Genomic DNA, 57,135 nt, shown 5'->3' on the forward strand with positions numbered 1-57,135 from the left:
TCGTTCCCACGCGCTTCAGCGACCACCGTCAGGTCGTGCTGCGCACCCGGCTGCGGTGAGCGACGCCCGCGTCCTCCGGTCCGACGACCCGGAGGCGGAGCGGCTCCTCGCCGCGGGGTGGACCGTCGTCGCCGAGTCCTGGGGCGCACGGCTCCGCGACCCCGACCCGGACCGGCTGCGTGCGCTGGTGCAGCGCGCCGAGGATGCCGGGTACGACGTCCGCCCGCTCGCCGCAGGCGAGCTGCCCGCCGTCGCGGACCTCGAGGCGCTCACCGCACCCGACTACCCGCTGACACCGGCGACCGACGTCCCGGAACGCACCCTCGTCCGACTGCGCGCGATGGACGCCCGCTTCGTCGGCGCCTGGCGCGGCCGCGACCTCGCGGCCGTGACCGCCGTCGAGCCGGGTGGGGAGCTGGTCGAGACGGCGTGGACGTCCGTTCACCCCGACCACCGCCGCCGGGGGCTGGCGGCGGCGGTGAAGGCGGCCTCGGTCCTGCTCCTGCTCCCGACGGGCGCTCGGGTGTTCGGCACCGGCGGTGCCGCCGTCAACGCCGGGAGCCTCGCGATGAACGCCGCGGTGGGCTACGTCGTCGAGGAGCGCTGGCTGAGCCTGCGGCCGCCGCCGTCGTCCGTGACCCGCTGACCAGCAACGACGTCGGACGGGTTTGGCGAAAGCGCCACGCCCGGACCCTCGGGATTCCTACACTTCAGGGGTCGCCGACTGGGGAGGCGACCCGCACTCTTCCCCCGCTCTCGAGGTCCTCATGTCGCTGCGTTCCGTCATGCGCTCACGCCTGCTCCGGGCCGCCGGCTCCGTCGCCGTCGTGGCCGTCCTGGCCACGCCCGCCCTCCCCTCCGCCGCGTCCGACGAGGTGGAGACCCTGCCGAGCGCCGGCAGCGAGACGCCCGCGCCGCCCGAGGAGTCGGAGCCCACCGAGACGCCGGACCCGGAGCCGGCGCCGGCCGTCGAGCAGCCCGTCGAGGAGGCCACCGAGGAGCCCGTCGAGGAGCCCGCCCAGGAGCCCGCCGAGGAGTCCGTCCCCACCGCGCCCGCTGTCCCCGCCGTGTCCGGTCCCGCCTGCCTGGGCGGCGCGCTCGGCACCGGAGCGGCCTCCGGCGCCAGCAACCCGCTCGACGGCACCCGCTGGGTCGCGACCGTGGCGGCCCCGGGCCGTCTGCTGCTCAGCCGCACCCTGGAGGGGGCGGCCACGGCGCCGCTGGCGACGCTCGACCTCCCCGGCGCCCCCGGGACCGCCGGCGGACTCACCTTCGGGGGCGACGGACGCCTGTACGTCGTCGCCGGCGCCGACGCCGGTGGCGAGGCGGTGCTCTACCGCACGGCCCTCCCGTTGCGCCCGACCGCGGCCCCGCTCACGGCCACCGAGGTCAGCCGCACCCGCACCGATGCCCCGGTGGCGCGCATCGCCTTCGACCGCGACGGCCTCCTGCACCTCGCGTACGACGGCGGCTCGGCCGCGACCGACCCGGTCACCGGGGAGACGGTGGCCGTGCTCGACCCGGCCCAGGGCCAGGCGCTGGCCTGCGGCCGACCCAGCCAGGTCACCGTGCGCGTCTCCCTGCCCGAGGGGCGCGCGGGGGCCGGCGACCAGCTCGCCGTGACCCTCACCGGCGCGGCGTACGACGGGTCGCCGGCGTCACCGCGGGGCGTCACCGCGGGCACGGACGCCGGCCGCCAGGCCAAGCTGGGCGAGTACGTGCAGGTCCTCGCCCTCCCCGGCGCCACCTACGGGGTCGCGCTGACGACGGCCGACGGCGCCGAGGCCGCGTCGTACGACGTCACGCTGGACTGCCTCGACGGCACCGACGTCCTCGTGGACCGGTCCGGTCCGACCGGCACCCTGACGATGCCCTCCCGCTCGGCGTACGTGACCTGCACCTTCACCGCCGTCCCCGGCGCCGACGACCCGGTCGTCGACGAGCCCCGCCGGGACCCGGTGCGCACCGGCCCGTCCGTCCTGCTCCTCGACCGCGACGGGCTGCCCGGCAGCGGCCTCGGCACGGACCTCGAGAAGGACCAGGGCGGCCAGGGCGGCCAGGGAGGCCAGGGCGGTGGCACCGGCGGCGGGACGGGCGGCACCGGCGGGCAGGACCTGGGCCGGGACCTCGGAGCGCAGATGCAGCAGGACGGCGGCCTCGGCGGCGGCCTGGGGGGCGGCCTGGGCGGCGGGATGCCCGGCGCCACCGACACCGACACGACCACCGACACGACCACGGACACCGAGGCCCAGGAGACGGCCGGGTCCCGCGCGGGGAAGGACCTGCCGAACACCGGCGGCCCGCCCGCCGTCCTGCTGCCGATCGGCCTCGGCGCGGTGGTGCTGGGTTCCGTGCTGGTCGTCCGGCGTCGGCGCGAGGCCTGAGGCCCTAGACGACCGCTCAGAGGTCCCGCGTGGCCTCGCGGTGCGCGTCGCGGAGCGCGTAGTACGACTCGGCGTTGCGGTGCACCCGGGCGAGCTCGTCCTCGGTGAGCTCGCGGCGGACCTTCCCCGGCACGCCCACGACGAGGCTCCGGGGCGGCACCTCCTGGCCCTCGCGGACGACGGCGCCCGCCCCGACGAGGCTCTCGGTCCCGATCGTGCAGCCGCTCAGCAGCCGCGAGCCCATGCCGACGAGCACGTCGTCGCCGACGGTGCACCCGTGGACCAGCGCCTGGTGGCCCACGGACACGCGAGCGCCGACGTGGACGCCGTGGCGGGTGTCGGCGTGGACGACGGTGCCGTCCTGCAGGTTGCTGCCCTCGCCGAGCACGATGGGGTTGACGTCCGCACGCAGCACGCAGCCGTACCAGACGCTCGCCCCGGCCCCGATGCGCACGTCGCCGACGAGGACCGCTCCGGGCGCGACCCAGGCGTCGGGGTGGACGACCGGGGTGTGGCCGCCGAGGGGGACGAGGAGGGGCGCGGACGTCATGCAGGTCACCCTGCCACCCCTGTCTGACTTGAGTCGAGTGCGCTAAAGTTTCCGTAGTCGACGGTCGAAGCCACGTGAGGGGGCGCCATGAGCCAGTTCAGTGCGGAGAAGTTCACGACCAAGGGTCGTGAGGCGATCGAGGGCGCCCAGGTCCTGGCGACCACCGAGGGCCACACCAACGTCGAGCCCGTCCACCTGCTCGTCTCCCTGCTGCGCGACCCCGAGGGCAGCACGCACAGCCTGGTCACCCGGTCGGGCGTCGACCCGCAGGCACTGCTCGGCGCAGCGAGGTCCGAGGTCGGCCGCCTGCCCAGCGCGAGCGGCACGACCGTGCAGCGGCCCGCGCCCAGCGCGGCGTTCACCCGCGTCCTGGCGACCTCGCTCGACCTCGCCGGCTCCATGAAGGACGACTACGTCGCCACCGAGCACCTCCTCGTCTCGCTCGCCGCGGTCGAGAGCGCGGCGCAGCGCGTCCTGTCCGCCGCGGGCCTCGACCGGAAGGGCCTGTCCGAGCAGCTCGTCGCGATGCGCGGCAACCGCCGCGTGACCAGCCCCGACGCGGAGTCGACGTACGAGGCGCTGGAGAAGTACTCCGTCGACCTCACCGCGAGCGCGGCCGAGGGCAGGCTCGACCCGGTGATCGGCCGGGACGCCGAGATCCGCCGCGTCATCCAGGTCCTCTCGCGCCGCACCAAGAACAACCCCGTCCTCATCGGCGAGCCCGGCGTCGGCAAGACCGCCGTCGTCGAGGGCCTCGCCCAGCGCGTCGTGGACGGCGACGTCCCCGACTCCCTCAAGGGTCGACGTGTGCTCAGCCTCGACCTCGCGGCGATGGTGGCCGGCGCGAAGTACCGCGGCGAGTTCGAGGAGCGCCTCAAGGCCGTCCTCGAGGAGATCAAGGACGCCGGCGGCCAGGTCATCACGTTCATCGACGAGCTGCACACGGTCGTCGGCGCGGGCGCCGGCGGCGACTCCGCGATGGACGCCGGCAACATGCTCAAGCCGATGCTCGCCCGCGGTGAGCTGCACATGGTCGGCGCGACGACGCTCGACGAGTACCGCGAGCGCATCGAGTCCGACCCGGCGCTGGAGCGCCGCTTCCAGCAGGTGTACGTCGGCGAGCCCAGCGTCGAGGACACCGTGCAGATCCTGCGCGGCATCCAGGAGAAGTACGAGGCCCACCACGGCGTCCGCATCACCGACGCCGCCCTCGTCGCGGCCGCGCAGCTCTCGGACCGCTACATCACGGGCCGCCAGCTGCCCGACAAGGCCATCGACCTCATCGACGAGGCCGCCAGCCGGCTGCGCATGGAGCACGAGTCCTCCCCGGAGGAGATCGACGTCCTGCGCCGCCAGGTCGACCGCCTGACGATGGAGCAGTTCGCGCTGGAGAAGGAGTCCGACGACGCCTCCGTCGAGCGGCTGGCCGCCCTGCGCGCCGACCTCGCCGACAAGCAGGAGGAGCTCCGCGCGCTCGAGGCCCGCTGGGAGCGGGAGCGTCAGACCCTCGAGGGCGAGGGCGAGCTCCGCAAGCAGCTGGACCAGCTCCGCGTCGAGGCGGAGCGCCTCCAGCGCGAGGGCGACCTCGGCCGGGCCAGCGAGATCCTCTACGGCCAGATCCCCACGCTGGAGAAGCAGATCGCCGAAGCCGCGGCGGCCGCCGACCAGGCGGCCGAGATCGAGCCGCTCGTCGGCGAGGAGGTCGGCGCGGAGCAGGTCGCCGACGTCGTCGAGGCGTGGACCGGCATCCCCACCGGCCGGCTGCTCGAGGGCGAGACGGCGAAGCTGCTGCGGATGGAGGAGGTGCTCGGCGAGCGCCTCGTCGGCCAGCGCCAGGCGCTCACCGCGGTGAGCGACGCCGTACGACGCTCGCGGGCCGGCATCGCCGACCCGGACCGCCCGACGGGCTCGTTCCTCTTCCTCGGACCCACCGGCACCGGCAAGACGGAGCTGGCGAAGGCGCTCGCGGACTTCCTGTTCGACGACGAGCGCGCCATCGTCCGCGTCGACATGAGCGAGTACTCCGAGAAGCACTCGGTGGCCCGCCTCGTCGGCGCCCCGCCCGGCTACGTCGGGTACGACGAGGGCGGCCAGCTCACCGAGGCCGTCCGGCGCCGCCCGTACGGCGTGGTCCTGCTCGACGAGGTCGAGAAGGCCCACCCGGAGGTCTTCGACATCCTCCTGCAGGTGCTGGACGACGGCCGGCTGACCGACGGCCAGGGCCGCACGGTCGACTTCCGCAACACGCTGCTGATCCTCACCAGCAACCTGGGCTCGGCCCACCTGGTCGACCCGATGCTGTCGCCCGAGGCCCGCCAGGAGGCGGTCATGGGCGTGGTGCGGGCGTCCTTCAAGCCGGAGTTCCTCAACCGGCTCGACGAGATCGTCACCTTCGACGCCCTCACCCGCGACGACCTGACCCGCATCGTCGACCTCCAGCTGGGGCTGCTCGAGCGGCGCCTCGCCGTCCGGCGGATCGGGATCGAGGTCACCGACGCCGCGAAGCGGTGGCTGGCCGACGTCGGCTACGACCCGGCGTACGGCGCCCGCCCGCTGCGCCGCCTCGTGCAGTCCGCGATCGGCGACCCGCTGGCGCGGCTGCTCATCGGGGGCGAGGTCTCCGACGGCGGGACGGTCGCCGTGGACGTCGCCGTCGACGAGGCGGGCGGGTCCGCCGGGCAGGGTGGGCTGAGCGTGCGTGCGGCCTGAGCCTCCCCACCCTCATGGGAGGATCACAGGGTGAGTCAGACGACCGACGCCCGACCGTCGCAGACGACCCTGGGCGGGTGGATGATCGTCTCCGGGTCGGTCCTCCTCGTGGTCTCGCTGTTCACGACGATGGCCGAGCTCCGCTCCCTGGACACCCGCCGCTCGGTCGAGGAGACGCTCGCCGAGCCCCCGCTGGACACCTCCGGCATCTCCGTCGAGGGCTTCCTGCAGCTGCTCCACGTGAGCGCGCTGGTCGCTGGCGGCTGCGCCGCGGCGATGGCGGTCCTGGGCGTCTACGCCCTGCGGCGCCACCGACCGGCGCGGGTGCTGCTGAGCGTGCTCGCCGTCCCGCTGTTCCTGGCGGGCATCGTCGCCGGCGGCCTGCTGTCCTCCGTCGTCGCCGTCGCGACGGTCTTCCTCTGGCTCAAGCCCAGCCGCGACTGGTTCGACGGCACCCCGCGCGAGGTGCCCGAGGCACCCGCGAACCGGACCTCCGACGACGCGCCGACGCCCGGCTCCCCGGGCACGTCGGCGCACCAGGAGCCGGCCCCGCCACGCTCCGAGGCCCCCTGGTCCCGCCCCATGGGTGAGGGCGAGGCCACCGGCGCCCGCCCGTACGCCGGCTACGGCGCGTCACCGTCGACCGGCGGGTCGGCCGCCGGGTCGGCCGCCGGGCCGGGGACCGACACGCTGCCCCGGCCGTGGGGCGCCAGCCCGTCGTCCGCCCCGGCGCGGGGGGACCGGCGCACGCGTCCGCCCGCCGTCCTCGTCGCCTGCCTGACCACCTGGGCGTTCTCGGGCCTGGTGACGGTGCTCATGGTCGGCGGCGTCCTCGAGGTCCTCCTCAACCCCGACCCGTTCCTCGCCGAGGCCCGGGCCCAGCAGCCCGAGACCTTCGAGCAGGCCGGGCTGACGCAGGGCGTGCTCGTGACCGCCATTGCTGTGATGTGCGGGATCCTGGCCCTCTGGGCAGTCGGCGCCATCGTCGTCGCGGTCCTCGCCTTCCGCGGGTCACCCGGTGCTCGCACCGCCCTGGTCGTCACCACAGCGACCGCAGGCGTGCTCTCGTTGCTAGCAGGATTTGCGGACCCCGTCTTCCTGCTGCTGACCCTCGGCACCGTCCTGACCCTGGTCTGCCTGGTGCGCCCGGAGGTCCGGGCCTGGTACGCCGGCCGCGCAGGGGCGGGCCGGTGAGCGACGAGGACGTCACCCGCGCCGGGTGGCAGAACCCCGGCGGCCAGCAGCCCCCGCCGTCGTACGGCTACGGCCAGCAGCCCCCGCCGTCGTACGGCTACGGCCAGCAGCCGTCGCCGTACGGCTACGGCCCCGGGACGTCGGCCGAGGACGACCGGCGGCCCACCTCGGTCTCGGTCGCCGGGTGGCTCGGGATCGCGTTCTCGGCCCTGTGGGCGCTGTTCTGCGTCGTCTTCCTCTCCGCCGCCCTGGCGGGCTACGAGGACTTCGTGACCGACGTCGGTGACTCCAGCGACGCCACGGCCGGCGTCGTCATCGTGATGGTCCTGCTGCTGATGGGCGTGGGGGCGCTGGGAGTGTTCGCCGGCGTCCTCGTGCTGCGCCGCAGCAACCCGGGGCGGATCCTGCTGACCGTCCTGTCCTCGCTGGCGGCGTTCACGTGGCTCGCCTCGATCGTCGCGATCCTGCCCCTCGTCGCCGCGATCGCGACCGTGGTCCTGCTCTTCACGGGCGGGGCGAACGACTGGTTCGCCCGCCGGACGGCCGCGAAGGGCGGGTACGGACCCGGTCCCGGCGGTCCCCACGGCGGCCCGTACGGCGGTGCGCCGTACGTCGGCGGCCCGCAGGGCTGGTAGGACCGACCGTGTCGGGCTCCGGAGCGCCGTGGGTCGACCCGCGTCCCGGCGCGGTGACGACCGGGGGTGTCCTCGCGGTGCTGCTCGGGATCTTCGGGGTCCTGGCGACGCTGCTGGTCGGCGGCCTGGTGGTCGCCCTCGGCTTCTTCATCGACGCGCTGGCGCAGAGCAAGGGCGGCGCGGAGACCGACCAGGTGTCGCCGATCGCCCTCGTCGCCGGGGTCGTGGTCGTGGCCGTCGGGGTGCTGCTCAGCGCGCTGCACGTGTTCCTCGGGGCGCGCGTGCTGCGCGGCGGGAGCGTGGCGCGGGTGGTCCTGACGGCGTGGGACGGGGTCGCCGTCCTCGCCGGGCTCGTCGGCACGTTCGCGTCCCTGGCCGCGCTGCTGGACGGCGGGTCGTCCCCGCTGCTGGTCCTGCTCCCGGTGCTGGCGCTCGCCATGCCGCTGGCGGTCGTGGTGTGCCTGTGGGTGCCCGCCTCGAACGCCTGGTTCGCCCGCGTCGCGCAGCAGGGGCAGCAGGCGCAGCAGGGGCCCTGGCGGTAGGTCAGGCGGTCAGGTCGGCGCGGGCGAGACGCTCGAGGCCCTCCTCGATCACCGCGCGGTCCTTGGAGAAGGTCCAGCGGACCAGGGTCCGACCGCCCCCGGGCGCGTCGGGCCGGTCGTAGAAGATCGGCAGGGGGATCGCCACGACGCCGGCCCGCTGCGGCAGCGCGGCGCAGAAGGTCTCCGCGTCGTCCCAGCCCAGGCCGGCGACGTCGGTGAGCTCGAAGTAGGTGCCCTCGGCGGGGCGGGCGGGCAGACCGACCGCGGCCAGGCCCTCCACCAGCAGGTCGCGGCGTGAGGCGAGGTCGCGGGCGAGCTCCTTCGGCCAGTGGTCGTGGGAGTCCAGCGCGACGGCCACCGCGGGCTGCAGCGGGGCGCCGGAGGTGAAGGTCAGCCACTGCTTGGCGTCGAGCACGGCCCGCACCAGCGCGGCGGGCCCGGTGGCCCAGCCGACCTTCCAGCCGGTCAGCGACCACGACTTGCCGACGCTCGACAGCGTCAGGGTCCGCTCCGCCATGCCGGGCAGCGTCGAGATCGGGACGTGCTCGTGGTGGTCGAAGACGAGGTGCTCGTAGACCTCGTCGGCGATCACCAGCACGTCGTGGCGACGCGCGAGGGTCGCGATCGCCTCCAGCTCGGTGCGGGTGAGCACGGTGCCGGTCGGGTTGTGCGGGGAGTTCAGCAGGATCGCGCGGGTGTCGTCGGTGACCGCCGCCTCGAGCTCGGCCACGTCGAGCCGGAAGTCCGGGGCACGCAGCGCGACCGGTCGTCGTACGGCGCCCGCCATCTGGAGCATCGCGGGGTAGGAGTCGTAGAACGGCTCGATCACGACGACCTCGTCGCCTGGCTCGACGAGTCCGAGGACCGCCGCCGCCACCCCCTCGGTCACCCCGGTCGTCACGACGACCTCGGTGTCCGGGTCGAGCCCGATGCCGTAGTGGCGCCGTTGGTGGGCCGCGACCGCCTGGCGCAGCGCGGGCAGGCCGATGCCGGGCGCGTACTGGTTCGACCCGGTCCGCAGCGCCTGGACCGCGGCCTCGCGGACCGCCTCGGGACCGTCGGCGTCCGGGAAGCCCTGACCCAGGTTGACGGAGCCGGTGCTCACCGCCAGCGCGGACATGCGCGTGAAGATCGTCGGCGCGATGCCGTCCAGGCGGGATGCGGTGAGCGGGGCGTCCATTCCTCGAACCCAACCACACGCCCCCGTGGCGCGGTTAGCCTCGGGACGTGGTCAGGACCAGCCCATGAGGATGCTCGGCGCGGTGCTCGTGCTCGCCGGTCTGGCCACGCTGGGCTGGTACGGCTGGGAGATGTGGGGGACGACGTACGTCTCCCAGCAGCGGCACGGCGACGTCGTCGACGAGCTCGAGCGCGACTGGGAGGCCGGACGCCGCGTCGCGCAGGTCGACGGCGGCGAGGCCGACGCGGTGGTGCGGATCCCGCGGTTCGGCGACGACTACGCCGTCCCCGTCCTGGAGGGCGTCGGCGACGACGTCCTCGCCTCGGGCTACGGTCACTTCACGGAGGCCGTCGGGCCCGGGGAGCGCGGCAACTACGCGATCGCGGCCCACCGGGTGACGCACGGCGAGCCGCTGCGACACATGCCCGAGCTCCAGCCCGGCGACGAGGTGATCGTCGACACCGCGTCCACCCGGTACACCTACCGGCTGACCAACGGCGGGGACGACCTCGTGGTCGGCATGGAGGACTACTGGGTCGTCGACGAGGTGCCCGACAACCCCGACGAGGGAGGCATCGAGCCGGAGCAGCGCGCGGGGCAGCGGCTGCTGACGCTCACCACCTGCGCCTCGGTCTTCGAGACCACCGAGCGGATGGTGGCGTTCGGCGTCCTCGTCGACAGCCGTCCCCGGGAGGCGGCGACGGCGGCCTCCGCCCCCGCCCGGTGACCACGACCCCCCGGTAGCCTCGCCCGGGTGATCTCAGCGCTGGCCCACGCGGCAGACCCCTCGGGCCAGGACCTGGGCGGCGTCGCCGGCTGGGCCGTCGACCTGATGGAGCGCCTCGGCGCCGTGGGCGCGGGCCTCATCGTGGCGCTGGAGAACCTCTTCCCCCCGATCCCGAGCGAGATCATCCTGCCGCTCGCGGGCTTCACCGCCAGCCAGGGCGACTTCACGCTGGCCTCGGCCCTGTTCTGGACCACCGCCGGCTCGGTCGTCGGCGCGCTGATCCTGTACTACATCGGCGCGGCGTTCGGTCGCCAGCGGATGTACTGGGTCTGGGAGCGGATGCCGCTGGTCAAGACCGAGGACCTCGAGAAGACCGAGGCGTGGTTCGGCCGTCACGGCCGCAAGGCGGTGTTCTTCGGGCGGATGATCCCGATCTTCCGCAGCCTCATCTCGATCCCGGCCGGCATCGAGCGGATGCCCGTGCTGCAGTTCCTCGGCCTCACGTTGGCGGGCAGCCTGATCTGGAACACGATCTTCGTGCTGCTCGGCTTCTACCTCGGTGAGAACTGGGAGGCGATCGAGCCGGTCATGGGCGTCGTCCAGTACGTCGTCATCGGCGTCACCGTGGCGCTCCTCGCCTGGTGGCTGGTCAACCGGGTCCGCTCCCTCCGCCACAGGCGCGCCGCCTGAGCGGGACCCCTAGGCTTCTCGACCGTGACCGACGACCAGCTCGCCCGTGACGTCGACGCCGTCTGCCGCCTGAGCGGGGAGTTCACCCTCCGCTCCGGACAGGTCAGCAGCGAGTACTTCGACAAGTACCTCTTCGAGTCCGACCCGGCCCTGCTCGCGCGGGTCGCCGACGCCATGGTGCCGCTCGTGCCCGAGGGCACCGACCTCCTCGGCGGTCTCGAGCTCGGCGGCGTCCCGATCGCCACCGCCGTGTCCGCGCGCACGCTGCTGCCCGCGCTGTTCGTGCGGAAGAAGGCCAAGGAGTACGGCACCGCGAAGCTCGCCGAGGGCCCCGACGTGGCCGGGCGCCGCGTGACCCTGGTGGAGGACGTCATCACCACCGGCGGCGCGGTCCGCGACGCCACCCGGGCGCTGCGCGAGGCGGGCGCGGTCGTCGAGGTCGTGGTCTGCGCGATCGACCGCAGCCCCGCCGACGAGGACCCGCTCGCCGACGTCGGCCTCGAGGTCCGGCCCGTGCTCACGAAGGCGCAGCTCGACGCCGCGCGTGGCTGACCCCACCGGGTCGGACGACCGGGGAGACGGACGGGACGACGAGCGGGCGCCGTACGACCCGATGCCGCACGGCCCGCCCGAGGTCGGCGTCGGTCCCTGGGAGGGCGACCTCCCCGTCGGTGAGCAGTACGACGAGGGGCTGCTGCGCGACGGCGACCGGCGCAACGTCGTCGACCGCTACCGCTACTGGCGGATGGACGCCATCGTCGCCGACCTCGACACCCGCCGGCACGGGTTCCACGTCGCGATCGAGAACTGGCAGCACGACTTCAACATCGGCACGATCGTCCGCTCCGCCAACGCGTTCCTCGCCGCCGAGGTGCACGTCGTGGGCAACCGGCGCTGGAACCGGCGCGGCGCGATGGTCACGGACCGCTACCAGCACGTGCGTCACCACCCCGACGTCCCCGCGCTGGGGGCCTACCTCGCGGGGCTGGGGGACGGCGTCCCGCTGTGGGGCATCGACAACCTGCCCGGCTCGCTGCCGCTGGAGTCCGCGGACCTGCCCCGCGAGGTGTGCCTGCTGTTCGGGCAGGAGGGGCCCGGTCTGTCGGACCAGGCGCGGGGCGTGGTCGACGGCACCTTCTCGATCGCCCAGTACGGCTCCACCCGCTCGATCAACGCCTCCGCCGCGGCCGCGATCGCGATGCACGCGTGGGTCCGGGCCCACGCCGGGCCGCCTCCCGGCTGAGGGTCGTCGTACGGTCGCCCCGTGAGCACCCCGGAGCTGACCCACCGCGAGTCCGTGACGATCGACGCGAGCCCGGAGGCGGTGTGGGACCTGGTCACCAGCGTCGAGCGCACCGGCGAGTGGAGTCCCGTCTGCACCGCGTGCGCCTGGGAGGAGCCGTACGACGGCCCGGTGGTGGGTGCATGGTTCACCGGCCACAACGAGCACGCCGGCCGGGTCTGGGACACCCGCTCCCAGGTCGTCGAGGCCACCCCGGGGCGGTCGTTCGCGTGGCTCGTCGGCGGGGCCTACGTCCGGTGGGGCTACGAGATCGCGCCGGGTGCCGGCGGCGGCACGGAGCTGACGGAGACCTGGGAGTTCCTGCCCGCGGGCCTCGCGATGTTCCGCGAGAGGTTCGGCGACGACGCCGACGCGCAGGTCGCCGACCGCGCCGCGCAGGCCCACGCCGGCATCCCCGCCACCCTCGCGGCGATCAGGACGATCGCGGAGCGCGGCTGACGCCGCCCGCCCGGCCGGCGGCGCGCGAGACGTCGGCGCAGGTGCGCCGGTGGACCCACTCCATGAGCACCTCGCGGGCCGGCAGGTCGACGACGAGGTAGGTGACGCCGAGGAGCCCCGCGGGGTCGAACCGGACCGACTGCGTCAGCTCGCACCCACCGGTCACGACGGGCGTGACCTCGGTGGTGAAGGTGACCCGGCCCGGCGCCCGCACGGTCGCCTCCATGACGAGCCGCCGGCGCGAGCGGTCGGCGTCGCGGACCAGCCAGAAGCCGGCGCGGTCACCGGTCCGCAGCTCGGCGCCGCCGGGCGCGGGATGCCCGCGGTCCTGCCCGCCGGCGAGGCGGTCGAGGGCGTCGCGGAAGCGGAACGGGATCGTGTCCAGGTACCACCGCGGGCCGGCGCTGCCGTCGGCCACGGTCGCCCAGGCGACGTCCGGCTCGACGTCCAGGCCGGTGGAGCGCGTGCTCGTCCTCGGGGTCACGCGGGGACGGTACCCAGGCACACCGCCGCGACCGAGGGACGAGGCCTGCGAGACGAGAGCTGGCCTCGAGTCGGCGCGTCTGCGCAGCCCGAGGGCGTCGAGTCGGCACGTCTGCGCAGCTGAGGGGCGTCGAGTCGGGCTCTTGCGCTGGATGTGTGGTCCGCGTGGTCCCGTTCACGGTCGGGAGCCGTGGTCGCGGTACTCCGTGACGATATGCACCAACTGCGGGTCTGAGCTCGTGCGAGACGTCACGGAGTACCGCTCGTCCACAGCCGGGCGGGTTCGCCCCGGTACTCGCCTGAGGAACTGTCGTCCCGGACCTTGCCGGACAGCAGGACCTCAGGGGACTGACCCTGCGGCTCACCGAGCCGCGGTGGACAACGCCCGCGACCCCCTCGACCGTGCACGAGCCGACACAGTTCGACGCCAGGTGGGCTCCTTCGCCGCCTCACACCGCACCAGGCCGCGCCGGCGCACCCACCGCCGAGGCGAACTGTGTCCCTCCGTGCAGCCCCAGGCGACTCGACGCCGTACGGCTGCGGGCGCCGCCGCTCCCGATCGCCACTCGACGCGGCTGGTCGTCTGACCGGGTCTCGACGACGCGGACTCGCTGCGCTCGTCTGCTGCTCGACCAGCGGGTGGCCGGTCGGCTGGGCGTCTGACCGGGTCTCGACGACGCGGACTCGCTGCACCCGTCTGCTGCTCGACCAGCGGGGGGCGGGTGGTCTGACCGGGTCTCGACGACGCGGACTCGCTGCGCTCGTCTGCTGCTCGACCAGCGGGTGGCCGGTCGGCTGGGCGTCTGACCGGGTCTCGACGACGCGGACTCGCTGCACCCGTCTGCTGCTCGACCAGCGGGGGGCGGGTGGTCTGACCGGGTCTCGACGACGCGGACTCGCTGCACCCGTCTGCTGCTCGACCAGCGGAGGGGCCGTTCCGGCGGCCGTGCCAGGCTCGTCAGCGTGACCGACCTGCGCTTCTACCTCGACCCCGTCTGCCCCTTCGCCTGGCTCACGTCCCGCTGGGTCCGCACCGTCGCCGCGCAGCGCGACTACGACGTCGAGTGGCGATTCATCTCGCTGCGGCTGCTCAACGCCCACGTCGACTACGACGCGCAGTTCCCCGCCGACTACGAGGCCGGGCACACCGCAGGGCTGCGGGTGCTGCGGCTGCTGCACCGCGTCCGGGCCGAGCACGGCAACGACGCGGTCGAGCGGCTCCACGCGGCGTACGGCCGGCGGATCTTCGAGGCTGCCGACAGCGCCGACCTCGACGCCGGCTTCCGGGGCACGGCCCCGCTGGTCGGGCCGCTGCTCGAGGAGGTCGGCCTGCCCGCCGAGCTCGTCGACGCCCTCGACGACGAGGCGCGGGACGCCGCCCTGCAGGCCGAGACCGACGAGGCGCTCGCGCTGACCGGCAAGGACGTCGGGACCCCGATCCTGCACGTCGAGCCCGACGCAGCCGACGGGGGCACCGGCTTCTTCGGCCCGGTCATCAGCCGCCTGCCCGGCGACGAGGAGGCCCTCGAGCTGTGGGAGCACGTCGTCGCCCTCGCCCGCTTCGGCGGCTTCACCGAGCTCAAGCGCAGCCTGCGCGAGCGTCCGCAGCTGGCGTCGTTCGGCGTGAGCCCCGACGACGTCGGGGCGGTCGACGACTGGCACGGCGGCAGCCGCCGACAGCACCGGTGAACGGCGGTCCCACGCCCGCCCCCGACTGAGTAGGGTCGCCGCAGCAGCGAGATCCGACCTGCCCCACCGCGCCGAAGGAGCCGCACCATGCCGATCGCCACCCCCGAGGTGTACGCCGAGATGCTGGACAAGGCGAAGAAGAACCAGTTCGCCTACCCCGCCATCAACGTCTCCTCGTCGCAGACCCTGAACGCGGCGCTCAAGGGCTTCGCGGACGCCGGCTCCGACGGCATCATCCAGGTCTCCACGGGCGGCGCCGAGTACCTCTCCGGCCCGAGCGTGAAGGACATGGTGGTCGGCTCGACGGCGTTCGCGCTCTTCGCCCACGAGGTCGCCCGCGCCTACCCGGTCAACATCGCGCTGCACACCGACCACTGCCCGAAGGACAAGCTCGACGGCTTCGTCCGCCCGCTGCTCGACCTCTCGCGCGACCGCGTCGACCGGGGCGAGAACCCGCTGTTCCAGTCGCACATGTGGGACGGCTCGGCCGTGCCGCTGGACGAGAACCTCGAGATCGCCGAGGACCTGCTGGCCCGCGCGGCCGCGGCGAAGATCGTCCTCGAGATCGAGGTCGGTGTGGTCGGCGGCGAGGAGGACGGCGTCGAGGGCGGGTCCGGCGACAAGCTCTACTCGACCACGGACGACGCGCTGGCCACCGTCCGCGCGCTCGGCACCGGCGAGAAGGGCCGCTACCTGACCGCGCTGACGTTCGGCAACGTCCACGGCGTCTACAAGCCCGGCAACGTCAAGCTGCGCCCCGAGATCCTCCAGAAGGCCCAGGAGGCCGTCGTCGCCGAGCTCGGCCTGGACGCCGGGTCGAAGCCGTTCGACCTCGTCTTCCACGGCGGGTCCGGCTCCACCGCCGAGGAGATCGGCGCCGCGGTCGACTTCGGCGTTATCAAGATGAACGTCGACACCGACACCCAGTACGCCTTCACCCGGCCCGTCGCCGGCCACATGCTCGCCAACTACGACGGCGTGCTGAAGATCGACGGGGAGGTCGGCAACAAGAAGGTCTACGACCCCCGCGCGTGGGGCAAGGCCGCCGAGGCCGGCATGTCCGCCCGCGTCGTCGAGGCCTGCGAGAACCTGCGCTCCGCAGGGACGTCCGTCAGCGGCTGAGCCGCCCTGCTGGTCACCTCCCCCTCGCACATAGTTCGCCGGAAGCCCGGCGTGGCGCCCTCGCGCGGCGTCCGTGGATAGCCCTAGGTTGCCCGGTATGACACAGATCACTCGGGGGAGAACCGTCGCGCGGTGGGGGGCCGGTCTGCTGGCCGGCCTCCTCGCCGCCTCACTCGCACCAGGAGTCACCGGCGCGGCGTCCGCGGAGGAGCCGGGCGGCGGCGACGCGCTGACGTTCGAGGCGCCGCGGTCGCAGGAGCCCAGCCAGACCGCGGCCGCCCGCGCCGCGGCCCAGGGGGTCGGTGAGGCGAGGACGCCCACGATCCGCTGGGGCAGCTGCGGCAGGAACAGCCCGGCCCGCGCCCAGTGCGCGACCGTGCAGGTGCCGCTGGACTACGACAACCCGCGCGGGCGCACGACGCCGCTGGCCGTTCTCAAGTGGCGGGCGAAGCAGCCGAAGAACCGCATCGGCAGCCTGTTCGTGAACCCCGGCGGCCCCGGCGGTGAGGCCCGCGGCTTCGCCACGGTCGCCGGCAAGCTGATCAGCCCGGCCGTCGACCGCCGCTTCGACGTCATCGGTGTCGACCCCCGCGGGGTCGGCGGCAGCAAGCAGGCCGTCTGCCGGGGCACCGCCGACACGGCGCCCTTCACGAACCTCGCCTACCCGATCACCGACGCCCAGGTGCGCCGCCAGTTCCGCGCCGACGACGCGCTCCGCAGCCTCTGCGACCAGGGCGCGCCGCCGATCGTCGACCACATGTCGACCGCCGACAACGCCCGCGACATGGAGCTCCTCCGCCGTGCGCTGGGCCAGGGCAAGCTCAACTACTACGGCGTCTCCTACGGCACCTACCTCGGCCAGACCTACGCCGCGCTGTTCCCGAGGAACATCCGCGCGCTGACCATCGACGCGGTCCTCGACCCGATCTCCTGGTCGAAGGGCCCGAAGAAGCCCCCGCTGCGTCCGTTCACGTGGCGCCTGCGCAGCGGCCAGGGCGCCTACCGCGCCCTCACCACCGCGTTCGCCGAGTGCGACCGCGTGGGCGAGAGCCGGTGCGACCTCGCGCCCTCGTCGTCCACGAAGTGGCGCGAGCTGCTCCAGGCCGCCCGTGACGGGGAGATCGTCTTCCCCGGCGAGGACGGCGAGCCGGGCTTCCGCGTCCGCGAGCAGGACCTGGTGAGCACGGCGCTGTCCGTGCTCTATGCCGCCGCCGAGATCCAGCCGTTCTTCAGCTACCTCGCCGAGCTGCACGCGACGTTCGTCGACGCTCCGCCCGCGGCGGCCCGCTCGGCGAAGGCCCGCGAGCTGGCGGACGAGTGGGAGGACTACGAGGACCTCGTGGCGGAGCGGGAGCGCCGTGGCCCGTACGCCAGCCCGGTCGCCGCCACCGCGCCCGCGGTCTCCACGACCCCGGTCGCGACGGCGGACCGCCGCTACGGCGCGGGCGTCGCCTTCCAGGCCGTGGGCTGCAGCGACACCCGCAACCCGCGCGACCCGCAGGCCTGGGTCGAGGCGGCCGCCGCCACCGGCCCGTCGCCGTGGTTCGGTCCGCTGTGGTCCTGGGCGTCGTCGCCCTGCGCGAAGCAGGGCATCGGCGACGGCTCGGACTCCTTCCGGGGCGGGTGGTACACCACCACCTCGACGCCGCTGCTGATCGTCGGCAACAACTACGACCCCGCCACCTCGGTGCGCGGCGCCCGACGCGCCAACAAGGTGTTCACCGGCTCGTCGATGCTGTTCTACGACGGCTACGGCCACGGCAACCTGGGCGAGAGCTCCTGCGTCACCGAGGCGTACCGGGAGTACTTCATCTCCCGCAAGCTCGTCCGCAACGGCAGCACCTGCACACCGGACCGTCAGCTGTTCCCGAACTGACGGCGAGGGCGGAGTGAGGGCGGGGGCCCGGTCGTCTGAGAGGCTTGCGGCATGCCGCACGCCGACCTGATGGCCGGGCCCCCGCCCGTCCACCTGCCCCCCGACCCCGCCGCCGACCTGATCGAGGCCGGCGAGACCCCTGAGCAGGTCGTCCGGGAGCACCCCGCGTCCCCGCTCGCCTGGGCGACCCTCGCGCAGTCGGCCAAGGACGCCGGCGCCGACGACGTCACCGTGTACGCCTACGCCCGCGTCGGCTACCACCGCAGCCTCGACATGCTGCGCCGCAGCGGCTGGAAGGGCCACGGCCCCGTGCCGTGGGAGCACGAGCCCAACCGCGGCTTCCTGCGCTGCATGGCGCTGCTCGCGCTCGCCGCCCGCGACATCGGCGAGACCGACGAGTGGAACCGCTGCGCCGACTTCCTCGCCGAGACCAGCCGTCCGGCGTACGACGCACTGCTGGGCTGAGACCGCGGCCGCCGGAGGCGCCCGGTAGTTTCGCCCGCGTGAGTGACACGCCCGCCGAGCCGACCCCCGACGCCGTCTCCGACGACACCCCCGAGCAGATCCGGGTGCGTCGCGAGAAGCGCGCGCGCCTGCTCGAGGCGGGTCGCGAGGCCTACCCCGTCGTCGTCGAGCGCACCCACTCGCTGCGCGAGGTGCGGGAGCGCTGGGGCCACCTCGAGGCGGGGGAGGAGACCCAGGACGTCGTCTCGGTCGCCGCCCGCGTCGTGTTCGTCCGCAACACCGGCAAGCTCTGCTTCGCCACCCTCCAGGAGGGTCTCGGGCTCGAGGTCGCCGACGACCTCGCCCCCCGCCTGCAGGTCATGCTCAGCCTCGTCGAGGTGGGCGAGGACGCCCTCGCCGCCTGGAAGGCGGACGTCGACCTCGGCGACCACGTGTCGGTGACCGGACGGGTGATCTGCTCGCGCCGCGGGGAGCTCTCCGTGATGGCCACCGGCTGGACGATGGCCTCCAAGGCCCTGCGTCCGCTGCCCGTGCTGCACCGCGAGCTGTCCGAGGAGGTCCGGGTCCGGCAGCGGTACGCCGACCTCATCGTCCGCGACGAGGCCCGCGCGATGGTCCGCACGCGCGCCGCCGCGGTCCGCGCCGTCCGCCGCACGCTCGAGGACGACGGCTACCTCGAGATCGAGACGCCCGTCCTGCAGCTGATCCACGGCGGCGCCGCGGCGCGGCCGTTCCGCACGCACATGAACGCGTTCGACCAGCCGATGACGCTGCGCATCGCGCTCGAGCTGAACCTCAAGAAGGCCGTCGTCGGCGGCGTCGACCGGGTCTTCGAGATCGGGCGGATCTTCCGCAACGAGGGCGTCGACGCCACCCACAGCCCCGAGTTCACGATGCTGGAGGCCTACCAGGCGTGGGGCGACCAGCACACGATGGCCGACCTGACGAGGCGGCTGTTCCTCGCCGTGGCCGACGCGATCTCGCCCGACGGCACCCGCCAGGTCCAGACCCCCGCCGGCGTCGTGGACCTGGACGGCGAGTGGCGCTGGCTGCCCGTCTACACCGGCGTCTCCGAGGCGGTGGGCGAGGAGGTCACGCCCGAGACCTCCGCCGAGCGGCTCCGCGCACTCGCCGACGCCCACGACGTCGAGGTCGACCCGGCGTGGGGCGCGGAGAAGCTCGTGCTCGAGCTGCTGTCCGAGCTCGTCGAGCCGACCCTGCTGCAGCCGACGTTCCTCTGCGACTACCCGCCGTCCGCCCAGCCGTTGGCCCGGCGCCACCGCAGCGAGCCCGGCCTGATCGAGGCGTGGGACCTCATCGTCGCCGGCGTCGAGCGGGGGACGGCGTTCTCCGAGCTCGTCGACCCCGTCGTCCAGCGGGAGGTCCTGGAGGCGCAGTCGCTCCTGGCCGCCGGCGGCGACCCCGAGGCGATGGCGCTCGACGAGGACTTCCTCCGCGCCCTCGAGTACGGCGCCCCGCCCATGGGCGGCATGGGCCTCGGCATCGACCGGCTGCTCGCCCTGTTCACCGGCACCGCCGAGCGCACCACCGGCGTCCGCGACACCATCCTCTTCCCCCACCTGCGCCCCGAGGGTCGGTAGTCGCCGAGTCGGCCCGGACGCACGCCCCGGGGACGCCGAGTCGGCCCGGACGCACGCGGCGATGAGTTCGCAGGGCCGCCGCGGTCCGTCCTCCCATGAGCCAGCTGCTGCGCGTCCACAACCTGACGGTCTCCGCCGACGGCTTCGGCGCCGGGGAGGGCCAGAGCCTCGAGCGGCCGTTCGGGCACGCCGACCCCGCGGAGCTGTTCGCCTGGGCGGGCGCCACCGCGAGCTGGCCGAACCGGACGGATCCGGGTGGCAGCCGTGGCCTCGACGACTACATGACCCGCGACTTCGGGCGGAGCATCGGCGCCGAGATCATGGGACGCGGGAAGTTCGGCCCCCAGACCGGCCCCTGGGAGAACCACGACTGGCAGGGCTGGTGGGGTGACGAGCCGCCCTTCGGGACACCGGTGTTCGTCGTCACCCACCACCCGCGGCCGTCGTTCGCGCTCGGGGCGACGACGTTCCACTTCACCGACGCCGAGCCCGCGGTCGTGCTCGACCGGGCACGCGCCGCCGCCGGCGGCAGGGACGTGCGCCTCGGGGGTGGGGCCACGACGGTGCGGTCGTTCCTGGACGCCGGGCTGGTCGACACGCTGCACGTCGCCGTGAACCCGGGGGTCCACCTCGGGCGCGGCGCACGCCTGTGGGACGCGCCGGCCGACCTGGAGGACCGCTACCACCACGAGGTCGTGCCCAGCCCGAGCGGCGTCGTCCACCACCTGTTCTGGCGGGACTGACGGGACGGCAGGAACCTGCCAGTAGATGGTGGACGCAAGGAGAAGGCGCCGGAGCCATCCCTGCTGGTGGCTCCGACGCCCGTGCGCCGTGGCGATCCCATCCCCCGATGTCGATCAACCCACGTCCAGTCTCATCCCCCGCGGTGTGACCGGACAGAACGGCGTTGCGTCAATCCTCCCACCCCCCGCACCCTGTGAACTGGCTCAGAAAGGCCGCTGTCACTAAGTTGCCACCCATGACGTCGCGCGAGTCCCCGGTCCTGTCGGCGATCGGGGTGTCGAAGGCCGCCCAGCGGACCTACGAGCGGGTGCTCGGGATGAGCGGCTCCTCGGTCGAGGTCGTCGCCGGGCTGCTGGGGGTCACCGCCGACGAGATGCCCGACGTCCTGGAACCGCTGTCGTCGTGCGGGGCGGTCGTCGTCCAGGACGGCCACGTCGTGGTCCGCACGCCCAGCGAGGTCGTGCACCACCTGCTCACCGACTGGGCCGAGGACGCCGCGTCGGCGCAGCGGCGGCTCGAGGCGCTGACCGGGGCGATGGGTGCGCTGAACGCGTCGACGAGCCGTCCCGACCCCCGTGCCCTGGACGTCCTGGGAGCGCTGGACGGCGAGGTGTCCCGCGGCGGCAACCCGGTCGCCCTGCTCAAGGACCTCGTCGAGCGCAGCACCGGGGACCTGCGGTGGTTCCGCCCGGACCAGTTCCGGCGGCCCCGCGAGGACGCCATGGCCGAGATCGTGGGGCTGGCGGTCGCCGGCGGGCGGGTCTCCCGGGCGATCTACCCTGCGCGGGCGCTGCACGAGGCGCCGGACACGCTGCGCCGGCGCTCGGAGGTGGGGGAGGAGATCCGGATCGTCGCCGACCTGCCGACCCGGCTGATCGTCATCGGCGACACCCACGCCGTCCTGCCCGAACCACTCGGCCGGGCCGACGAGCCGCGGCTCCTCGTCCGCCAGCTGTCGGTGGTCCAGGCCTGCTCGCTGCTGTTCGACGCCTACTGGGAGCGGGCGCTGCCCGTGCCCGGGCTGGAGCGCGGGGTGGCGCGACCGGACCTGCGGCGGTTCGTCGTCCAGCAGCTCGCCGCGGGGGTGCAGGACGAGCAGATCGCGCGGGCGCTGGGCGTCAGCCTCCGCACGGTACGGCGCCGCATCGCCGACATGATGGTCGAGCTGGGGGCGGACTCACGGTTCCAGGCCGGCGTCGAGGCCGCGCGCCGCGGCTGGCTGTAGGAGCGGCTCAGGGCACGATCAGCGTGTACGCCGACGGCTCGACGCGCCACGACCGCGAGCGCTCCGGCCCGTAGATCTCGCCGTCGGCCGAGCACCAGAACTCCTCGCCGGAGATCGTGACGCGGGTGCCGCGGTGGTAGAGCACGTCCTCGCGCTGGGCGTGGCGGCGGCGGACCAGGTCGGCGACGTAGGAGAACCGGGCGACCGGCCCGATCGCCCGGGAGACCATGACGTCGACCTTGCCGTCGGTGGTGTCCGCGGCCGGGGTGAGGCTGGTGCCCCCGCCGACGGTGGCGCCGTTGCCGACGGCGACCATGAGGACCGGCTGGTGGAGGTCGTTGACGGTGACGCCGTCGATCTCGACGTGCAGGCGCCGGAACGGCGGCCGGAACGCGGCGAGCGCGGCGCCGATCGGGTAGCCGAGCTTGCCGAGGTTGACCTTCCCGACGCCGATCGCGCCGAGCCGGGTCTTCCAGCGGCTGCCGCGGCGGCTGGCCTGGGCGCCCGCGCCCACGTGGACGTTGTTGACGACGATCTCCCCGACCTCGTCGACGATGAGGTCGGTGGGGCGGCCCTTGCCGGCGAGGATCACGCGGGCCGCGTCGGCGGGCTCCAGCGGGATCGAGACGTGGCGGGCGAAGTCGTTGCCGGTGCCGAGCGGCAGGACCCCGATCGTCGCGTCGCGCAGCTCGTTGCGGCGGTAGAGGGCCGACACGACGGCGTGGAGGCTCCCGTCGCCCCCGGCGACGACGATCCAGCGGGAACCCGCGCGGTGCAGGACGCCGTCCAGCTCCCCGGGTCCGCTCGTCTCGGCGACCTCGACGGACGCCTCGGCCCGCAGCACGGCCAGCGCCTGCTCGAGGTTCTCCTCGGCCGCGGTGCCCGCCCCGGAGTTGGTGATGACGAGCAGAGGGTCCACCCGGCGACCCTAGCCGCCCGTGCACCGGCCGGGCCGGGGCCCGGGGGCTGGTAGTTTGTCGGCCGCACACAGGGCCCGCGGGGCGGGCCCACCAGCCGGTCCGCTGTGCCGGACCGACGATCAGGGGGAGGCGGGACGCGATGCCCGCGATCATGATCCTGGGCGCCCAGTGGGGCGACGAGGGCAAGGGCAAGGCAACCGACCTGCTGGCCACCAGCAGCAGGATCGACTACGTGGTGCGGACGTCCGGCGGCCACAACGCCGGCCACACGATCGTCGTCGACGGCGAGAAGTTCGCGACGCACCTGCTGCCCAGCGGCATCATCACCCCCGGTGCGACCTGCGTGATCGGCAACGGCGTGGTCGTCTCGCCGGAGGCGCTCTTCCGCGAGCTCGACGGGCTGCTCGAGCGCGGCGTGGAGCTCGCCGACCTGGTCGTGTCCGCCAACGCGCACGTCATCGCGTCGTACCACGGGGTGATCGACAAGGTCACCGAGCGCTTCCTCGGCAAGAACAAGATCGGCACCACCGGTCGCGGCATCGGGCCGGCGTACGCCGACAAGGTCAACCGCGTCGGCGTCCGGGTGGCGGACCTGTTCGACGAGAAGATCCTCACCGAGAAGGTCGAGGCGGCCCTCGAGGTGCGCAACCACCTGCTGGCGAAGGTCTACAACCGCCGGGCCATCGAGGTCGACGCGGTCGTCGCCGAGCTGACGTCGTACGCCGAGCGGCTGCGGCCGATGGTCGCCGACACGTCACTGTTGCTGAACAAGGCGCTGGACCGCGGCGAGACCGTCCTGTTCGAGGGCGCGCAGGCCACGATGCTCGACGTCGACCACGGGACCTACCCCTTCGTCACGTCCAGCAACCCGGTCGCGGGCGGCGTGTGCGTCGGCGGCGGCATCGGCCCCACCCGGGTGGACCGGGTCATCGGCGTCATCAAGGCGTACACGACGCGCGTCGGCTCGGGCCCGTTCCCGACGGAGCTGTTCGACGAGGACGGCGAGAAGCTGTGGAAGATCGGCGGCGAGGTCGGCGTCTCGACCGGGCGCGACCGCCGCTGCGGCTGGTACGACTCCGTCATCGCCCGCTACGCCACCCGCGTCAACGGGCTCACGGAGTTCTTCCTCACCAAGCTCGACGTGCTCTCGTCGTGGGACCGGGTGCCGGTCTGCGTGGCCTACGAGGTCGACGGCGTGCGGCACGACGAGATGCCGATGACGCAGGGCGAGTTCCACCGGGCGAAGCCGGTCTACGAGTACCTCCCCGGCTGGTGGGAGGACATCTCCGGGGTCCGCAGCTTCGCCGAGCTGCCGAAGAACGCCCAGGCGTACGTGTCGGCGCTCGAGGACCTCTCGGGCGCGCCGTTCTGGGGCGTCGGAGTCGGTCCCGGCCGTGAGCAGACGCTGACCGTCCACGAGTAGGGCGGGCGTCCCCGCCGCGCGCCCACGTCGACCTCAGCGGTTGGCGTTGTCGAGCATGACGGCGGGGCGGAAGCACTCCGCGCCCTCGCACTGCCACTGGCCCCACTCGGTGGGGTCCGCGAACGACGAGCCGTCGGACAGGGCGACGTCGAAGGCGAAGCCGCCCTCGGCGACCGTCCGCCAGTACTGCAGGTCGTCGTGGCCGTCGCCGTCGAAGTCACCGACGGTCGGGACGAAGAGGACCTGCTCCTCCGGCGCCGCCTCGCCGCTCAGCCACTCGGTGGGCGTCGCGGTCCTGTCCTCGGCGGCGTCCCAGACGCGGACGAGGCGGGTGCCCGCCTCGACCGTGGAGTCGACGAGCTCGTCGACGCCGTCGCCGTCGAAGTCGCCGCTGCGGACGAACGTGCCCGTCCCGGCCCCCTCGGCGTCGAAGGGCGCCTCGGTGGCCTCGAAGCCGTTGCCCTCGCGGAACAGGAGCTCGATGGTCGCGGGGGAGGCGTCGGTGCGGAGCACGGCGAAGTCGGCCATGCCGTCGCCGTCGTAGTCCCCGGGCTGCAGGAAGCCGTCCTCGACGTCCGTCGTGAGCTCCTGGCCGGCGCCGAACTTCCCGTCGCCGAGGCTGCGGAACACCACGATGCGGTGCTTGAAGCCCTCGCGGGGCCCCCAGGTGCCGAGGTCGTCGAGGCCGTCGCCGTCGAAGTCGGCGACGACGCTGTAGACGACGTCGACCTGGGTGACGCTGCGTGTCGACCGCACCGTCTCCCCGGAGGCCAGCTCGACCGCGACGCGCGGGTTCAGCGACCCCCGCGACACGGTGACGATGTCGGTGCCGCCGTCGCCGTCCACGTCGCCGCGGAGCGGGATGCCCCGCGCGCCGGGCTCCTCGGCCGGGTCGGCGAAGACGTCGCCCTCCGAGAGCCACCGCTCCCGCCCGGACTCGACCGTCCGCCCGGTCTGCAGCAGCAGGTCACCGAGGCCGTCCCCGTCGAGGTCGCCGGTGACGGCCCGCGCGGGCTCGCCGCCCCCGTCCTCGCTGCCGCCGGACTCCCCGGTGGTCCCGTCGGTCTCGGAGCCACCGTCACCGGACCCACCGCCGTCGGCCTCGGTCGAGCCGCCGTCCGGCCACAGCGCCCAGCCGGTGAGGCCCGCCGCGACGAGCAGGACGACGACCGCGGCCACGACGCCGACCACGAGACCGGGGCTCCGCCTCCGCCCACCCGCGGACGCCGGCCCCGGCGCGTAGGACGGCGGCCCGGGCGGACCCCCGTACGGCGGACCCCCGTACGGCGGACCCCCGAACGGCGGAGCCCCGTACGGCGGGCCGCCGTACGGGCGATCCGTGCGTTCCGTCCGTCCCTCCGCCGCGGCGGCGAGCCGGGCGCGGACGGTCTCGGCGTCGGGCCGGCGGGACGGGTCCTTGTCCATCGTCGCGGCGAGGACGGCGTCGAGCTCCCGGCTCAGCGGGTCCTGCCCCCGCGTCTGCGGCGGCGGGGCGCGGTGGTGGGCCTCGGCGACCTCCCAGTCCGAGCCGCGGTACGGCGGCCCGCCGGTCAGCGCGGCCCACAGCAGGCAGCCGAGCCCGTAGACGTCGGAGGCGGGCGTACCCGGCGCTCCGTGGATCCGCTCGGGCGAGAGGTAGCCCCACGTCCCGGCGACCCCGACCGTGGCCCGCGTCTGCGCGGTCCCGTCGCCGGACTCGACGGTGGCGATGCCGAAGTCGCAGAGGTAGGCGAACGGCTGCGGGTCGTCGGGGTCGCGCAGCAGGACGTTCGCGGGCTTGAGGTCCCGGTGGACGATGCCCACCCGGTGCGCGTCGCGCACGGCCTCCGCGACCTGGGCGCAGACCCGGGCGGCCAGCTGCGGCGGTAGCGGGCCGCGCTGGGCCAGCAGGGTGCCGAGGTCGCCGCCCTCGACCAGCCGCGTCACCAGGTACGGCGCCGGGCCGTCCTCGGCGTCGTACTCGCCGTGGTCGTGCACCGCGACCACGTGCGGGGAGTCGAGCCGCGCCAGGGCGGTGGCCTCCCGCGCGAAGCGGGAGCGGAACTGCGGCGAGCGCGCCAGCTCGCCCGACATCACCTTGACCGCGACCGCGCGCTGCAGGCCCGGGTCGGCCGCGGCGAACACCACGCCCATCCCGCCGCGGCCGATCTCGCGCTCCAGCCGGTAGCGCCCGACCGTGTCACCCGCCCTCAGTGCCATGTCCCCGCCTCCCCTCGGAGGGCCAGTCTGCCCGTGCGTCAGCCGGGCAGGAAGGGTCGGTGCACGCTGCCGTCGAGCAGCCGGACGCTGGGCTCGACCGGCCCCACACCCAGCCGCACCTCGTCGCCGAGGGGCCGCAGGCCGGACCCGCCGGCGGTGAGGACCTGCAGCAGCAGCGCCCCGTCGTCGCCGAGCCGGACCGTCGCGAGGTCGTCGTCGCCGTCCCCGTCCACGTCGGTGATCCCCGACGTCGGCACGTCGCCGGAGCCGGGCAGGACGCCGAGGTCGTCGCCCGCGACGAGGGTGTCGCCGTCCAGCGCGAACGCCCTCACGGCCTCGCCGCCCGTGATCGGGACGAGGAGCACCTCGTCGACGCCGTCGCCGTCGGTGTCGGCGCCGCGGAAGACGTGCAGCACCACCCCGCTCACCGGACGCGACGGCGTGCCGCGCCGGAAGCGGTCCCCCTCGGAGACCAGGGGGACGAGCAGGACCTCGTCGGCGGCGAGGTCGCGGCGGACGACGACCAGGTCGTCGTCGCCGTCCCCGTCGAGGTCGGCGGGCACCACGACGTCGTTCGCCTGCACCCAGGACGGGTTGCGGGCCCAGGGCTCCGCCGTCGTCCGCGCGGCGTCACCGAGGTCGGCGACGCGGACCACGCCGTCCGGGCCGAGCAGCGCGGCCTCGTCGGCGCCGTCCCCGTCGTAGTCGCCGGCGATCGGCACGGAGTCGACCCCGGCGTCGAGGACGGTGCCGGACCACCCGTCGTCGTCCCCGGCGAGCGTGAGGTCGGCGGGGTCCTGGGCGGGGGCCTGGGCGAGGACCTCGGTGGTGCCGTCGCCGTCGGTGTCGGCGAGCAGGGGCAGCAGGTCGCCGACCGGGCCCACACGGCTCTGCTGCAGCCCGTCCCCGGTGGAGCGCTGCACGGTGAGCTCGGCGCGCCCGCCGCGGACCCGGAAGGCCGCCACCACGTCACCCAGGCCGTCGCCGTCGACGTCGCCGGTGACCCGGCCCGGTGGCTCCTCGGACGAGGACCCGGTGGGGCTCCCGGTGTCGCCGGCGGTCTCCTCGCCAGGGGTCGGCCCACCGCCGGACGGCGCGTCCTCGGCGTCCTGGCCGGGCAGGACGCCGGCGAGCGCCGCCGCGCCGAGCGCCACGGCGAGGACGGTGACGACGCCGATCAGCAGGGGGACGAGCCGGCGGTGCCGCCGGTCGTCGGGTGCGGGGCCCGGCTCGGACTCCGGGGGAGGAGCCGGTGCGGCGGCCGCGGCCACGACCTCGGGCCGCGGCCGCGTGGCCCGGGGGACGCTCGCCGCCGCCGGGAGCAGGGTCAGCAGGTCCGCCCGCAGCGCCGAGGGGTCACGGTGCCGCTTGCGGGGGTCGTCGGAGGTCGAGCGCGCCAGGACCCACCGCAGGCCGCGGTCGAGGTTGCGCTCGGCGGTGCTGGTGCCGGTCGTGGGCGGCAGCGACGCCTCGGGGTCGGTGCTGCCCGTGAGGCAGGCGCGCAGCAGCAGCCCGGCCGCCAGGACGTCGTCGGCGACCGTGCCGCTGCCCCCGTCCGGCGGGTCCTCCAGCAGGACGGCGAGATCGCCCGGCGGGCCCTCGAGGTCCCCGGTCACCAGCACGGAGGACGCGTCGAGGCTGCCGTGCGCCTCGGAGGAGTCGCGGGCGGCCAGGGCGTCGGCGACCGACGCCACGATCGCCACCGCCGCCGCGGGCGGCAGCGGCTCGCGCGCGAGGAAGCGGTCCAGGCGGACGGGTCCGTCGGGGTGTACGTCGGCCACGGGTCAGATGCCGTTGCGGTCCACGGCGAGGAAGTTGTTCTGGCACTGCGTGTCGCAGTCCCACTCGCCCCACGAGCCGGCGTTCGTGAACGACGACCCGGTGGACAGGTAGGCGTCGAGGCTCAACCCGGTGGGTGTGCGGCGGAAGATGACGAGGTCCTCGGCGCCGTCGCCGTCGAGGTCGCTCGCCACGGGGCGAAGGGCCCGTGCGTCGGGGTCGTCGTCCTGGCTGCGCTCGCCGACGAACCACTTCTTCTGCTGCAGCGTGAGCTCGCCGTCCTCCTCCACGAAGTCGGCCACCCGGATGCGTCGGTTGGAGCGGCCGAGATCGGTGAAGACGATCTCGACGGCCCCGTCGCCGTCCACGTCGCCCTGGACGATGTCGAGACCGTCGCTCTGGACGAGCCCGGTGACCAGCAGGTCGCGGGCGGCGTACTCGAAGCCGTCCTCGGTGAACTCCATGATCGTGACCTCGCCAGCGCCGAGGGCGCTGGTGGAGCCGGTGATGTGGACCAGCTCGGCCTGGCCGTCGCCGTCGACGTCACCCGCCTCGAGCCTGCCGTCACGCAGGTCCGAGGGCAGCGGGCGCTCCTCGGCCACGGTGAGCCCCTCGTCGTCCCCGGTGGCCATGGACACGAACACCTGGGTCTCGGACTGGTCGAGCGGCACGCTGGTGATGTCGTCCAGGCCGTCGCCGTCGATGTCGGCGACGGTCGCGAAGTACTGCCCCGCGCCGTCCAGGGGACCGGGCTCGGTCTCGGTGACGTCGCCGTCGGCGTACTCGATGCGGATGACCCCGCCCGCGCCGTACCCGACCAGGTCGGCGAGGCCGTCGCCGTCGAAGTCGCCGCGGACCGGGACACCGGGGCTGCTCGGGTCCTCGAAGTCGACCTCCTCCGGGGATTCGGGGAAGCCGGAACCGGTGGAGAGCCACCGCAGGCGGGTCGGCTCGTCGTCCCCGGTCTGGACCATGAGGTCGCCGAGGCCGTCACCGTCGTAGTCGCCGGGGGTCGGCCCGGAGGGCTCCTCGGCCTCACCGTCGGTGCCCGTCCCGCCGCCCTCGGTGGTGCCGGTACCGGGGTCCGCCTGAGGGGCGTCGTCGCCGCCGAGCACGGCCCAGGCGCCCCCGCCGAGGGCGAGGACGAGCAGCAGGGCCGCGCCGCCGGCGAGGAGGACGCGGTTGCGGCCGCTGCCCGCCTTGCCGGTGGCACCCAGCCGGGTGCCACCGGGCGCGGTCCCGCCCGGACGGGCCAGGGACCTCGGGTCCGCGGCGACGCCGATGCCGGAGGCGCCGGGACGGTCGATGGTGAGGAGGTCGGCGCGCAGGGCGTCGGCGGACCGGTAGCGCTGCGCGGGGTCCTTGGCCATGGCGGTGGCCAGGACGCGGTTGATGCCGGCGGCGAGCTCGGAGTCCTCCATCAGCTGCGGGATGGGCGCGTGCTGGTGGGCCAGGGCGACCTCAACGTCGGAACCGCGGTAGGGCGCCGTCCCGGTCAGGCACGCCCAGAGCAGGCAGCCGACGGAGTAGATGTCGGTGGCGGGGGAGGCGGGGGCGCCCATGCCGCGCTCGGGGGCGAGGTAGCCCCAGGTGCCGGCGATGCCGCCGGCCTGCGTCATCGAGGAGCCCTCGGTCTGGGCGATGCCGAAGTCGCAGAGGTAGACGTGGGCCTCGCCGCGTGCGGCGGCCTCCGCGTCGCGCATCAGCACGTTGGCGGGCTTCACGTCGCGGTGGACCACGCCCGCGGCGTGGGCGTCGGACAGGGCGCCGGCGATCTGGGCGCAGACCTGGGCGGCCAGGCGCGGCGGGAGGACGCCGCGCTGCTGGATCAGCTGACCCAGCTCGCCGCCGGGCACCAGCTGCGTGACGATGTACGGCGACCCGCCGCCGGCGGGGACGTCCGCGCCGGCGGGGCCCTCGACGTGCTCGCCGTGGTCGTAGATGGCGATGATGTGGGGGGAGTCGAGGCGCGCCAGGGTCGCTGCCTCGCGCTGGAAGCGGACGCGGAAGCCCTCGTCGTGGGAGACGGCCCCGGACATCACCTTGAGCGCGACCTGACGGTCGAGCACGGTGTCGGTGGCGTTGTAGACCACGCCCATCCCGCCCACGCCGAGCACCGAGTCGATCCGGTACCGGCCGATGCGGTCACCCACGTCGATCGCCATCGTCGGCCTCCTCTCCCCGGACAGGAAGTGAACCAGACGGCGTGCGACCCGCGAGCCAGGACGAGGTCACGAGTCGACGCCGAACGGCCGGTTGACGCTGCCGTCGGCGACCTTGGCGGTCAGCACGCCCTGACCGGTCAGGTCCAGCAGCGGTGTCGCGTCCTCGAGGACGCCGTCCTCGCCGGTGCGGAGCACCTCGACGCCGGTGACGGCGCCGCCGTCGGGATCGGCGCGGACCAGGGCGAGGTCGTCGCGGGAGTCGCCGTCGACGTCGAGCACCCCGACGGACCGGACCGAGGCCGTCGCGGTCGAGCCGCCCGTCGTCCCCCAGGGGTCGGTCTTCGTCACGGTGCCGTCGGCGCCGAGTGCCAGGAGGCGGACCTCGCGACCCCCCGTGCTCGGCACGATCGCGACCTCGTCGGTGCCGTCGCCGTCGACGTCGGCGGCGCGGACGATCTTGGTGCCCGCCACGTCGAGGAGCTCGGCCGACTCGGGGCCCATCGTCAGCGCCCCGTCGTCGGCGAGGACGGCGGTCACCGTGACCGCGCCCGGCGTCCCGCCGCGCAGGCCCTGGGGCCGGACGAGGAGCAGGTCGTCGTCGGCGTCGCCGTCGAGGTCGGCCGGGACGAGCAGGTCGGTGACGGGGTTCAGGTCGCCTCCGAGGCGTCCCTCCGCGGTGCGGGCCTCGTCGCCGCCGAGGGCGACCCGGACCTCACCACCGGTCTGCCCCTCCGCGTCGAAGCCCCCGCCGCCGGGGTAGCCGAGGAGGGCCAGGTCGTCGGTGCCGTCGCCGTCGAGGTCGGCCACCACGGGCGGGACCTCGAAGCCGGCGCCGGCGACCACCCAGGACGGCGTCCCCCCGCCGACGGGCTGGAGGACCAGGGCGCCGGAGGTCGTCGAGGTGATGCCGACGTACTCGGGCCGGCCGTCGCCGTCGAAGTCGCCGAGCACGGGCACGTTGCGGGTGTCGATGCCGCTGCGCTCGACCGGGTCGTCCAGGCCGTCGCCCGTGCCCGACCAGGTCGTGAAGCCGGTGCCCGTGGCGGTGCCCGTCGTCGTCACCGACGAGAGCGCCAGGTCCCCCAGGCCGTCGCCGTCGACGTCGCCGGTGACCTCGGCGGCGGGGTCCGGGGCCGGTGCGTCCCCGGCCCTGCCGGTCGTGCCGCCGTCGGGCCACCAGGCGACGGCCGCACCGGCCCCGCCGAGGAGGAGCAGGGCCAGGCCGGCGCCGAGCAGGGCCCGGCGCGGACGGTCCGGGCGGCGTCCGTCCCCGGCCGGCGCGGCGGGGTGCCGGGGCGTGGTGTGGTCGGCGGTGCGGGCGGCGGCCGCCGCGGGGGCGCCGGCTGTGCGCTGCTCGGAGCCCGTCAGCGGGAGCGCCAGCAGGTCGGCCCGCATCGCGGCGGCGTCGGCGTACCGGTCGGCCGGGTCCTTCGCCATCGCCCGGGTCAGCACGGCGTCGAGGGCCGTGCCGAGGTCGCCGGTCCACCCCAGCCGGGGCACGGGCTCGTGCTGGTGGGCGATCGCGACCTCCACGTCGCTGCCGTCGTACGGCGGGCGGCCGGTGAGGCACGCCCACAGCAGGCACCCCGCGGCGTACAGGTCGCTCGCGGCGGTCGCGGCCTCCCCGCGGCCCCGCTCCGGCGGCAGGTAGGCCCACGTGCCGGCCACCATGCCGGTGCTGGTGAGGCCGTCGTCGGCGGCGAGCTGCGCAATGCCGAAGTCGCAGAGGTAGACGTGGACGTCACCGGGGCGGTCCTCGCGCACGGCGTCGGCGTCGCGCAGCAGCACGTTGGCGGGCTTCACGTCGCGGTGGACGACGCCCGCGGCGTGCGCGTCGCGCAGCGCGTCGAGGACCTGCGCCACGACCTCGACCGCGGTCGCGGGGGCGAGGCCACCGCTGCCCCGCAGCACCGACCCGAGGTCGCCGCCGGGCACGAGCTGGGTGACGAGGTACGGCGACCCGGGGCGCGCTCCGCCGTCGGCGTCACCGCCGTCGGCCTCGCCGTGGTCCACGATCGCGACGACGTGGGGCGAGTCGAGCCGGGCGAGCGCGGCCACCTCGCGGGCGAACCGGGCGCGGGCCTCCTCGGCGCCGCTGCGGGCGCCGGAGATGACCTTCACCGCCACCCGGCGGTCCAGCCGGAGGTCGGTCGCGCGGTGGACGACGCCCATCCCGCCGTGGCCCACCAGGTCGTCGAGGCGATACCGGCGCGCCAGCAGGCGGCCGGTCGTGCCCGGGTCCGTGCTCACCGGTCGACCCCGAACGGGCGGCTGACGCTGCCGTCCGCGAGCTTCGCCGTGACCAGGTACGGCGTCCCCGGCACGTCGTCCGCGACGCCGCCCATCACCGTCACCGCGACGTCACGGCGCAGGGCGGTGCCCGAGGCCCGGTAGAGCGTGCCCATCCCGTCCCGGCCCAGCACGGCCTCCAGCCGGTAGCGACCCACGAGGTCGCCGACGCGCGGCTGCGCCATGCCTGCATCCCCCTCCTGGTCCCGACCGCTCCGTCGCGGGTGCGGTCGCTGGTGTGTCGGCCGATCCTGCCCCACCCTGCCCCCGGGCGGCAGCCCTCACACCCGCCTCGCACCGGTCGCCACCGGGCCGGGGCCCTAGCATCGGGGCCCGTGGACGTCCTGGTGATCGGCGGCGGTGGCCGTGAGCACGCTCTGGCCCTCGCGCTGTCCCGTGACCCCGGGGTGGGTGCGCTGCACGCGGCGCCCGGCAACCCGGGCCTCGCGCGGGTCGCCACGCTGCACCCGGTGGACCCCCTCGACCCCGCCGCGGTCGCCGACCTCGCCGCCTCGCTCGACGTCGGCCTCGTGGTCGTCGGCCCCGAGGCCCCGCTGGTGGCCGGCGTCGCCGACGCGGTGACCGCCCGCGGCATCGCGTGCTTCGGCCCGGGCGCCGAGGCGGCCCGGCTCGAGGGCTCCAAGGCGTTCGCCAAGGAGGTGATGGCCGCCGCCGGCGTCCCCACCGCCCAGGCGCACGTCTGCACGACCCCCGAGGAGGTCGCGGCCGCGCTCGACGCGCTGGGCGCGCCGTACGTGGTGAAGGACGACGGGCTGGCCGCCGGCAAGGGCGTGGTCGTCACCGACGACCGCGACGAGGCGCTCGCGCACGCCGCCGCGTGCGGGGGAGCGGTGGTGGTCGAGGAGTTCCTCGACGGCCCCGAGGTCTCCCTCTTCGGACTCTGCGACGGCGCCGTCGTGCGTCCCCTCCAGCCCGCCCAGGACTTCAAGCGCGCCCTCGACGGCGACGCCGGGCCCAACACCGGAGGCATGGGCGCCTACTCGCCGCTCGACTGGGCGCCGGCCGACCTGGTCGACGAGGTCACCCGCACCGTCCTGCAGCCGACCGTCGACGAGATGGCGCGCCGTGGGACCCCCTTCGCGGGGCTGCTGTACGCCGGCCTCGCGCTCACCTCACGCGGCGTCCGGGTGGTCGAGTTCAACGCCCGCTTCGGCGACCCCGAGACCCAGGTGCTGATGGCGCTGCTCGACTCGCCCCTCTCCGAGCTCCTCCACGCCTGCGCCACCGGCCGGCTGGGCGAGGTTGAGCCGCCGGTCTTCCGTGACGGCGCCGCGGTGACCGTGGTGATGGCCAGCCGCGGCTACCCGGCGACGTCCTCGTCGGGCGACGTCATCAGCGGCGCGGACGACGTCCCCGCCGGGGTCGACGTGATCCACGCCGGCACCGCCACCACCGGCGACGGTGACCTCGTCACCGCGGGCGGCCGCGTGCTGGCCGTCACCGCCGCCGGCGACTCGGTCGCGGCGGCCCGCGAGGCGGCGTACGCGGGGGTCGCGACGATCTCCTTCCCCGGGGCCCAGCACCGCACGGACATCGCCGCCGGTCGCTGACCCGCCGGGTCGTGGGACCATGAGGCACGTGAGCGTCCCGAACGTCCTGGCCACCCGGTACGCCGGATCCGACCTCGCGGCGCTCTGGTCGCCGGAGCACAAGATCGTGCTCGAGCGGAGGCTGTGGATCGCGGTCCTCCGCGCGCAGCGCGACCTCGGCGTCGAGGTCCCCGACGGTGTCGTCGAGGCCTACGAGGCCGCGGTCGACCACGTCGACCTCGAGTCGATCGCCCGTCGTGAACGGGTCACCCGCCACGACGTGAAGGCGCGGATCGAGGAGTTCAACGCCCTGGCCGGCCACGAGCACGTCCACAAGGGCATGACCTCGCGCGACCTCACCGAGAACGTCGAGCTGCTGCAGCTGCAGTCCTCGCTCGCGATGGTGCGCGACCGCGCCGTCGCCACCGCCGTCCGCCTCGGCCGGCTCGCCGCGGAGCACGCCACCACCGTGATGGCCGGCCGCTCGCACAACGTCGCCGCGCAGGCCACGACCCTCGGCAAGCGGTTCGCGACCGCCGCCGAGGAGCTGATGCTCGGCGTCGAGCGCGTCGAGGACCTGCTCGCGCGGCTCCCGCTGCGCGGCATCAAGGGCCCGATGGGGACCGCCCAGGACATGCTCGACCTCCTCGACGGCGACGCCGACGCCCTCGCCGACCTCGAGCAGCGGGTCGCGACCCACCTCGGCTTCGCCCGGGTGCTGACGAGCGTCGGGCAGGTCTACCCGCGCAGCATCGACTACGACGTCCTGTCGTCGCTGGCCCAGCTCGTCGCCGGGCCCAGCAACCTCGCCACCACGATCCGGCTGATGGCCGGCAACGAGCTCGTCACCGAGGGCTTCGCCGAGGGTCAGGTCGGGTCGTCGGCGATGCCGCACAAGATGAACACCCGCTCCTGCGAACGGGTCAACGGCCTTGCGGTCGTCGTCCGCGGCAACCTGGCGATGGTCGGCGAGCTCGCCGGAGACCAGTGGAACGAGGGCGACGTCTCGTGCTCCGTCGTCCGACGGGTGGCGCTGCCCGACGCGTTCTTCGCCGCCGACGGGCTGTTCCGGACCTTCCTTACCGTGCTCGACGAGTTCGGCGCCTTCCCGGCCGTGGTGCAGCGCGAGCTGGACCGCTACCTGCCGTTCCTGACCACCACCAAGGTCCTGATGAGCGCGGTGCGTGCGGGGGTCGGCCGGGAGTCGGCGCACGAGGCGATCAAGGAGCACGCGGTCGCGGTGGCACTGGAGATGCGCGCCGGCCGCGCCGAGAACGACCTCTTCGAGCGGCTCGCGGCCGACGACCGGCTGGGCCTGGACCGCAGCGCGATCGACGCCCTCGTCGCCGACCCGCTGGAGTTCACCGGCGCGGCGGTCGCCCAGGTCGCGATCGTCGTCGCCCGCGTCGACGCGCTCGCCGCGGCCCACCCCGAGGCGGCGTCGTACGACCCCGGCGGGATCCTCTAGCCGCCGAGTCGGCCCGGACGCACCCCGTGAGGGCGCCGAGTCGGCCCGGAGGTGCCGTCTCGGGGACGATGGACCCATGACGACCGCGTACGCCGGAGGACCGGTCACCGTCGCGATCACCCGGCACGTGCCCGCCGGGCACGAGGCCGAGGTGGTGAGCTGGCTGACGGCGGGCATCAGCCTCGCCGAGCGCTTCCCCGGCTTCCTGGGTGCCGGGTGGGTGCGACCGGACGTCGGGTCGCGGGAGTGGCACATGCTCTACCGCTTCGCCGACCCCACCGCGCTGGAGCACTGGGAGCACTCGCCGCAGCGGCAGTGGTGGCGCAGCTCGGGCGTCGGTCTCGGCGTCGTGGAGTCGCGGGTGGAGCGTCGTACCGGCATCGAGGGGTGGTTCGACGACCCGGTCGAGACCACCGTGGAACGCGCGGACGACGCCCCGACGCCGTCCGCGCCGCCGCGGTGGAAGCAGGCGACGACGATCTGGCTGGCGTTCTTCCCGCTCAGCCTGCTCGTCGGCTGGGTGCTGTCGATCGTGCTGCCCGACCTGCCCATCGCCCCGCGGGTGCTGCTGACGACACTGCTGCTGACGCCCGTGATGACCTACGTGGCGCTGCCGTGGATCACCCGGCGCCTGGCCTGGTGGCTCGCCGGCGAGCCCGCGCCCTGGCGGCGCTGAGCCCGCCCGGTCCCGGCGTGCTCGGCTAGCGGCGGCGCTCGGCGCGCAGGTCGACGAACGCGAGGACCAGTGCGACCGAGAGGATCGCGGCGGCCGCGAGCAGCGCGGCCCGCAGGGCGTCCACGCCGGCCATGCCGGAGCCGACGGCGACCTGGTAGATCGTCATCAGCAGCGCGGCGCCGAGCGCGGATCCGATGCGCTGACCGGTCTGGACGGCGCCGCCTGCGGCGCCACCCATCCGGGGTGGGACCTCCGACAGGGTCAGCGTGAGGTTGGGGGAGACCACCCCGCCGCCGCCGAGCCCCGCGACCAGCAGTGGCACGAGGACGAGCACGACCAGCCAGCCGTTGCCGAAGCCGAGCGGCGCCAGCAGCGCCACCGCGACCACGCCGCTGATGTTGATCGTCAGCGCGACCACGGTGATCCGGCGGTGCATCCGCGAGACCAGCCGGCCGGCGAGGGGCGAGGAGAACGCCGACCCGATCGCGAACGGCGTCAGCACCAGGCCCGACATCAGCGCGGTGAGGCCGAGCGACTCCTGGGTGTAGACCGACAGCACGAGGAAGATGCCGGTGAAGCCGGTGAAGTAGATGGTGCCGACGGCGATGCCGTTCGCGTAGCCGGGGACCTGCCGCAGCAGCGTCACGTCGAGCAGCGGCGCGTGCCCACGCCGGACGGTGCGGTGCTCCCACCACACGAACGTCGCCAGCAGGATCGGCACGCCCGGCAGCAGCACCAGCGGCAGCAGGGCGCCGCTCTCCAGCGAGACCAGCGGGTAGAGCAGGCACAGGACCCCGCCGCCGAGGAGCAGTGCGCCGGGCAGGTCGAGCTTGACGGGACCGGAGTCGTCGCCGGGTGGCTTCCCGGGCACCAGACGCGCGACGAAGACCATCGCCACCAGCCCGATCGGGACGTTGACCAGGAAGATCGCCCGCCAGCCGATCTCGGGGCCCAGCAGGGCGATCATCGTGCCGCCGACCAGGGGACCGAGCGCGGAGGAGATCGAGACGGTGAACCCGAAGAGGCCGAACGCCCGTCCGCGCTCGGGACCGCGGAAGAGGTCCTGGATCAGGCCCGAGTTCTGCGGGGTCAGCAGGCCGGCGGCCGCGCCCTGCAGCAGGCGGGCGGCGACGACCAGCTCGGCGTTCGGGGCGAAGCCGACCAGGGCGCTGGAGCCGATGAACGCGGCGAGGCCGACGACCATGAGCCGCCGGCGGCCGTACGCGTCGCCGAGCCGGCCGCCGCTGACCAGCGTGAGGCCGAAGGTGAGCGCGTAGCCGGACACGATCCACTGGGCGGTGCCCGGGGAGGTGTCGAGGCCGGCGCGGATCGAGGGCAGCGCGACGTTGACGATCGTGACGTCGAGCAGCGACATGAAGCCCACGACCAGGGCGACGGCGAGGATCCGCCAGCGGCGCGGGTCGGCACCCTCCTCCTGGTCGCCGTCCCCACCGTGGTCCCCGCCGTGGTGCTTCGCGAGGTCGGCGTCGGCGGAGGTCACGGGTCCAGGGTGCCCGCCCGGCGGGCGGGTCACTCCCCGAGGGTCAGTCCTCGAGGTCCTCCCACGGCTCGGCGTCCTCGTCGTACGGCGCGACGTCGAGGACGACCTCGAACTCGAGCAGGTCCGACCCGGTGCCGACCGGCTTGGCGCGCTCGCCGGAGTGGGCGGCGCGACCCTGGCCGCCCATCCACGCCTGGAACGCGGCGTCGTCGACCCAGTGGGTGACGATGAAGTAGCGGGTCTCGCCCGCGGTGGGGCGCAGCATCTGGAAGCCGAGGAACCCCTCGGTGCCCTCGATCGTCCCGGCGCGCGCCTTGAAGCGCTTCTCGAGCTCGGCCCCACCGCCCTCGGGCACGTGGATCGCGTTGATCTTCACCACCGACATGCCGTCAGCCTACGAGCGTCGTCGCTGTCGCTCCCTCCTCGCCTTCTCGTACGACGGGTGCTCGCGGCGCTCGCGGTCGATCTCGGTCCGCTCCTCCCGCAGCGCGGCGACCGCGGCGGCGGCGTGCTCCCGTGACCGCCGCGCGGCCTCCCGCAGCCGTGCCACGGCCACCGCCGGGGTCGGCGGTCCGACGGGGTCGGGCCCGGCGTTCACGCGAACCCCACCGCGGTGACGTCGTCGACGCGGCCGGCGGCGGCGTAGTGGCTGCCCATGGCCACCGCCTCGGCCGCCGCGGCGGCGACGTCGAGCCCGACCTGCACCATCGCCATGACCTCCGCGCAGGTCTCCGCCGCCTCCACGAGCCGCAGGACCGCCGAGCGGATGCGGTCGAGCATCGCGAGGATGCGGGCGGCGTCCGCCGGCGCCGTGACCGCCGCCAGGCCCGCGCCGACCGGGCCGGCGAGCAGCTTGACGCCCAGGGCGAGCACGACGTCGTCGATCACGCCGAGCGCGGCGCACACCGTCTCCGCGGCCGCGGTCGACACCGACAGCACGTGGCCGAGCTGCTCCGCGACGAGACCGGCCGCCTCCGCCTGCTGGGCCGCGGTGTCGGCGAGCGTGCCCAGCGCGTCACCGGCCGCCACCCGGGACCCGCCGTCCCAGGTGCCGGGCAGCTGGCCGGCCAGGTCGGCGTGGTTCTCCCCGACCGCCCCCAGGGCGGCCTCGACCTGTCGCCACCCCTGCTGCATCGAGGCGAGTGCGGCGAAGTCGCCGGAGAAGGGCTCCAGCACCTCGGCGAACAGGTCGACCCCGGTCAGCGTCCGCACCGCCCAGTCGACGAGCCGGACGACGTACCCGGCCTCCTCGCGCAGGCCGTCCAGGTAGCCGTCCGTGCCGACCTCGGGCGCGCCCCCGGACACCGCCGACCCGGCGTCCCACCGCTCGCTGATCGTGGGCGCGGTCACGAGGCGCGCCCCACGAAGTCGTCGTACGACGACGCGTCGTCCTGCGCCGCGGCCGCCTCCTCCATGGCGTCACCGAGACCCTCGACGGCCCCGACGGCGTCCTGGCCGGCCTCGCGGAGGTCCCAGCCCCACCCGAGCGCCTCCGCGAGCGGGCCGGCCGTGCTGTGGCGCCACGGCGTGGTCCGGTCGGCCTCGGGGACGTCGTCCAGTGCCGGGGAGTCGGTGTCCGCCGCGTGCCCCAGCAGGGAGGGGACGTCGGTGTCGAGGCGGACGACCCGGTCGAGGTCCAGCGGGGAGCCCCCCGGCCCGGTCAGCGCCGCCGGCAGCGCCGACGGGACCTCGGCGCCGAGGCGGACGTCGGGGGCGACCGGCGCCACCGGCACGAGGTCGTCGGGCACCCCGGGCAGGAGCTCGGCCACCCTGTCCAGGACCCGCCGGGCCAGCGCGTCGACGTCCGCGAGGTCGGCGGCGGTGTCCCGGGCCGCTCCGCCCCACCGCTGCGCCGCCCGGCCGCTGCGCTCGAGGCCGTCGCAGGCGGAGCCCACGGCCGTGGCGTAGACCCCGCGCAGCGGCGCGACGGCGCCGCGGAACGCGTCGAGCCGGGTGCAGACGTCGTGCACGTAGCGGCCGACGTCGCCGGTGTGGGTGGCCTGACGCTCGGCCACCTCCGCGGCGCCGGCCAGGCCGGCGTAGTGGCAGGCCAGGTCCATGGGTCCTCCTCGGGGTCGGTCGCTGACGGCGTGCTCCCACCCTCGGCCCGCGCGCCGACTCCCGCAGCCCCGGACGGCAGGGGCTGTGGAGATCGCGTGGCAGGCTGCGCCTGTGGACGCGAAGAGGTCGGTCCGGCTCCGGGTGACGGGTCGGGTGCAGGGGGTGTCGTTCCGCTGGGCCACCGAGCAGGAGGCGCGGCGGCTCGGCGTCACGGGCTGGGTCCGCAACGAGCCCGACGGCTCCGTGGCGGCGTACGCCGAGGGCCCGGCCGACGCCGTCGACGCGCTCGTGGCGTGGGCCCACGACGGTCCGCCGTCGGCCCGCGTCGCCTCCGTCGACGTCACCGACGTCGAGCCCGAGACCGGTGGGGGAGCCTCCGGCTTCCGCACCACCGGCTGACCCGGCACCCCCGCGGGCGACCCGGACGCGATACTGACCGGGTGGCCGAGCCCCGACTGCCCAGCATCCCGCCCGCCCCGGACGTCGAGGGTGCGACCCACCTGCACTCCGGCAAGGTGCGCGACCTCTACCGCCTCGACCAGGGTCCGTACGCCGGCGCCCTGCTGATGGTGGCCAGCGACCGGATCTCCGCCTACGACCACGTGCTCAGCCCGGGGATCCCCGACAAGGGCGAGATCCTCACCCGGATGTCGCTGTGGTGGTTCGACCGGCTGGCCGACCTCCTCCCCGGGCACGTCCTCAGCAGCACCGACGGCGTCCCCGACCACCTGCGCGGGCGCGCCCTGGTCTGCCGGCCGCTGACGATGTACCCGGTCGAGTGCGTCGCCCGGGGCTACCTCACCGGCTCCGGGCTCGACGACTACCGGGCCACGGGCGAGGTCTGCGGCATCCCCCTGCCCCCAGGGCTCGAGCAGGCCTCCCGCCTGGCGGAGCCGATCTTCACCCCCGCCACCAAGGCGGACCTCGGCGACCACGACGAGAACGTGTCGTTCGAGGCCGTCGTCGCGACCGTCGGCGCCGCCACCGCGGAGACGCTGCGGGAGGTCACCCTCGCGGTGTACGCCCGCGCCGAGGGCATCGCCCGCGAGCAGGGGATCCTCCTCGCCGACACCAAGATCGAGCTCGGCACCGACGACGCGGAGGGCGGCCGGCTGACGCTCGGCGACGAGGTCCTCACCCCGGACTCCTCGCGCTACTGGCCCGCCGACGCCTGGACGCCGGGCGTCACGCCGCCGGCGTACGACAAGCAGGTCCTGCGCGACTGGCTCACCGGCGAGTCCGGCTGGGACCGCACCGGCGAGGCGCCGCCGCCGGAGCTGCCGCCGCAGGTCGTGGACCTGACGAGGCAGCGGTACGTGGAGGCCTACGAGAGACTGACCGGGGAGCGCTTCTGAGGCGCACGACCCACCGGAGCATGAGCAGCACGAGGAGAGGTCCCTGATGGGGTTCACGCTCGAGATCGACGTCGCCGCGCCGCCCGAGGCGGTGCAGGACTACTTCGCCGACCCGGCCCTGCGCCCGGACTGGCAGTCCAGCCTGCGCCGCATCGACCGGCTCGGCGGCCCGCCCCGCGGCGTCGGCGCCCGCTGGTACGACGTCACCCTCGTCGGCGCGAAGCCGCTGATGGAGGTCACGGTCGACGAGCCCGGCCGCGCGTGGTCCGAGGTCGGGGAGTGGCGCGGCCTCGTCGCGCGCCTCGACATGCGGTTCGAGCCCACCGTCCTCGACGGCGTGCCCGGCACCCACGTGGTGGCCCTGGTCGACGTCGACGCCCCCGGCTGGCGCATGCCGATCGGAATCGCGATCCGCCTGTTCGGTCCGCTCGGCATTCGCGCGGACCTCAAGGCGGCGGCGCGGGCGATCGAGCGACGTACCAACGGGTAACACGCGGGTGACGGGGATCACCCCGCCCCGTAGGGTTCGCGCATGACGAACCTCTCCCGCCTCCTCGAGGACACCGCCGCCTCGTACCCCGACCGCACCGCGATCGTCATGGGCGACACGCGCCTGTCGTACGCCGAGCTGCAGGGCGCCTCGAACCAGGTCGCGAACGTCCTCGCCGAGCGGGGGATCCAGCCGGGTGACAAGGTCGCCCTGACCTGCCCGAACATCCCGTACTTCTCGATCGTCTACTACGGCATCCTCAAGGCCGGCGCGACCGTCGTCCCGCTGAACGTGCTGCTGCGGGGCAAGGAGGTCGCCTACCACCTTGACGACTCGGACGCGAAGGCCTACTTCTGCTTCCAGGGCACCGAGGAGCTGCCGATGGCGGAGGCCGGCAAGGCCGGGTTCGACGCCACCGACGGCTGCGAGCACTTCTTCGTGATCACCGCGGACCCCTCCGCGGACTCGCCCATCGAGGGCACCGAGACGCTCGGCCGGGCCATGTCCCAGGCCTCGGGTGAGTTCGACTCGGTCGACGTGGACGACGACGACACCGCCGTCATCCTGTACACCTCCGGCACGACCGGGAAGCCGAAGGGTGCGGAGCTGCGGCACCGCAACATGCGGGACAACGCGATGGCGGGCCAGGGCATCTTCGGCGCGAACGTCGACGAGCCCGACACCTTCCTCTGCGTGCTGCCGCTGTTCCACTCCTTCGGCCAGACGGTGATCCAGAACGCCGGCTTCGGCTTCGGCGGCACCGTCGTCATGCTGCCCCGCTTCGAGGCCCACGCGGCCCTGAAGCTGATGCTCAACGAGGGCGTCACGTTCTTCGCCGGCGTCCCGACCATGTACTGGGGCCTGCTCGGCGCGCTCGACGAGTCTCCGGTCGACGTCTCCAGCCTCGCCGAGAACCTCCGCGTCGCCGCCGCGGGCGGTGCCGCGCTGCCGGGCGAGGTGCACAAGGACTTCCAGGCAAAGTTCGGGGTCACCATCCTCGAGGGCTACGGCCTCTCGGAGACCTCCCCGGTCGCCAGCTTCTCCCCGTGGGGCGAGGAGCCGCGGGTGGGCTCGATCGGCCGCCCGATCGAGGGCGTCGAGATGAAGCTGATCGACCCGGACCCCGACAAGCGCGAGGACCTCCCCGAGGGCGAGGACACCGTCGGCGAGATCGCCATCAAGGGCCACAACATCATGAAGGGCTACTACAACCGCCCCGAGGCCACCGAGGAGGCCATCGTCGACGGGTGGTTCCGCTCCGGTGACCTGGGGCGCAAGGACGCTGACGGCTTCTACTACATCGTCGACCGCAGCAAGGACATGATCATCCGCGGCGGCTTCAACGTGTACCCCCGCGAGATCGAGGAGGTGCTGATGAGCCACCCGGCCGTCTCGCTGGCCGCGGTCATCGGCGTCCCCCACGAGTCCCACGGCGAGGAGATCAAGGCGTTCGTCATCCTGAACAAGGACACCGACGAGACCCCCGACTCCCTCAAGGCCTGGGCCAAGGAGGAGATGGCGGGTTACAAGTACCCCCGCATCATCGAGGTCAAGGACGAGTTCCCGATGACCTCGACCGGCAAGATCCTGAAGCGGGAGCTGTCCTGAGGCTCGCCTGACGCCCGCGTCGTGAGCACTGCGAGGATGGGCCCGTGACCGTCGCACACTGGTTCGGGCTCACCCTCGCGCTCATGATGCTGGCCTTCGGCGCCGTCGCCGGCCTCCAGGGCGTGGGCTACGTCGAGGGTCCCTTCACCGGCTCCCGCAGCGCCGCCGGCTTCGGCTCCGCGCTCGCGGGCCTCGGCGTCGCGCTCGGCATCGTGGTGCTGCAGAACCGCCGCTAGGTCGCCGTCCCCGTCGGGCGCGTCTGGCGCGTCGCGCCGGCCGGTCGGGGGACTGCCGTTTTGCGCGAAACGGCAGCTCAGCGGCCCCGGACACTGCCGTTTGTGACGAAACGGCAGCGCCGGCCGCTGCTCCGCGGGCCCTGGATCAGGGCCGCTGCCGGGAGCGGGAGGCGCGGGTGAGGCGCTTCCACTCCTGCAGCTTGGCGGCTCGGGCGGCCGGGTCGGTACGACGCTCCAGGTAGGCCAGCTCACGGCGGGCGGCGTGCCAGCCGTCGAGGCGGCGGGTGGACAGCTCGCCGCTCGCGATGGCTGCCGTCACGGCGCAGCCGGGCTCGGTGTCGTGGGCGCAGTCGACGAAGCGGCACTCCTCGGCGAGCGCGGCGACGTCGGCGTACACGGCCGCCACGCCCTCCTCGCTGGCGTGCAGGTCGAGGTTCCGCACGCCCGGCAGGTCGAGCAGCGTCCCTCCCGAGGCGAGGCGGTAGAGGCGCCGGGTGGTCGTGGTGTGCCGGCCCTCGCCGTCCGCCCGGACCTCCCGGGTCGCCTCGTCGCGACCCTCCAGCGCGTTGAGCAGCGAGGTCTTGCCGGCGCCGGACGCGCCCAGCATCGTCGCCGTGACGCCCGCGCCCAGGTGGGCGCGGAGCGCGTCGAGCCCCCGGCCGTCCACGGTGCTGGTGAGCACCACCTCGACCCCCGGCGCCGCCGTACGGGCCTGCTCGGCGCGGGCGTCCGGGTCGTCGGCGAGGTCCGCCTTCGTGAGGACGACGAGCGGTGTCGCGCCGGAGTCCCACGCCAGGATCGCCATCCGCTCCAGCGCGCCCTCGCGCAGGCCGTGGTCCGCCGGCGCCACCAGCAGGACCAGGTCGACGTTGGCCGCCAGCACCTGCAGCTCGTGGCCGTTCGGGTCCGGCCGGGTCAGCTGCGTACGGCGGGGGAGGACCTCCGTGATCCGGCCGTCGGCGACGTGCACCTCGTCGCCCGCCACCGGTGTGAGCGACAGTCCGGGCGCGAGCCGCACCGCGGCGACGCCGTCGTCCGGCTCGTGCAGGACCTCCGCCGTCCGCCCGTGGACGACGACGACCCGTGCGCGCTGCTGGACCTCGACCATCCGGTCAGTGTCCGGCGGGCGGGGGCGGCGGGTCGACCGGTTTTCGGCGTCGGACGACGCCCGGGACCGGGCTGACGAAACCCCGGCTGGGCCCACGAAACTTCGTGGGCCCAGCCGGGGTTTCACCAGCCGACCCGTGAAACCTGAGGCAGCAGAGGCCAGAGTGAAACGCCCCGGACCGCACGCCGGGTCACCGGGTCTCGACACGCTCCGTCGCGGCTCCGTCCCTCAGCCGTGGTCGCTGCTCGACCACCGACGGTCCGTTCTTCGTTCCTCAGAACGGGTTGGGCCGCCCGCCGGGCAGGCCCGCGAGCAGCTCCTGCGCCTGCCCGAGCAGCTTGTGCTCGACGAGGACCTCGTAGCGGGTGGCGACGATGGTCGAGACGCTGGAGAAGTCACGGCGGCCGCGGGTGGCGGCGTACCCGATGAGCGCCCAGATGACGCCGAACGCCATGCCGAACAGGGCGGTGGCGACGATGACGCCGAGCACGTTCTCCTCGCCGAACAGGGAGAAGATGAGCCCGATGAAGAGACCGAACCACGCACCGCTGAGCGCCCCGGCACCGGCGACCTTGCCGCTGGTCAGCCGTCCGGTGATGCGCTCGACCTGACGCAGCTCGGTCCCGACGATCATGCAGTTCTGGACCGGGAACTCCGCGTCGGAGAGGTGGTCGACGGCGCGCTGGGCGTCGGCGTAGTCGTCGTAGGTGGCGAGCGACTGGGGGAACTCCAGCGAGAGCGCGGAGGCGGAGCGGGGACCGGACGACGTGGACATGCCTCCATTGTGCCCAGCCGGGCTGAGCGTCTGCTGAGCGTCGCCTCTACGCTGGGCCCATGGTCCGAGTCGTCGTCGACGTCATGCCCAAGCCCGAGATCCTCGACCCCCAGGGCAAGGCCGTCTCCGGCGCGCTGGTCCGGCTCGGGTTCGCCGGGGTCGCCGACGTGCGGCAGGGCAAGCGCTTCGAGCTCGAGCTGGAGGCCGACGAGGGCGACGGCCTCAGTGCCGACCGCCTCGCCGAGGTCGAGCAGATGGCCGCCACCCTGCTGAGCAACCCGGTGATCGAGGACTACCGGGTCCGCGTCGAGCAGGGGGCCGACGCGTGAGGGTCGGCGTCGTCACCTTCCCCGGTTCCCTCGACGACGTCGACGCGCAGCGGGCGGCGACGATCGCCGGCCACGACGTCGTCCCGCTCTGGCACGGCGACGCCACGCTGTCCGGCGTCGACGCGGTGATCCTCCCCGGCGGTTTCTCGTACGGCGACTACCTGCGCTGCGGGGCGATCTCCCGGTTCTCCCCGGTGATGGGCCCGCTGGTGGACGCCGCCACCGACGGCATGCCGGTCCTCGGCATCTGCAACGGTTTCCAGGTCCTCTGCGAGTCGCACCTGCTGCCGGGTGCCCTGGTCCGCAACGACCACCAGCGGTTCGTCTGCCGCGACCAGCGCCTCGAGATCCGCAACGCCGCCACCCCGTGGACGGCGTCGTACGAGCCGGGCCAGCAGGTCGTCGTCCCGCTGAAGAACGGCGAGGGCTCGTACGTCGCCGACACCGCCACCCTGGACGCCCTCGAGAACGAGGGCCGCGTCGTCGCGACGTACGTCGGGCCGAACCCCAACGGCTCGCTGCGCGCCATCGCCGGCATCACCAACACCGCCGGCAACGTCGTCGGTCTGATGCCGCACCCCGAGCACGCCGTCGAGGACCTCTGTGGTCCCGGCACCGACGGACTCGGGTTCTTCACCAGCCTGACGGCCCTCGCCGCCGCGCTCTAGCGAGAGGCGGCCGTCAGCCGACGGGCGGACCCACCAGCAGCGCGACGCCGGTCAGCGCGGCCACCGCGAGGACCCCGACACCGAGGCCCTGCGCCGGACGGCGGATCAGCCACGCCGCCGGACGCTCGAGCGCGCCCGTAGGGCGGTCCGTGGCGAGGCGCCACGAGGTGCCGAGGTGGCCCCGCCTCTCGGAGCGCCGGTCGAACCACAGCGTCACGAACGGCGGGACCGCCGAGACCAGGCCGAGCAGCGCGCGGCCGACCGGCCACCGCTGGTCGACGGCCACGAGGACCGTGGTGAGGCAGTAGGCGATGAACGCGACGCCGTGCAGCATCCCGCCGACGCTGACGACGGCGTCGGTGGTGCGGGTGACGTACTTGAGCACCATCCCGACGAGCAGGAGGGCCCAGGTGAGGGCCTCGGTGACGGCGACGACCCGGAAGAGACGGAGCGGGCTCATACGGACAGGATCCCCCGCGGCCCCCCACCGGGGGCCGAGGGGGATCCTCGGGGGGTCTGCTCAGGAGATCCGGGTCACGCGCCGCCGCGGCCGAAGCTCATCGCGCGCCAGCTCGCCTCGGTGACGATCCCGGTCTGCGGCTGCTTGATGCGGGCCTGCCAGCGGCGCACGGCGGCCTCGACCTCGCGGTCGTAGTGCGCGTCGACGTCGCCCTGGCGCAGCCCGGTGGCGTTGAGCATCCGCTGCACGCGGCGGACCTGCCAGCCGTTCGAGCCGAACTTCAGGACGGGGCGGTCGCCCTCCGAGGCCATCCGGATCCACCCGGTGCGGCCCCAGCCGCGTCCGCCGGTCATGCCACGGTCGCGTCGGTACGCCGTCACCGCGTCGCCGGTGGCCCGGTCGTAGGTGCCGCTGACCTCCGCGTCGTAGAAGCCGCGCATCTTCAGGTTGCACTGCAGGGCCCGGACCATCTTGCCCTTGGCGCCCGGCGTCAGCGCGCCGTACGTCGGGAGGTCGACGACGACGTCGCCGCACTTGGTCCGGCTGGCGAGCGGTCGCGAGCCCTGGCCGACCTCGAGCCAGTTGCTGTCGATGTTGATCGTGACGCCGCCGTGGGTCTCGAGGTGACCGCCGCGGTACTGCTTGACCCGGCGGCCCGGGCGCCAGCCGTCCTCACGCAGGTACGACGTCGAGGAGTTGGCCTGCTCGTCCCAGCGGGCGAACCAGATGTACTGCGGCATGACGTACTTGCCGGGGCGCTCGACGCGGGCGTCGTCCCAGGCGTTCAGCCCGGAACCGGCGCTGGAGTACAGGCCGGTGGTGAAGCCCAGGCGCTTGACCGTCGTGTTCCACGCGGAGACGAAGGCGAGAGCCGACTCGCGGCAGCTCGTGTTCCCGGTGTCGAAGGCCTCCATGTCGTACCAGAGCACGCTCTTCGGGGCGATCCCGAGCCGCTTCGCGGCGTCCACGCTGCGCTGACCCTCGGTGCGTCCCATGGCGCGTGCCGCGACGTAGCGGCTGTTCGGCCCCGGGGTCGGGTTGATCGTCGGGTCGTTGCCGTAGCGCGGGAAGTGAGGGCTGCAGGAGGCCTGCGGGCCGAGGGTGATGGGCAGCAGCTCCCAGCCCTGGGCGAGCTGGGTGCTCACCCAGTCCGGCGTGAGGTTGCGCTGCTCGCGGCAGCCCCGGGAGGCGCCCGAGATGTAGATCCCGACGGCGAGGAACGGCGAGGTCTCCATCCAGCGCGTCATCGACGCCTGGGACGGCGCCTCGCACTGGTCGAAGCCGAAACCGGTGAGGTTGCCGGGGGTCACCGGGTTCGCCGCGACGGCGGGCGACGCGGTCACGGTGGTCGCGCCGAGCACTCCGCCGACCAGGCCGAGCAGGCTCGTGCAGGCGGCGGCGAGGCGGACGCGGCGGCGGACCCGGAGGGTCGTCGAGGGGGTCAGAGGACTGGCCACGGGGGTCTCCAAACGGCGGGGAAGATGCCGCCCGAGTCGGCACGGCCAGTCACTGTAATCACACTGTTCACACGCGTAACACGTGTTCACTGGAACTACAGATCTGTAATTCGCGGCCGCGAAACCCTGCCCCCCGGAGGGAGGCGCAGGACGGCTCCCAGGGGTCACCGCCGGGAGCGGCGTACGGTCGGGGAACCGACTCGATTAATCCCCCCAGTCGCAGCACCTCGGCACCCATCCGACGACGAACGCAGGAGCAGGCATGACGGGAGCGATCAGCACCGACCGGATCGAGCAGCTGGCGAAGGCCTTCGAGGCCGACCCGCACGCGCGGGTGATGCAGAACGCGGTCACGAGGACCGCGATCGACGCCGTCGCCCTCGACCACCGCGCGGCCGTCGCCGCCGAGCGGTCGATGTCGCACCAGCTCGACGACTGGTCGGCCACGAACCAGAAGATGTCCGGCCGCTGCTGGATGTTCGCCGGCCTCAACCTGCTGCGCGTCGGCGCGGCGGAGGAGCTGGGTCTGAAGGAGTTCGAGTTCTCGCAGTCCTACCTGCAGTTCTGGGACAAGCTCGAGAAGGCCAACTTCTGGCTCGAGTCGGTCATCGAGACGTCCGACCGCGACGTCGACGACCGCACCGTCGCCCACCTGCTCGGCTCCCCGACCGAGGACGGCGGGCAGTGGACGATGTTCGTCGCGCTGGTCGCCAAGCACGGGCTCGTGCCCAAGTCGGTCATGCCGGAGACGCAGTCGTCGTCCGAGACGCGTCAGCTGAACCGCAACCTCGGCGACGTCCTGCGCCAGGCGGCCCGCGACCTGCGCGCCGCCGCGGCGTCCGGTGAGTCCGTCGACGCGCTCCGGGAGCGCAAGGAGGGCGTCCTCGAGACCGTCCACCGGGTCCTCGCGATCCACCTCGGCACCCCGCCCACGAGCTTCGACTGGCAGTGGCGCGACAAGGACAAGGGCTTCCACCGCGACGGCGTGCTCACCCCGCAGGAGTTCGCGGAGCGCTACGCCTCGCTCCCGCTGGACGACTACGTGTGCCTCGTCCACGACCCCCGGCCCACCAGCCCGGTCGGCCGCACCTTCACCGTCGAGCACCTGGGCAACGTCGTCGGTGGCCCGCCGGTCGTCTACCTCAACGTCGACGTCGCCACGATGAAGAGGATCGCCGTGGACTCCATCGTCGGTGGCGAGCCGGTCTGGTTCGGCTGCGACGCCGGCAAGATGCACGACCGCGACGGCGGCACCTGGGACGCGCAGCTCTTCGACTACGACGCGGTGTACGGCACCACGTCGGACATGACGAAGTCCGAGCGCCTGCTGCACGGCGCGACGGCGATGAACCACGCGATGCTGTTCAGCGGTGTGGACGTCGTCGACGGTGCGCCCCGGCGCTGGCGGGTCGAGAACTCGTGGGGCACCGACAAGGCCGACAAGGGCTTCTGGACGATGACCGACGGCTGGTTCGACGAGCACGTCTTCGAGACCGCCTGCCGCGTGGACGCGCTGCCCGTCGAGCTCCGGGACGCCATCGCCACCCCGCCGATCGTGCTCCCCGCCTGGGACCCGATGGGGGCGTTGGCGCAGTAGGGCGTGAGGAACGAGCGCCCTGCGTCGCGCCAACGGGTCGAGCAGCCGCACGACGGCCCTTCGACAGGCTCAGGAACCGCGAGGTCGTGACCGGTGTGTCGAGACACCGGTGAGGCGAGAGATGACCGCTGGTGCACGCCGCTCTCTCGTTCACCTCCCCGCCGCGCGGCTGTGGTAGCAACGACCCCGACCAGCCCGCCACCCGTCCTGCTCGGAGGACCCGTGACCCTGTCCCGCCCTGCCCGTCTGCTCGCCGTCGGCACGCTCGCCGCCGCCCTCGCCCTCCCGACCCTCGCGGGCACCGCCGTCGCGGGTCCCGGTGGTCCGCAGGGTCCTGGTGGCCCGAAGGGCACGCAGAAGACCGACACGGTGCGCTTCGCGACCTTCAACGTCTCGATGTTCCGCACGACCGAGGGCGAGCTCGCCGCCGACCTCGCCGACGCGGACGACGAGGCGCAGGACGTCGAGGTCCGCAACGTCGCGGAGATCATCCAGCGGCAGCGGCCCGACGTCCTGCTCCTCAACGAGTTCGACGTCGACCGGTCCGGGGAGTCGCTGCGGGACTTCCAGGACAACTTCCTCGGCGTCGGTCAGGGCGGCGCGGAGCCCATCCGCTACCGCCACTCGATCGTCCTGGACTCCAACACCGGCGTCGCCAGCGGCTACGACCTCAACAACGACGGCCAGGTCGGCACCTCGGGCCGGGCGTACGGCGACGACGCGTTCGGGTTCGGCGAGTTCGAGGGCCAGTACGGCTTCGCGGTGCTCTCGCGCTACCCGATCGACGAGCGGGCGGTGCGGACCTTCCAGGACTTCCGCTGGGCCGACATGCCCGGCGCGCGGCTGCCCGACGACCCGTCCACCCCGGAGCCCGCAGACTGGTTCACCCCCGAGGAGCTCGAGGTGGTCCGGCTGTCCAGCAAGAACCACGCCGACGTGCCGATCCGGATCGGCCGGAAGACGGTCCACGTGCTCGCCAGCCACCCGACCCCGCCGAGCTTCGACGGCCCCGAGGACCGCAACGGCAAGCGCAACGTCGACGAGATCCGGCTCTGGGCCGACTACGTCTCGCCCGGGCGCCGCTCCGCCTACCTCGTCGACGACGACGGCCGCCGGGGTGGGCTGAAGCCCGGGTCGCCCTTCGTGGTGATGGGCGACCTCAACGCCGACGCGTCGAACGACGGCAGTGGCCTGCCCGGCGCCGCCGGCCAGATCGTCGAGCACCCGCTCGTCCGGGACGCGCGGCCCCGCAGCCGCGGCGCGGCGGAGGCCTCGCGCCTGCAGGGCGGCGTCAACACCAGCCACCGCGGCGACCCCGCGCTCGACACCGCCGACTTCAGCGACGGCCCAGGCTCCGGCGGCAACCTCCGCGTCGACTACGTGCTGCCGTCGCGGCCGCTGCAGGCGCGTGCCGCCGGGGTGTTCTGGCCCGAGCTGGCCGACCCGCTGTCGCGGCTCACCGGCGTCTACGACCCGGCGTACACGAACGGGTTCCCGAGCTCGGACCACCGCATGGTCTGGGTGGACGCGAAGGTGCCCGGCGCGGGCCGATAGATTGCCGCCGTGGCCGACACGACCGCTGGTGCAGAGCTGGACACCGTCGCGAGGGCCGCGGAGGACCCCGGGCGCGCGCAGCCCTGGGCCGACCTGGGTCTGAAGTCGGACGAGTACGACCGGATCCGGGAGATCCTCGGTCGTCGCCCGACCAGTGCGGAGCTGGCGATGTACTCGGTGATGTGGAGCGAGCACTGCTCCTACAAGTCCTCCAAGGTCCACCTCAAGCAGTTCAGCGAGGTCCCGCAGGAGACCCCGGTCGGCAAGATGCTCGCCGGCATCGGCGAGAACGCCGGCGTCCTCGACATCGGCCAGGGGTGGGCGGTGACCTTCAAGGTCGAGTCCCACAACCACCCGTCGTACGTCGAGCCCTACCAGGGCGCCGCGACCGGCGTCGGCGGCATCGTCCGCGACATCCTCGCCATGGGGGCCCGGCCGGTGGCCGTGATGGACCAGCTCCGCTTCGGCCCGATCGACGCCCCCGACACCCGCCGCGTGCTGCCCGGCGTCGTCGCCGGCGTCGGCGGCTACGGCAACTGCCTGGGCCTGCCGAACATCGGCGGCGAGGTCGTCTTCGACGCGACGTACGCCGGCAACCCGCTGGTCAACGCGCTCTCCATCGGCGTGATGCGCCACGAGGACCTGCACCTCGCCAACGCGTCCGGGCTCGGCAACAAGGTGATCCTGTACGGCGCCCGCACCGGCGGCGACGGCATCGGCGGGGTCTCCGTGCTGGCCTCGGAGACCTTCGACGCTGACGGGCCCGCCAAGCGCCCGTCGGTCCAGGTCGGCGACCCGTTCATGGAGAAGCTGCTCATCGAGTGCACCCTCGAGGTGTTCGCGGCCGGGCTGGTCGCGGGCATCCAGGACCTCGGGGGCGCCGGGCTGTCGTGCGCGACCTCCGAGCTCGCGTCCGCGGGCGACGGCGGCATGCACGTCGACCTCGACCTGGTGCCGCTGCGCGACTCCACGCTCTCGCCCGAGGAGATCCTCATGAGCGAGAGCCAGGAGCGGATGATGGCCGTCGTCGAGCCCGTGCACGTCGACGCGTTCCTCGCCGTCTGCGCCAAGTGGGACGTCGACGCCGTCGTCCTCGGCGAGGTCACCGACACCGGCCGGCTGCACGTCGACTGGCACGGCGAGCGGGTCGTCGACGTCCCGCCGCGCTCGGTGGCGCACGACGGGCCGACGTACGAGCGCCCCTTCGCCCGGCCCGCCTCCCAGGACTCGCTGGTCGCCGACACGGCCGAGGCGCTGCCGCGGCCCTCGACCGGCGACGAGCTCCGCGAGACCGTGCTCCGCATGGCGGGCTCGCCCGGCCTGTGCGACCGGTCGTTCGTCACCGACCAGTACGACCGCTACGTGCGCGGCAACACGGTGATGTCGCAGCCCGAGGACTCCGGGATGCTCCGCGTCGACGACGCCACCGGCCTCGGCGTCTCGCTCGCCACCGACGGCAACGGCCGCTACACCCGCCTCGACCCGTACGCCGGCGCGCAGCTCGCGCTCGCCGAGGCCCACCGCAACGTGTCGGTCGGCGGGGCACGGCCGCTCGCGGTCTCGGACTGCCTCAACTTCGGCTCGCCCGAGGACCCGGCGGTCATGTGGCAGTTCGCCGAGGCCTGTCGCGGGCTGAAGGACGCCTGCCTCGCGCTCGGCGTCCCCGTCACCGGCGGCAACGTCAGCCTCTACAACTCCACCGGCGAGACCGCGATCCTCCCCACCCCCGTCGTCGCCGTGCTCGGCGTGATCGACGACGTCGCCACCCGCGTCCGCTCCGGGCTGCCCGCCGACGGGCTGCACCTGCTCGTCGTGGGGGAGACCCGCGAGGAGCTGTCCGGCTCGGAGTGGGCCCACGTCGTCCACGGCCACCTCGGCGGCGTCCCGCCGCGCGTCGACCTCGACGCCGAGAAGGCCCTGACGGCCCTGATGGTCGAGGCCGCCGCGGCCAGGACCGTCGCCGCAGCGCACGACCTCTCCGACGGCGGCCTCGCCCAGGCGCTGGTCGAGGCCTGCATCGCCGGTGGGCGCGGCGCGACCGTGCGCCCCGAGGCGCTCGGGGTGGACCCGTTCGTCGCGCTGTTCTCGGAGTCCTCGGCCCGCGCGCTCCTGGCGGTCACCGCCGAGCACCTGGACGCCGTCCGCGCCCGCGCGACCGAGCTGGGCCTCGCGGTCGCCGAGGTCGGGACGACGGGTGGCGACACCCTGGTCGTGGACGCCGGCGACGCGTCGTTCGAGATCGCCGTGGCCGAGGTCGAGACGGTGTGGCGCGCGACGCTACCGGCGGTCTTCGACAACTAGCCGCACGTCAGCCGCGAGGTCTCGACAAGCTCGACCACCGGTGGTCGAGCTCGTCGAGACTGTCACCAAGATCTCGACCCGCCGATCGCGACCTCGTCCCCCGGTCGCGTCGCTCGCTCGATCTCTTCGCCTCACGACCTCGCAAGTTCGGTCGTGGCTCAGACATATCTGTCGAGGATGCTCGACTCCGCGAGGCGCGAGAGACCCTCGCGGACCGAGCGGGCGCGCAGCTCGCCGACGCCGTCGACGGCCTGGAGGTCGTCGAGGCCGGCGGCGAGGAGCTTCTGGAGCGTGCCGAAGTGCTCGACCAGGCGGTCGACCACGATCGGGGGGAGGCGCGGCACCTTCGCGAGCAGCCGGTAGCCGCGGGGCGCGACCGCGCCGTCCAGGTGCTCGCCGCCGGACAGCCCGAGGGCGCGGGCGACCGAGGCGATGTCGACGAGGTCGGTGGGGGTGAGCTGCTCGAGGCGGATGCGGACGTCGTCCGCGCTCGGCGTACGACGCTCGGGCAGGTAGTCGCGGATCACCAGCTCGAGCTCGGGGTCGACGCCGGTGATCAGCTCCTCGAGCTGCAGCGACAGGAGGCGGCCATCGGTGCCGAGCTCGAGGACGTAGTCCTCGATCTCCCGGGCGATGCGGGTGACCATCTCGAGGCGCTGGGCGACGACGACGACGTCGCGGACCGTGACGAGGTCCTCGACCTCGAGCGCGGAGAGGCTGCTGGTGACCTCGTCGAGGCGCAGCTTGTAGCGCTCGAGGGTGGCCAGCGCCTGGTTCGCCCGGGACAGGATCTGCCCGGAGTCCTCGAGCACGTAGCGGGTCTCGCCCACGTACGCGGCGATGATCTGCATCGACTGCGACACCGAGATGACGGGGAAGCCGGTCTGCCGGGCGACCCGGTCGGCGGTGCGGTGGCGGGTGCCGGTCTCGACCGACGGGATCGACTGGTCGGGCATCAGGTGGGCGGCCGCGCGGTGGATGGTCGTCGCCTCGGCGTCGAGCACGATCGCGCCGTCCATCTTGGCCAGCTCGCGCAGGCCCGTGGCGGTGAAGGGCACGTCGATGACGAAGCCCCCCGAGGCGAGCGAGTCGACCAGCTCGTCGCGGCCGAGCACGAGCAGGGCACCGGTGCGTCCGCGCAGGATGCGCTCGAGACCGTCACGCAGCGGGGTGCCCGGCGCGATCGTGGCGAGGGTCGCGCGCAGGCGCAACGACTCCTCGGTGCGCTCGATGCCGACCACTGCTGCTCCCCGTTTCCTGCTTCCCCACGCCCCGGCGGCGGCGTACGCCGTACGTCTGGGCGGTCAACACCCTAGGGCATCGTCCTGACCGCACCCGTTCTCACAGGACGTCCTGCTCACGAGGGCTCGTGATCCCGAGGAGCTGCAACGCCTCGGCGACGCCGCGCACCTCGATGACGCGCATCCCGTCGACCTCGGCGGGTGCACCGCCCTCGCCGACGCCGCGGTGCCACGGGACCACCGCCACGGCGAAGCCCTGCCGCGCGGCCTCGCCGAGGCGCAGCCGCAGGTCGCGCACCCGGCGCACCTCGCCGGCCAGCCCGATCTCGCCCATCACGACGGTGCCGAGGGGCGGGGCGCTCTCGTGGTGCGCCGAGGCCAGGGCGACCGCCAGGGCGAGGTCGGTGGCGGGCTCGGTGAGCTTCGCGCCGCCCACGGTGGACGCGAAGACGTCGGCGTGGTGGGTGCGGACGCCGCAGTGCTGCGCGAGCACGGCCAGGATCATCGCGACGCGCGAGGAGTCCAGGCCGGACGTCGTCCGACGCGGCCGCTCGCCGGGGGAGGCGGTGACCAGCGCCTGGACCTCGGCGAGCAGAGGCCGACGACCCTCCATGGAGACCGCCACGCAGGTGCCGGGCACGCGCGCGGCGTGGTGCTCGACGAACAGGCCGGTGGGGTCGGTGACGGCGCTGATGCCGTCGGCGGCGAGGTCGAAGCAGCCGACCTCGTCGACGGGCCCGAAACGGTTCTTCATCGCCCGCACCATCCGGAAGCGGGACGACCGGTCGCCCTCGAAGTGCAGGACGACGTCGACGAGGTGCTCGAGCACGCGGGGACCGGCGATGCCGCCGTCCTTCGTCACGTGGCCCACGAGCACGACCGTGATCCCGCGCGTCTTGGCGACCCGGATGAGCGCGGCCGCCACCTCCTTCACCTGGGTGACGCCGCCGGGGACTCCCTCGGTGTCGGGGGCGCCGATGGTCTGCACGGAGTCGACCACGACCAGCGCGGGCCGCACCGCCTCGATGTGGCCCAGGACCGCGGCCAGGTCGGTCTCCGCGGCGAGGTACAGCTCGTCGTGGATGCCGCCGGTGCGGTCGGCGCGCAGCCGGACCTGCGAGGCGGACTCCTCGCCCGTCACGTAGAGGGTGCGGAGCTTGCGGCGCGCGGTCTGGGCGGCGACCTCGAGCAGCAGCGTCGACTTGCCGACCCCGGGCTCGCCCGCCAGCAGGACGGCCGCGCCGGGCACCATCCCGCCGCCGAGCACCCGGTCGAGCTCGGGCACCCCGCTGCTGCGGAAGGCCGCGGCCTCCTGGGGGACCTGGCCGATCGGGACGGCCGGGCTGCTGACGGGACCGGCCGTCGTCCGCACCCCCGTGCCGGCGGTGGCGGCGGGCGCGGCCTCGGCGACGGAGCCCCACGCCCGGCACTCCAGGCACCGGCCGACCCAGCGAGGCGTCTCCCACCCGCACTCGGCGCAGCGGAAGGAGGTCCGGGTGCGGGTTGGCTTGCTCATGACGACGACGCTAGGCCACCCCGCCGACAGTCCCGCGTCGTCGCTCCCCGGAGCGGTCGGGAGCGCGACCGGGGCCCCGGTGTTGACCCGGTGGGAGCGTCCCCGGATCATGGTTTGGAACGTTCAAGTGACCGACCTGGGGGAGCCGCGATGGTCCGGCCCGAGCCGCGCAGCCCGGCGTACGCCGCGGGCCCGCCGACGCTCGCCGACGTCGCCGACCTCGCTCGCGTCTCCCGCCAGACGGTGTCGAACGCGCTGAACAACCCCGACCTGCTGCGGGCCGACACGCTCGAGCGGGTGCAGGCGGCGGTCGCCGAGCTCGGCTACACGCCCAACCGGGCGGCACGGAACCTGCGCACGCGCTCCTCGCAGCTGATCGGGATGCGGTTCGTGCCCGGCCAGGAGGGCACCGCGAACGCCGCGATGGACCGCTTCGTCCACTCGCTGGTGGAGACCAGTCGTGAGGCCGGCTACCACGTGCTGCTCTTCGCGGGCCACGGCACGGACGCGCTCGCGGGGTACGACGACCTGCTCCGCTCGACCGCCGTCGACGCGTTCGTCGTCACCGACACCTTCCTCGGTAACCCGCAGACCAGGTGGCTGGAGGAGCGCGGCGCCCCGTTCGTCGCCTTCGGCCGCCCCTGGGACCAGCCCGAGGCCACCCACCCGTGGGTCGACGTCGACGGCGCCGCCGGGGTGGTCGCCGCCACCGAGCACCTCCTCGGCCACGGCCACACCCGCGTCGCCTGGATCGGGTGGCGCAAGGACTCCCGCATCGGCGAGGACCGCCGCTCTGGCTGGTCGCGGGCGATGCACGCCGCGGGCCACCCGACGTCCGGCCTCGCCTCGCGC

General features: G+C 74.2%; 54 protein-coding genes (2 of these 54 only partly in view). 34 read left to right on the top strand and 20 right to left on the bottom strand.

Annotated elements, in window-relative coordinates; translation table 11 throughout:
- From Q0858_RS11525 to Q0858_RS11535, 3 genes are all read left to right on the top strand, one after another.
- Positions 1-59, top strand: the final stretch of a protein-coding gene (locus tag Q0858_RS11525) for an endonuclease/exonuclease/phosphatase family protein (protein WP_299054239.1). It extends 787 nt beyond the left edge of the window; only the last 59 of its 846 coding nucleotides appear in the window; its start codon lies off the left edge, out of view; it ends in the stop codon at positions 57-59.
- Positions 56-646 carry a hypothetical protein gene (locus Q0858_RS11530; RefSeq protein WP_299054242.1) on the top strand — a complete coding sequence of 197 codons (591 nt, stop codon included), beginning with the start codon at positions 56-58 and terminating at the stop codon, positions 644-646. Before Q0858_RS11525 ends, Q0858_RS11530 begins: the two co-directional genes overlap by 4 nt.
- A gap of 121 nt (positions 647-767) precedes the next feature.
- Positions 768-2,384, top strand: coding sequence for a hypothetical protein (locus tag Q0858_RS11535; protein WP_299054245.1), 1,617 nt, complete (start codon positions 768-770; stop codon positions 2,382-2,384).
- Between the two features lie 16 nt (positions 2,385-2,400).
- On the opposite strand, the gene Q0858_RS11540 is transcribed toward Q0858_RS11535, so the two are convergent.
- Positions 2,401-2,934 (bottom strand): gamma carbonic anhydrase family protein, encoded by a 534-nt coding sequence (locus Q0858_RS11540; RefSeq protein WP_299054248.1) that lies wholly within the window; start codon positions 2,932-2,934, stop codon positions 2,401-2,403.
- A gap of 87 nt (positions 2,935-3,021) precedes the next feature.
- Here Q0858_RS11540 and clpB point away from each other — a divergent pair, with 87 nt between their 5' ends.
- From clpB to Q0858_RS11560, 4 genes are read left to right on the top strand one after another with little or no spacing between them, the layout of a single operon-like run.
- Positions 3,022-5,643 (top strand): ATP-dependent chaperone ClpB, encoded by a 2,622-nt coding sequence (clpB, locus tag Q0858_RS11545; protein WP_299054253.1) that lies wholly within the window; start codon positions 3,022-3,024, stop codon positions 5,641-5,643.
- Positions 5,644-5,673: 30 nt separating this feature from the next.
- Positions 5,674-6,837 (top strand): hypothetical protein, encoded by a 1,164-nt coding sequence (locus tag Q0858_RS11550; protein ID WP_299054256.1) that lies wholly within the window; start codon positions 5,674-5,676, stop codon positions 6,835-6,837.
- A complete protein-coding gene (locus Q0858_RS11555; RefSeq protein ID WP_299054259.1) occupies positions 6,834-7,472 on the top strand; it encodes a hypothetical protein in 639 nt (212 codons plus the stop codon). Before Q0858_RS11550 ends, Q0858_RS11555 begins: the two co-directional genes overlap by 4 nt.
- Before the next feature lie 8 nt (positions 7,473-7,480).
- The gene (locus Q0858_RS11560; RefSeq protein WP_299054262.1) at positions 7,481-8,014 is read left to right on the top strand and encodes a hypothetical protein; all 534 of its coding nucleotides are present in this window, start codon (positions 7,481-7,483) and stop codon (positions 8,012-8,014) included.
- A 1-nt stretch (position 8,015) separates the two neighbouring features.
- On the opposite strand, the gene Q0858_RS11565 is transcribed toward Q0858_RS11560, so the two are convergent.
- A complete protein-coding gene (locus tag Q0858_RS11565; RefSeq protein ID WP_299054265.1) occupies positions 8,016-9,194 on the bottom strand; it encodes a pyridoxal phosphate-dependent aminotransferase in 1,179 nt (392 codons plus the stop codon).
- Positions 9,195-9,258: 64 nt separating this feature from the next.
- Here Q0858_RS11565 and Q0858_RS11570 point away from each other — a divergent pair, with 64 nt between their 5' ends.
- The 5 genes from Q0858_RS11570 to Q0858_RS11590 all read left to right on the top strand — a co-directional run bounded on the left by Q0858_RS11570 (position 9,259) and on the right by Q0858_RS11590 (position 12,352).
- Positions 9,259-9,921 (top strand): class E sortase, encoded by a 663-nt coding sequence (locus Q0858_RS11570; protein WP_299054268.1) that lies wholly within the window; start codon positions 9,259-9,261, stop codon positions 9,919-9,921.
- Between the two features lie 27 nt (positions 9,922-9,948).
- Positions 9,949-10,611 carry a DedA family protein gene (locus tag Q0858_RS11575; protein ID WP_299054270.1) on the top strand — a complete coding sequence of 221 codons (663 nt, stop codon included), beginning with the start codon at positions 9,949-9,951 and terminating at the stop codon, positions 10,609-10,611.
- A 24-nt stretch (positions 10,612-10,635) separates the two neighbouring features.
- The gene (pyrE, locus tag Q0858_RS11580; RefSeq protein WP_299054273.1) at positions 10,636-11,163 is read left to right on the top strand and encodes an orotate phosphoribosyltransferase; all 528 of its coding nucleotides are present in this window, start codon (positions 10,636-10,638) and stop codon (positions 11,161-11,163) included.
- Positions 11,164-11,224: 61 nt separating this feature from the next.
- The gene (locus Q0858_RS11585; RefSeq protein WP_299054548.1) at positions 11,225-11,854 is read left to right on the top strand and encodes a TrmH family RNA methyltransferase; all 630 of its coding nucleotides are present in this window, start codon (positions 11,225-11,227) and stop codon (positions 11,852-11,854) included.
- A 21-nt stretch (positions 11,855-11,875) separates the two neighbouring features.
- Positions 11,876-12,352, top strand: coding sequence for an SRPBCC family protein (locus Q0858_RS11590; protein WP_299054276.1), 477 nt, complete (start codon positions 11,876-11,878; stop codon positions 12,350-12,352).
- On the opposite strand, the gene Q0858_RS11595 is transcribed toward Q0858_RS11590, so the two are convergent.
- Positions 12,327-12,836 (bottom strand): DUF2867 domain-containing protein, encoded by a 510-nt coding sequence (locus Q0858_RS11595; RefSeq protein ID WP_299054279.1) that lies wholly within the window; start codon positions 12,834-12,836, stop codon positions 12,327-12,329. The two genes, Q0858_RS11590 and Q0858_RS11595, sit on opposite strands and share 26 nt — an antisense overlap.
- A gap of 962 nt (positions 12,837-13,798) precedes the next feature.
- Between Q0858_RS11595 and Q0858_RS11600 the strand changes: the two genes are divergently transcribed.
- The 7 genes from Q0858_RS11600 to Q0858_RS11630 all read left to right on the top strand — a co-directional run bounded on the left by Q0858_RS11600 (position 13,799) and on the right by Q0858_RS11630 (position 21,557).
- Positions 13,799-14,524, top strand: coding sequence for a hypothetical protein (locus Q0858_RS11600; protein ID WP_299054282.1), 726 nt, complete (start codon positions 13,799-13,801; stop codon positions 14,522-14,524).
- Positions 14,525-14,611: 87 nt separating this feature from the next.
- Positions 14,612-15,646, top strand: coding sequence for a class II fructose-bisphosphate aldolase (gene fbaA / locus Q0858_RS11605; RefSeq protein ID WP_299054285.1), 1,035 nt, complete (start codon positions 14,612-14,614; stop codon positions 15,644-15,646).
- A 97-nt stretch (positions 15,647-15,743) separates the two neighbouring features.
- Entirely contained in the window at positions 15,744-17,522 is a 1,779-nt protein-coding gene (locus Q0858_RS11610; RefSeq protein WP_299054287.1) for an alpha/beta fold hydrolase, read from the top strand.
- Between the two features lie 51 nt (positions 17,523-17,573).
- The gene (locus Q0858_RS11615) at positions 17,574-17,987 is read left to right on the top strand and encodes a DUF3151 domain-containing protein (protein WP_299054289.1); all 414 of its coding nucleotides are present in this window, start codon (positions 17,574-17,576) and stop codon (positions 17,985-17,987) included.
- A 38-nt stretch (positions 17,988-18,025) separates the two neighbouring features.
- A complete protein-coding gene (gene lysS, locus Q0858_RS11620; protein WP_299054292.1) occupies positions 18,026-19,588 on the top strand; it encodes a lysine--tRNA ligase in 1,563 nt (520 codons plus the stop codon).
- A 95-nt stretch (positions 19,589-19,683) separates the two neighbouring features.
- Positions 19,684-20,331, top strand: coding sequence for a dihydrofolate reductase family protein (locus Q0858_RS11625; RefSeq protein ID WP_299054295.1), 648 nt, complete (start codon positions 19,684-19,686; stop codon positions 20,329-20,331).
- A 236-nt stretch (positions 20,332-20,567) separates the two neighbouring features.
- Positions 20,568-21,557 carry a LuxR C-terminal-related transcriptional regulator gene (locus Q0858_RS11630; protein WP_299054298.1) on the top strand — a complete coding sequence of 330 codons (990 nt, stop codon included), beginning with the start codon at positions 20,568-20,570 and terminating at the stop codon, positions 21,555-21,557.
- A gap of 7 nt (positions 21,558-21,564) precedes the next feature.
- On the opposite strand, the gene Q0858_RS11635 is transcribed toward Q0858_RS11630, so the two are convergent.
- Positions 21,565-22,476 (bottom strand): diacylglycerol kinase family protein, encoded by a 912-nt coding sequence (locus Q0858_RS11635; protein ID WP_299054300.1) that lies wholly within the window; start codon positions 22,474-22,476, stop codon positions 21,565-21,567.
- 140 nt (positions 22,477-22,616) lie between these two features.
- Between Q0858_RS11635 and Q0858_RS11640 the strand changes: the two genes are divergently transcribed.
- Entirely contained in the window at positions 22,617-23,900 is a 1,284-nt protein-coding gene (locus Q0858_RS11640; protein WP_299054303.1) for an adenylosuccinate synthase, read from the top strand.
- Positions 23,901-23,933: 33 nt separating this feature from the next.
- On the opposite strand, the gene Q0858_RS11645 is transcribed toward Q0858_RS11640, so the two are convergent.
- The 5 genes from Q0858_RS11645 to Q0858_RS11665 all read right to left on the bottom strand — a co-directional run bounded on the left by Q0858_RS11645 (position 23,934) and on the right by Q0858_RS11665 (position 32,517).
- The gene (locus Q0858_RS11645) at positions 23,934-26,099 is read right to left on the bottom strand and encodes a protein kinase (protein WP_299054306.1); all 2,166 of its coding nucleotides are present in this window, start codon (positions 26,097-26,099) and stop codon (positions 23,934-23,936) included.
- Positions 26,100-26,137: 38 nt separating this feature from the next.
- On the bottom strand, positions 26,138-27,880 hold the full coding sequence (locus Q0858_RS11650) for a hypothetical protein (protein WP_299054309.1): 1,743 nt from the start codon (positions 27,878-27,880) through the stop codon (positions 26,138-26,140).
- Between the two features lie 3 nt (positions 27,881-27,883).
- Positions 27,884-30,043: a protein kinase gene (locus Q0858_RS11655; protein ID WP_299054312.1), complete on the bottom strand. Its 2,160-nt coding sequence runs from the start codon at positions 30,041-30,043 to the stop codon at positions 27,884-27,886.
- Between the two features lie 66 nt (positions 30,044-30,109).
- Positions 30,110-32,293, bottom strand: a complete 2,184-nt coding sequence (locus Q0858_RS11660) for a protein kinase (protein WP_299054315.1) — start codon at positions 32,291-32,293, stop codon at positions 30,110-30,112.
- Positions 32,290-32,517, bottom strand: coding sequence for a hypothetical protein (locus tag Q0858_RS11665; protein ID WP_299054318.1), 228 nt, complete (start codon positions 32,515-32,517; stop codon positions 32,290-32,292). The genes Q0858_RS11660 and Q0858_RS11665 overlap by 4 nt, the downstream gene beginning before the upstream one ends.
- Positions 32,518-32,667: 150 nt before the next feature.
- Between Q0858_RS11665 and purD the strand changes: the two genes are divergently transcribed.
- The 3 genes from purD (at position 32,668) to Q0858_RS11680 (ending at position 36,026) form a co-directional block, all read left to right on the top strand.
- Positions 32,668-33,903: a phosphoribosylamine--glycine ligase gene (purD, locus tag Q0858_RS11670; RefSeq protein WP_299054321.1), complete on the top strand. Its 1,236-nt coding sequence runs from the start codon at positions 32,668-32,670 to the stop codon at positions 33,901-33,903.
- A 19-nt stretch (positions 33,904-33,922) separates the two neighbouring features.
- The gene (gene purB, locus Q0858_RS11675) at positions 33,923-35,350 is read left to right on the top strand and encodes an adenylosuccinate lyase (protein WP_299054324.1); all 1,428 of its coding nucleotides are present in this window, start codon (positions 33,923-33,925) and stop codon (positions 35,348-35,350) included.
- Positions 35,351-35,426: 76 nt separating this feature from the next.
- Positions 35,427-36,026: an antibiotic biosynthesis monooxygenase gene (locus tag Q0858_RS11680; protein ID WP_299054327.1), complete on the top strand. Its 600-nt coding sequence runs from the start codon at positions 35,427-35,429 to the stop codon at positions 36,024-36,026.
- A 25-nt stretch (positions 36,027-36,051) separates the two neighbouring features.
- Here Q0858_RS11680 and Q0858_RS11685 read toward each other — a convergent pair whose 3' ends face one another.
- From Q0858_RS11685 to Q0858_RS11705, 5 genes are read right to left on the bottom strand one after another with little or no spacing between them, the layout of a single operon-like run.
- On the bottom strand, positions 36,052-37,527 hold the full coding sequence (locus Q0858_RS11685) for an MFS transporter (RefSeq protein ID WP_299054329.1): 1,476 nt from the start codon (positions 37,525-37,527) through the stop codon (positions 36,052-36,054).
- A 43-nt stretch (positions 37,528-37,570) separates the two neighbouring features.
- Positions 37,571-37,912, bottom strand: a complete 342-nt coding sequence (locus Q0858_RS11690; RefSeq protein WP_299054332.1) for an antibiotic biosynthesis monooxygenase — start codon at positions 37,910-37,912, stop codon at positions 37,571-37,573.
- Between the two features lie 9 nt (positions 37,913-37,921).
- Entirely contained in the window at positions 37,922-38,125 is a 204-nt protein-coding gene (locus Q0858_RS11695) for a hypothetical protein (protein ID WP_299054335.1), read from the bottom strand.
- Positions 38,122-38,877, bottom strand: coding sequence for a hypothetical protein (locus Q0858_RS11700; RefSeq protein ID WP_299054337.1), 756 nt, complete (start codon positions 38,875-38,877; stop codon positions 38,122-38,124). Before Q0858_RS11700 ends, Q0858_RS11695 begins: the two co-directional genes overlap by 4 nt.
- On the bottom strand, positions 38,874-39,587 hold the full coding sequence (locus Q0858_RS11705; protein WP_299054340.1) for a hypothetical protein: 714 nt from the start codon (positions 39,585-39,587) through the stop codon (positions 38,874-38,876). The genes Q0858_RS11700 and Q0858_RS11705 overlap by 4 nt, the downstream gene beginning before the upstream one ends.
- Before the next feature lie 112 nt (positions 39,588-39,699).
- Between Q0858_RS11705 and Q0858_RS11710 the strand changes: the two genes are divergently transcribed.
- From Q0858_RS11710 to Q0858_RS11730, 5 genes are read left to right on the top strand one after another with little or no spacing between them, the layout of a single operon-like run.
- On the top strand, positions 39,700-39,987 hold the full coding sequence (locus Q0858_RS11710; protein ID WP_299054343.1) for an acylphosphatase: 288 nt from the start codon (positions 39,700-39,702) through the stop codon (positions 39,985-39,987).
- A 41-nt stretch (positions 39,988-40,028) separates the two neighbouring features.
- Complete coding sequence (locus tag Q0858_RS11715; RefSeq protein WP_299054346.1) at positions 40,029-40,943, top strand: phosphoribosylaminoimidazolesuccinocarboxamide synthase; 915 nt, start codon at positions 40,029-40,031, stop codon at positions 40,941-40,943.
- Positions 40,944-40,989: 46 nt separating this feature from the next.
- Complete coding sequence (locus Q0858_RS11720) at positions 40,990-41,433, top strand: SRPBCC family protein (RefSeq protein ID WP_299054349.1); 444 nt, start codon at positions 40,990-40,992, stop codon at positions 41,431-41,433.
- A gap of 42 nt (positions 41,434-41,475) precedes the next feature.
- The gene (locus tag Q0858_RS11725) at positions 41,476-43,041 is read left to right on the top strand and encodes a long-chain fatty acid--CoA ligase (protein WP_299054352.1); all 1,566 of its coding nucleotides are present in this window, start codon (positions 41,476-41,478) and stop codon (positions 43,039-43,041) included.
- A 44-nt stretch (positions 43,042-43,085) separates the two neighbouring features.
- The gene (locus Q0858_RS11730) at positions 43,086-43,277 is read left to right on the top strand and encodes a hypothetical protein (protein ID WP_299054354.1); all 192 of its coding nucleotides are present in this window, start codon (positions 43,086-43,088) and stop codon (positions 43,275-43,277) included.
- 145 nt (positions 43,278-43,422) lie between these two features.
- Here Q0858_RS11730 and rsgA read toward each other — a convergent pair whose 3' ends face one another.
- The gene (gene rsgA / locus Q0858_RS11735) at positions 43,423-44,385 is read right to left on the bottom strand and encodes a ribosome small subunit-dependent GTPase A (protein WP_299054357.1); all 963 of its coding nucleotides are present in this window, start codon (positions 44,383-44,385) and stop codon (positions 43,423-43,425) included.
- Between the two features lie 274 nt (positions 44,386-44,659).
- Positions 44,660-45,160 (bottom strand): general stress protein, encoded by a 501-nt coding sequence (locus Q0858_RS11740; protein ID WP_299054360.1) that lies wholly within the window; start codon positions 45,158-45,160, stop codon positions 44,660-44,662.
- 59 nt (positions 45,161-45,219) lie between these two features.
- On the opposite strand from Q0858_RS11740, the gene purS reads away from it, so the two are divergent.
- On the top strand, positions 45,220-45,489 hold the full coding sequence (gene purS, locus Q0858_RS11745; RefSeq protein WP_299054363.1) for a phosphoribosylformylglycinamidine synthase subunit PurS: 270 nt from the start codon (positions 45,220-45,222) through the stop codon (positions 45,487-45,489).
- Complete coding sequence (purQ, locus tag Q0858_RS11750) at positions 45,486-46,157, top strand: phosphoribosylformylglycinamidine synthase subunit PurQ (RefSeq protein ID WP_299054366.1); 672 nt, start codon at positions 45,486-45,488, stop codon at positions 46,155-46,157. Before purS ends, purQ begins: the two co-directional genes overlap by 4 nt.
- 13 nt (positions 46,158-46,170) lie before the next feature.
- Here purQ and Q0858_RS11755 read toward each other — a convergent pair whose 3' ends face one another.
- On the bottom strand, positions 46,171-46,617 hold the full coding sequence (locus Q0858_RS11755; protein ID WP_299054369.1) for a DUF3817 domain-containing protein: 447 nt from the start codon (positions 46,615-46,617) through the stop codon (positions 46,171-46,173).
- A 74-nt stretch (positions 46,618-46,691) separates the two neighbouring features.
- Positions 46,692-48,074 (bottom strand): glycoside hydrolase domain-containing protein, encoded by a 1,383-nt coding sequence (locus Q0858_RS11760; protein WP_299054372.1) that lies wholly within the window; start codon positions 48,072-48,074, stop codon positions 46,692-46,694.
- Between the two features lie 262 nt (positions 48,075-48,336).
- On the opposite strand from Q0858_RS11760, the gene Q0858_RS11765 reads away from it, so the two are divergent.
- From Q0858_RS11765 to purL, 3 genes are all read left to right on the top strand, one after another.
- Positions 48,337-49,671, top strand: coding sequence for a C1 family peptidase (locus Q0858_RS11765; RefSeq protein WP_299054374.1), 1,335 nt, complete (start codon positions 48,337-48,339; stop codon positions 49,669-49,671).
- 222 nt (positions 49,672-49,893) lie between these two features.
- The gene (locus Q0858_RS11770) at positions 49,894-51,225 is read left to right on the top strand and encodes an endonuclease/exonuclease/phosphatase family protein (protein ID WP_299054377.1); all 1,332 of its coding nucleotides are present in this window, start codon (positions 49,894-49,896) and stop codon (positions 51,223-51,225) included.
- 36 nt (positions 51,226-51,261) lie between these two features.
- Positions 51,262-53,526: a phosphoribosylformylglycinamidine synthase subunit PurL gene (gene purL, locus Q0858_RS11775; protein WP_299054549.1), complete on the top strand. Its 2,265-nt coding sequence runs from the start codon at positions 51,262-51,264 to the stop codon at positions 53,524-53,526.
- Between the two features lie 158 nt (positions 53,527-53,684).
- On the opposite strand, the gene disA is transcribed toward purL, so the two are convergent.
- Positions 53,685-54,767 (bottom strand): DNA integrity scanning diadenylate cyclase DisA, encoded by a 1,083-nt coding sequence (disA, locus tag Q0858_RS11780; RefSeq protein ID WP_299054380.1) that lies wholly within the window; start codon positions 54,765-54,767, stop codon positions 53,685-53,687.
- A gap of 100 nt (positions 54,768-54,867) precedes the next feature.
- Positions 54,868-56,283 carry a DNA repair protein RadA gene (gene radA / locus Q0858_RS11785; RefSeq protein ID WP_299054383.1) on the bottom strand — a complete coding sequence of 472 codons (1,416 nt, stop codon included), beginning with the start codon at positions 56,281-56,283 and terminating at the stop codon, positions 54,868-54,870.
- A gap of 150 nt (positions 56,284-56,433) precedes the next feature.
- On the opposite strand from radA, the gene Q0858_RS11790 reads away from it, so the two are divergent.
- Positions 56,434-57,135: the 5' portion of a LacI family DNA-binding transcriptional regulator gene (locus Q0858_RS11790; RefSeq protein ID WP_299054386.1), read on the top strand. Its footprint extends 339 nt past the window's final position; 702 of the gene's 1,041 nt are visible here — the first part of the coding sequence; its start codon is at positions 56,434-56,436; its stop codon lies off the right edge, out of view.

This window comes from uncultured Nocardioides sp., from assembly GCF_947489365.1.
In the GTDB taxonomy this organism is placed as follows: Bacteria; Actinomycetota; Actinomycetes; order Propionibacteriales; family Nocardioidaceae; genus Nocardioides.

Coding starts and splice junctions, on each gene's coding strand:
- Q0858_RS11535 (WP_299054245.1), top strand. CDS start 768: ATGTCGCTGCGTTCCGTCATGCGCTCACGCCTGCTCCGGGCCGCCGGC.
- Q0858_RS11540 (WP_299054248.1), bottom strand. CDS start 2,934: ATGACGTCCGCGCCCCTCCTCGTCCCCCTCGGCGGCCACACCCCGGTC.
- clpB (WP_299054253.1), top strand. CDS start 3,022: ATGAGCCAGTTCAGTGCGGAGAAGTTCACGACCAAGGGTCGTGAGGCG.
- Q0858_RS11565 (WP_299054265.1), bottom strand. CDS start 9,194: ATGGACGCCCCGCTCACCGCATCCCGCCTGGACGGCATCGCGCCGACG.
- Q0858_RS11570 (WP_299054268.1), top strand. CDS start 9,259: ATGAGGATGCTCGGCGCGGTGCTCGTGCTCGCCGGTCTGGCCACGCTG.
- Q0858_RS11585 (WP_299054548.1), top strand. CDS start 11,225: ATGCCGCACGGCCCGCCCGAGGTCGGCGTCGGTCCCTGGGAGGGCGAC.
- fbaA (WP_299054285.1), top strand. CDS start 14,612: ATGCCGATCGCCACCCCCGAGGTGTACGCCGAGATGCTGGACAAGGCG.
- Q0858_RS11610 (WP_299054287.1), top strand. CDS start 15,744: ATGACACAGATCACTCGGGGGAGAACCGTCGCGCGGTGGGGGGCCGGT.
- Q0858_RS11615 (WP_299054289.1), top strand. CDS start 17,574: ATGCCGCACGCCGACCTGATGGCCGGGCCCCCGCCCGTCCACCTGCCC.
- Q0858_RS11625 (WP_299054295.1), top strand. CDS start 19,684: ATGAGCCAGCTGCTGCGCGTCCACAACCTGACGGTCTCCGCCGACGGC.
- Q0858_RS11630 (WP_299054298.1), top strand. CDS start 20,568: ATGACGTCGCGCGAGTCCCCGGTCCTGTCGGCGATCGGGGTGTCGAAG.
- Q0858_RS11640 (WP_299054303.1), top strand. CDS start 22,617: ATGCCCGCGATCATGATCCTGGGCGCCCAGTGGGGCGACGAGGGCAAG.
- Q0858_RS11645 (WP_299054306.1), bottom strand. CDS start 26,099: ATGGCACTGAGGGCGGGTGACACGGTCGGGCGCTACCGGCTGGAGCGC.
- Q0858_RS11655 (WP_299054312.1), bottom strand. CDS start 30,043: ATGGCGATCGACGTGGGTGACCGCATCGGCCGGTACCGGATCGACTCG.
- Q0858_RS11665 (WP_299054318.1), bottom strand. CDS start 32,517: ATGGCGCAGCCGCGCGTCGGCGACCTCGTGGGTCGCTACCGGCTGGAG.
- purB (WP_299054324.1), top strand. CDS start 33,923: ATGAGGCACGTGAGCGTCCCGAACGTCCTGGCCACCCGGTACGCCGGA.
- Q0858_RS11680 (WP_299054327.1), top strand. CDS start 35,427: ATGACGACCGCGTACGCCGGAGGACCGGTCACCGTCGCGATCACCCGG.
- Q0858_RS11690 (WP_299054332.1), bottom strand. CDS start 37,912: ATGTCGGTGGTGAAGATCAACGCGATCCACGTGCCCGAGGGCGGTGGG.
- Q0858_RS11705 (WP_299054340.1), bottom strand. CDS start 39,587: ATGGACCTGGCCTGCCACTACGCCGGCCTGGCCGGCGCCGCGGAGGTG.
- Q0858_RS11720 (WP_299054349.1), top strand. CDS start 40,990: ATGGGGTTCACGCTCGAGATCGACGTCGCCGCGCCGCCCGAGGCGGTG.
- Q0858_RS11725 (WP_299054352.1), top strand. CDS start 41,476: ATGACGAACCTCTCCCGCCTCCTCGAGGACACCGCCGCCTCGTACCCC.
- rsgA (WP_299054357.1), bottom strand. CDS start 44,385: ATGGTCGAGGTCCAGCAGCGCGCACGGGTCGTCGTCGTCCACGGGCGG.
- Q0858_RS11740 (WP_299054360.1), bottom strand. CDS start 45,160: ATGTCCACGTCGTCCGGTCCCCGCTCCGCCTCCGCGCTCTCGCTGGAG.
- purS (WP_299054363.1), top strand. CDS start 45,220: ATGGTCCGAGTCGTCGTCGACGTCATGCCCAAGCCCGAGATCCTCGAC.
- Q0858_RS11755 (WP_299054369.1), bottom strand. CDS start 46,617: ATGAGCCCGCTCCGTCTCTTCCGGGTCGTCGCCGTCACCGAGGCCCTC.
- Q0858_RS11765 (WP_299054374.1), top strand. CDS start 48,337: ATGACGGGAGCGATCAGCACCGACCGGATCGAGCAGCTGGCGAAGGCC.
- radA (WP_299054383.1), bottom strand. CDS start 56,283: ATGAGCAAGCCAACCCGCACCCGGACCTCCTTCCGCTGCGCCGAGTGC.